The organism is Enterovibrio norvegicus DSM 15893 (genome assembly GCF_900115495.1).
Taxonomy (GTDB): domain Bacteria; phylum Pseudomonadota; class Gammaproteobacteria; order Enterobacterales; family Vibrionaceae; genus Enterovibrio; species Enterovibrio norvegicus.
Map to the genome: position 1 here is coordinate 161,011 of NZ_FOWR01000001.1, position 57,671 is coordinate 218,681.

The window sequence follows — 57,671 nt, forward strand, 5'->3', positions numbered from 1 at the left end:
TCACCTGTCGATCGTATTTCGGTTGACCCAGAACTCGGACGACTCTTTTTACCCGCCAGCATGGACGAACCCGATGTGGTCGACATCTCCTATCACTATGGCATGTGTGCCGATGTCGGGGGCGGCGATTACTCACGGGCAGAGGGCTTTATTCAAGGCTTGTCGCCGTTGCTTTCGATTGCTGCCGGAGAGGCGATTCAACCTGCATTGGATACCCTCGTATCGGGCGGCGTGGCGGAAATATCCGTATCGCACGTCTTCACCGAACCCTTGGCGATTGCTGTGGATGTCGATCAAACCTTATCGCTGCGATCAGCAGACGGTCATCGTGCATTTATCAACCTTGATGACGATGACATGACCGTGGTTGGTGGGGAAGAGGCAGAAGTGGTCATCGACGGTTTGACCCTTTATGGTGGGCGTTTGGTGCTTCCTGATGATGGCAACAACGCCCTGCGCCGCTTGGTGCTGCGCAATGTCACTTTGGTGCCGGGCATTCAACTGTCGATGGATGGCGAACCTCAACAACCAACGACGCCGTCATTGGTGATTGAAATCCCAAATGTCACCGTTGAAATTGAGCGTTCAATTCTTGGCGCGATTCATTGTGTAGAAGGTGCGTCCGTTACCATAAAAGACAGCATGATCGACGCAATATCGCGTACGAATGTGGCTTTTTCGGCGCTTGACGAGGTGACCCATGGTGGCGCACTCACACTGTGTGAAACCACGGTGATCGGCAAAGTAGCCGCCAAATGTTTCCCGTTAATTTCCAATGCTCTGTTAGATGCCGCGCTTGACGAGGTAGACGATTGGGATGCCCCTGTGTGGGCGCAACAAAGACAAACGGGCTGTGCCCGATATTCTTACATTCCTCCGCATTCACGCGTTCCTCGCCAACATCACTGTCAGCCCCAATTTGCGTCGGCGAAAGCCATTGAAGAAGCACAACTGCACAACCCAACCCTCAGCGATGCAGAACGTGACTATATCGTTCGCGGCGTGCGCGCGCGATTAGTGCCAGCATTCACCGCGCTGCGTTATGGCAACGCAGCCTATGGGCAAGTGTTGTTGGCTGCTCCAGAAGAAATCCGACGTGGCGCTGACAGCGGCAGCGAAATGGGAATGTATCACCACCTTTACCAGCCTCAACGAGAAGATGCGCTGAAATTTCGCCTCGACGAATTTCTGCCGATTGGTCTCGATCTCGGCTTGATCTACGTGACCTAAAGGAGAGGAAAGATGGCTGTAGATATTTCAGGAAAGACCTTTGACCCTCGCCATAACTACTCCGAACTGGTGTCGATGCAAGGGCGGGTGGTGTCAGATGCACCACTCAATGAAGGCGCAGCGATGGTTGACCGCCGTTTCCGCGCAGAGACCATCGATCTTGCTGGATTTTGTGGATACCCCGCACACCTTCCCGACAGTTTCCGAATTTCTGTCATCGCAGGGCAACTCGCTATCCATCCCGGTCGATATTATGTTGATGGCTTGCTGGCAGAGAACTTTGGCAGCGGCGATCCGGATTTTTATCATCCTCTTGAAGAGCTGCACAGTAACGAACCGTATCTTTTCCACGAGCAACCTTATCGGCCGCTCCTAGCTTCTATTGAACAGGCTTCTAATGATTTGCTGGGCGATGAGCCTGAAGACGGCCGCTATTTGGTGTACCTCGAAGTGTGGAAACGTCCTATCACGTTTCTTGAAGCGCCTGATTTGGTCGATCCCGCGATTGGGGGGGATACCACAGCGCGTATGCAAACCGTGTGGCAGGTGCGACGTTTTGGCCCTGTCAGCGATGATGTCACCTGCGCGACCGACGATCAGGACATCCCCAATTGGGATGACCTGACTGCGCCTTCTTCCGCGCGACTTTCCACCCGTGCAAACCCTGCCTCTGCGGTGGACGATCCTTGTTTGTTGCCCCCAGAAGGTGGGTATCGCGGATTAGAAAACCGCACTTACATGGTCAGCGTGCACGATGTGTTGGCAGACGGCAGACCATTAATCAAATGGTCGCGTGCTCATGCTGCGTTTGCTGCACGGATCTTGTCTCAGCCTGCGTCAAATACCCTGACCATGGATCAGGTTGCGAAGGATGATTACCTCAGGTTTAGCGCCGGCGACTGGGTGGAAATTACCGATGATGTGCGTGTGTTGGAAGGTATTCCCGGTGCGGTTGTACGCGTGTTGTCGGTCAATGACGCGACGAACACCTTGGTGTTGGAAAACCCGTTAGCCGCGGGTGATTTGTTATTGGTGCCCGCATCAACCGTCGCCAATCAATCGATCCATCCCATAGTGCGTCGTTGGGATCAGTCGGGCGTGGTGCTGGACACTGATGGCAACCAAATTGTGAATCTAGACTCACCAACCAGTGATGGCCTGATCCCCATCAGCGCTGAAGGCACCTTTATCGCCCTTGAAGACGGCGTGGAAGTGGCGTTGAGTCGCCATGGTGGTGCGGGCAGTTATCACCCCGGCGATCACTGGTCGTTTGTCACGCGCTATGCCGACAGCTCAGTTGAAGCACTGACCGACGCGCCGCCTCATGGCACGCATCATCATTTCTGTCGCTTGGCGGTGGTGGATGCGCTCAATGGCGAGTTTGTCGACCCCGTGTTTCAAGATTGCCGCGATCCCATTGGCATGACAGGGTGCTGCACCGTGGTGGTTCGTCCCGGTGAAGACATTCAAGCCGCCATTGATAGCTTATCCATTGAGTTTGGTGGTTGCGTCTGTTTGAAAACCGGTGTGCATGACATTTTCCGCGCCATTCACATTCGACATAGCAACGTCACGCTTCACGGCGAATGCCATGGGGCGCAAATCCGTCACCTTGGTGGCGAGTCTGCCATTGTGGTTCAGTCAGACAACAATGACACCATTTCGGGGATTCATCTCACCACCTTAGACATCCGCGTTGCTGCACCAAGTGAGAAGCCGCAGGGCATCGTATCGATGCTGGGTGTTGAACATAGCCTGATCGAAGATTGCCACATCTCCTCACAGACAAGCCAAGAGAACCAAACCGATAACCCGGCCATTGGGCTGTTTAATTGCAGCCATGTTCGCGTGCTCAACAACATCATGAACCACACCGTCATCGGGGTATGGCTTGATGACGGCGGTGAAGACCTGCTGGTCGAAGGTAACGTGATTGAAGCGTCCGATGTGTCGAACAGCAACGCGAATGACGATGTGAGCATATTGGGTGAAAGTGGGCTCATTGGTGTTGGCGTCGGCCAACTCTCCGGCGCGGCAATCGTGACCAAAAACGATATTCGAGGCTATCGGCGCGGGGTGGTGGTCAATAACTCCCCCATGGGGCGTAAGTACTCTACCGCCGCGAATAGCCAAGTCACGGACAATCGCATCACCATCGAACATCACTTTGAAGACGATGAGTCTATTGCTATCGAATTGACCTGCGCGTTTGGTGTGGTATCGCGCAATGAAATCAATATCGGCGCGGGAAATGGTGTTGGTATCTCCGTGACTGGGCTTGGGTGTTTGATTGAACGCAATCGCCTTCAGGGATTGTCTGGCCGCGCGTTAACCCATGCGGGTGCAACAGACGGCGCGGCGCTGCTGGCGATTAAGGTGGGTGATGACGAAGAAACCTTTACTGGCGGTGTCACCATCACGCAAAACTGGATACAGGGATTTATTGGCGGCGTGGCGGCCGACCAAGTATCGGCGTTGCGCGTTTTGAATAACATTTTTGCGGGGCAGGCCGGCGACGAAGTTGGCGTGACAGCGTCAGAATGTATTGGCGTAAACATCGAAGGAAATACCTTTACCCAATGCAGCATTTCGGTGTTTGGTAGCCAATGCGAAGACATTCAAGTGCAAACCAACCACATCACAGAGGGTGGCGCGGCGATCATGTGCGAACGGTGCGTCCGTTTGGACGTACTCAATAACCACATCAACAATTGCAGCCATGGCGGCATCGTGGTGGTGCTTTGCGTGATGCGCGCCGCGATTATCGGTAATCGCTTGAACTATGTCGGCGTGCAGGGCGATGGCATGTTTGCATCGTCGATCGCTTGTGTGTTCCACCTGGGTGAGAGCCACATTGAATCCAATGAAGTGCTGAACACGGGCGTCAATAAAGAGGGCGAGGTTAACGCCGAGAGAACGATCGGCATTGGCGCTGTGTTTGTGTTGGAAGCCAGAGTTGAAGGCAATCTGGTGTCTTACTCGGATTTGCTGACACGGGAACGCATCGAAGATGATCGCGCCTTGTTGATGCAAGGGCTGGTGGAGTGGGCATTTTTCTTTGGCGACAGTGCGCTACGCATCGGCTATTCAGCACAGATCAACAACAACAAATTCCTCGGTCGCGGCAGCGATACCGTCGTTGAGATCTTGTCACGCAGCATTATCGACAACCTCAATCTCCGCTTTGAACGGGTGTTCTTCAGTAACAACTATGTCGAGCATGTGGGTTTCGTGAAAGACGAAGTCGGGCAGCATGCCACTGTGGTTCTTGCAGGCTTCCGCGCATCCGTCATGGGCAATCAAGTCAAAGCCCAAACCCGTTTCCTTCCGTCTTTTGACTTCAACAACATGCAAGGGCCTTTCATCGGCAATATCACCACAGGCCGTGTCGAAGGCCACAACGAATTCCCTGTGCCAGAAAACGCATTTAATCAGCAGGTTTGAGTAAGGAGTTTCCCATGGCAAAAGCACAAGATCTTTTAAAGAAGCACTTCTCTTTGGTGTCTGACCTGCAGAAAGTGAATCGCCCCTTGGGGGAGAAAAACCCCATCGGGCGAACCAAGGCCAATGCCGAAGCGCAACGAAGCCGTTTAGAGCGCCGAATCGCAGAGTTAGAAAAACAGCGAGAGGTGTTCAACCGCAGTATTGATGAATCCATCAAGCGTGAGCAAGAACAGCTTGATGAAATTCGTAAGTTTGAAGACATGGTGACGGAACCCCAGCAGAACAAAGAACAAGAAAAACCTAAGCCAGTACCGAAGCCAGCACCGAAACCAAGAGCTAAAGCATCAGTAAAAGCCGCGACCAAAAAAGTCACCCCCGCACGTAAAACAACCACGCGTGCAGCGGCGAAGAAACGCACGCCACCCAAGGCTTAGGGGGGCGTAATCCATCCATCGGCATTGGCGATATCCGTGAAGATACATTTAGGAGGACGGGGCAATGTGGACACATGCTCCGCGAGATGCGGGAAAACAGGTTTCGTTAAGCGGCGATGAACATCAAACGCGCGCGTTTGGTCAGCGAAGTCAGGTGTTATCTACACCGACGAGCATGTTTTCGTCGAGACAGACAAAGGATGTTGCGCCGAATGCGCTGCCATTTGTTCAAACCAAGCTCAGTTTGAGCGATCCGGGTGACAAGTATGAGCGAGAAGCTGATCGCGTCGCTGATGTGGTGATGGGAAACGCGCCGGCTTCCTCTGAATCTGCGTCTATCACGGGCGACCCAGAGGCGATTTCCCGTGTTCCTGAGTCAGAAATGGTGGCACAAAGGGCATGCAAAGCCTGCGAAGAAGAAGAGTTGATGCGAGATGCGTCTTCATCGTCGCCGACGCAGCACATCTCAGATAGCGCCGCAGCGCATATTCAGTCAGTCTCTGGCGGCGACCCGTTGCCCAACACCGAGCGGCAATTCTTTGAATCTCGCTTTGGCGCGGATTTTAGCCAAGTGCGTATTCACACCGACAGTCGTGCAGATAGCGCTGCGCGGTCGATTCAGGCCAAAGCCTATACCCGTGGCGCTGATATCGTATTCCGTAAAGGGGATTATGACCCACATTCATTTCAAGGCAAAAAGCTGCTTGCGCACGAATTAACACACGTTATTCAACAAGGTGGCGCATCACAGCACGTGCATCGCAGCATGGCGCCTACTGTGAGCGAACACGTTCCGCCGACATTCCAGCGCAGTTTAATTGCACGCACTTGCACTGTCGGGCCGGGCCCGTTTCCGGGCACAGGACTGACACCACCAGGAGATTGCGGTTGGTCTGACTACATACCTTTGAGAGCATCGGTGCTTTCAGCGAAGACACTGACGAATCAGCTTGGGGGGTGTACTGTCACTGAAAGTTGTGTGTCTTTAGCATTAAAAATCGCTGCGATGTCAGCGGAAATCGCCGCTCGCTTAGCGCTGGATACGACGTGTTTTCGTGGCGGGGATCGGGGGCATCGCATTCAGGTGTGTGACAAAGTGAATGCCATGATGCGTTGTTTTCGTTTCTTTGGTAATTCAAATTGTTCCCCTGAGCTTGTGGGGGCAATGGCAACGGTGGTTGCTGCAGTCACGACGTCGATTGAGGCAACAGCGGCTGCACTTGCCGTCGCCGTCGTGATAGCACTCATTGTGGCCGTAATTGTTGCGATCATTGCGCTGATTAAAGTGATTGCCGCAGCGCTCGCGGCGGCGGCGGTAACCGCTGCGGAAGCTGCAACATTGACGGCGGCCGCTGCAGCCATCTTACTGATGCTAAATACATTGCAAGAAAGCTTAGGATCAGACGATGATGATGGTGCGTAATTTGCGGAAGGAGTGTCACTACAGTGATTGAAACGGAGTGTAATTCTGAATGAAGCATGAACACATTGCAGAACAACTAAAGCACGCATTTCGGGCGCGCCCACGCCCTTCAAACACGGAAATGGTCGCGTCTGACGTCAGTGAGTATGAAGCCCAAGCGTTTAGCGCCTTGTTGATTGAGCGTGAGCCTTGGTCATTAACACCGTTGGAAATTCGCGATGTGATTGGCACGAACCTATGGATGTTCTCGCCAAAAGCGTTTCACTATTACTTGCCGGCGCTTCTTTCCGCCACGCTGAACCACTTTGGTTCCGTGAGCATGTTTGCTAACGAGGTGGTTGATGCCTTGATTCGTCCTGAAGAGGGAGACGCAGACGCTGTCATTGCGCGCTTTGAAGGAAAGGATGAAGCGGCGTTCACCGTATCGCTGAAAACCTATATACACGAATGGTATGACTCGGGTTGGCCTGACACCTTGTTTTTGCACCGTTTTGGGACGTTAACGCAAGAGGAAGGCGAGGCGGTGCTCAAGTACATCGAGGCGTTTCGCGATGCGCATGGCGAAAACTTTCCCTTTGATGAATTGAATGTCGCCATTGAACGTTATTGGCAAAGGTATGGATGAGCAACGAAGCGGGATACTTAAGAAAGAAAAAGAGGGCGAGGTGCCCTCTGATTGCCGAAAAGAGTAAGGTTATGCAGCGTCACCTTATCGTAGGCTAAGGGATAGTAAGTTCAACACCAGTCATGTTTAGGAGGAGCTAACAACCTAAACAGCGTTGACGTTCACTGGGTGGAAGCAAGACCAGTTGCTTTCCCTTTAAACCTAGTCGTTTCTTTATCAGTAAACCAATGCCAAGTTTTTTGGTCATTATTCCAATTTGGCATAGCATGCAGTTTTACTTGGTATTAGCGAGAACCCTGAGATTGAATTTTCAGATCATCACTGTGCGTTTGTCCCATTTGCTTTGAAATTCTCACGATGGATTTGGCCACAGCATTGTCTGGTTCGCGGTAATAAAGACGGATTTGAAACGGAATATGCCAGCGTTCTTCCCCGGCCATTTGAAGTTCATCTCGTCTGAGCTCGTCTTTCACAAATGAATAAGGAAGCCAGGCGACGCCGTAACCACCTAAGGCCATTGACTTTAGTGTGTGGGCAAAAGGATTTTCGTATCGTCGATTGAGGTATCCGACCTCTTTAGAGAGAAGTTGGTCGAGCGCTTTTCCAAACAAAGATTGATGTGTGTAAGCGACAAGAGGAATGGGGTCGTTTTCACTGCCAGGTAAGGTATATTTCGGCGCACCGTTGATAGAAGCAGACACGGGAACCAGCGTTTCTATACCTATGATGGTGCTGTTGAATTTGTCTGGATCAATGGACAGTCCGAGTTGTTCATGGGTATAGCAGAGTAAGTAATCCACGCTGCCTTGAGCGAAGAGGTCGATACAGTCTGCCAGTCGGTCTGACGACAAACGCACGTAGACAGGCCCGACTGTTTTTTCGACGTTCTTCATCCATGTCATAAACAGCGTTTGCACGATGGAGTTTTGCGCTGCAACGGAAATTTCATTGCTGGCTGTCTTTTTCAAAGAGCGGGCAGATTCTCTTGCCATGTAAAGGCGATTCAATATTTCTTCGGCATCCGTGACGAACGCGCGGCCTTGTTCTGTGAGTTCAAGTTGTTGCGACTCGCGGTTTACCAAATCTGTGCCTACCCATTGTTCAAGCGCCCTTATACGCCGACTAAACGCGGGTTGGGTAACAAATCGCTCTCGCGCAGCAGATGTAAAACTACTGGATTGCGCAAGGCAAACAAAATCTTCTAAGAGCTTAAAGTCCAAGCGTCTTCTCCACATTGTGTGCATCCAAATTGCTGAGTAGGGCACGTATCCAACCAATCCATGTTGAAAGCGTTTTATATCTGCCCTTCTTTAAAACTAACAAAGTGAATAAAACGGCATGGGCTTATCAATAAGAAAAACGGCAATCATTGAATATTTCAGTTCTTTTCAAACGGCGATATTGAGTAACTAATTAATATCAAATCGAAAAAGTCTGGAAATTAAAAAACGGAATGTCAGCCAAACGAATTGGCATGACGCACACAGGGGTATACTGACCATGCTTAATATGACGTTTTTGTTGATTGTGTTTTCCCTTAAACACTCGAACATGACGACGTTAAAACGCATTGCCTCGTTGCTTCCCCAACACTTCACAGCAGCGAGGCAAAACAAGAAAGCGTGACAAGGAGCTGTTGTATGAAATTCCCGATCAAGACCAACGCATTAAAGCTTTCCCTAATAACTTGCGCACTCATGAGTGCCATGCCAATGGCGGTTAGCGCTGCCGAAACCATTCGCCTTTCCACCTATGTCAACGAATCTGATATTCGTTATGAGGGCTTCAAAAAATTCGCTGAACTTGCTGCAGCAAAAAGTAACGGTGATTTGAAGGTGCAGATTTTCCCGTCGGGCACCTTGCACGGTTGGAGTGAAGGCGTGGATGCGGTGCAAGGTGGTGTTTCTGACATCAGTTGGATACCAGCAGATAAACGCTTGCCATGTTACCGTGTCACGTCTTTATATCCTGTGGCGATTGATTTAGAAAAGCAGGTCGAACTCGATGATACCTACGCGTCATTGATCGAGGCTGAGGCCGCGAAAGCCGATCTCATCCCTTTGATAAATTCCAACTACTCCTATGACCAAGAGTGGTGGTTTGAAGACGCCGTAACCGATATCGGGAAGCTCGACGGTAAATTGGTGCGTTCGATTGGCCCATTGGTCAGCATGATGATTGAAACATGGGGCGGTAAGCCTGTGTTTGTCGCACCGAAAGAGGTGTTCCAATCGGCAGAACGTGGTGTGGTTGATGGTATCAACATGGGTGTTGCGACATACAGTTCGTGGAAGCTTTGGTCTGTGATGCCTCACATGGTTAACGCCAACATGTTCTACGGCAACATCATCTACATGATGAACAAAGACAAGTTTGATGACTTGAGTCCTGCCAACCAAAAAGCCCTCAAAGAAGCTGCCACCGAAGCCGAAGCATGGCTCAAACCTCGTTATGAAGGTTGGGTGGATGAGCGTGTCGGTAACGCTGTGATGGCGAATGGCGGTTCAGCGGTGTCAATGTCGGAAGACCGCACGGGCGAATTGCTTGAAGGCATCGTGGCGAAATGGACACCGGAAGTGAATAACGCCTGTGGCGTTCCGCTTGCCGATAACATTCGTAGCCTGTTTGCAAAACACTCTGAATAGCGGCGTGAAGGATAAACAGGGAGCGTTTGTATGAACAAAAAACTGTTCGACACACTCCGCCACATTTCACTGGTGCTGCTCTATGCTGGAGCAGCCGTGATTTTGGTGCAGGCGGCTTGGATAAGCTATGGCGTGGTCGTGCGTTATATTTTCAATTCGCCTGACGGCATGGTCACCGAGGCGACGGCACTACTCTTGGTGCCTGTTGCGTTCATGGGTGTCTCTTTTGCCTTGTTGAATGATTCGTACCCCAAAGTCACTTTGGCGCGAGACAAGTTACCTCCGCATATTCAGTTCTGGGTCGATAAATTCAATATGTTCGTGATGCTGATCATTGGCTTGTTTTTCTTAGCTGCGTCTGGGAAAGCCATGTTCAAATCCTTCAGTTCCGGCGCGGCATCTGAAATTCTCCTGTGGCCTCGCTTTTACTTCTGGATCCCTGTGGTCATTGCTCTGTTGAGCTTTTCCATTACGGCATTTTGTCTCTTGGTGGCAGGCCGCCATGACCAAAGTACGCCACCTCTTCAAGATAAATCGTCTCCGCAAGATAAGCCGTCTTCAAACGATGACGTGAATTCGATAGAACCCGCAGAGAAACACTAAAAGGACGCATTATGGAATGGTACGTCGTAGGGCTAGGAATGCTGGGATTGTTGATGGGTTTTATCCTGATAGGGTTGCCGATCCCATTCGCATTGGCTGCCGCTTCAATCCCTTTTTTACTCGATATTTTAAGCTTCAAATCCACCTTGGTCACCGCAGAGCTCAAGCTGTGGGGGGTGTGGTTTGATTACATCTTATTGGCTGTACCGCTGTTTGTTTTCCTTGGAGAACTGATAGGGCGATCCAGCATTGGTCCCAACCTTTACTGGTTCATGCACAGCAAATTACCCATTCGTGGTGCAGCGGCTTACGGCAGTATTGGCGCGTGTGCTGGCTTTGGTGCTGTGTGTGGTTCAAGCATGGTGGGTGCGCTCACCATTGGTGGTGTCGCCTTGCCAGAAATGCTCAAGCTTGGGTATGGCAAGCGCTTATCCAGTGGGGTGCTCGCGGCGGGTGGCACATTGAGTGTGTTGTTACCACCCAGTTTGATCTTGCTGTTTTATGGCATTGTGACTGATCAATCCATCGGCGCGTTGTTTATTGCGGGTGTGTTACCCGGATTGCTGCTGGTGACCATGTTCTTTGTGATCATCCTGATTTGGGGAAAAGTGCGCCCCATAGACATTCCTGGTCAAGAGAATGTAACGCCGATCCCTTGGCTATTGGCACTGTCTGCCATTTTGCCTGTCATGGTGATTGGCTTGGTGATCACCATTTCCATCTATGCAGGTATCGCCACGCCGACGGAAGCAGCTGGTATCTCTGCCATGTTTACTTTGGTGTTAGCGTATTTCTTTGGTGGATTACGCATGCCGGGATTGCTTCATGCTTTGCGCTCTACCATGCAAACCATGGGTTATTTGGGGTTACTGTTGTCGTCGGGTGTGCTGTTTGGCTTTGTGATGACTTATCACCAAATTCCTCAACAGTTCACCCAGCTTTTCGTTGAAATGAACCTTTCTCCGTATGCCGTGCTCGCGTTGATAGTGGTGTTCTACGTCATTCTCGGCATGTTCCTCGAACCCGTTTCCATGACCTTCATTACCTTGCCAACCTTATATCCGCTGGTGTCGGCCGCGGGGTTTGATTTGGTTTGGTTTGGGGTGGTTTACACCATCACCATGGAAATCGCGGTGCTCACACCCCCCGTGGGGTTAAACCTCTTTGTGATACAAAACCTCGCCCGTGACGAGGTGACCATTGGTGACGTCATTATTGGCTGCTTACCGTTTATTGCTGCGCTCCTTATCTTGTTAGCTGTGTTGGTGGGCTTACCCGATACCGCACTTTGGCTACCTGAATTGATGGAATAAAAACTATGAATTGCTTGCGAGTTGGCTCTGGCCCAACACTGGTGTTGGTCCATGGCTTTTTGAGTGGATTAGCGTATTGGGAAAAACAGATTGAGTTATTTTCATCGTCGTTTGACGTGGTGGCGATGGACTTACCCGGCTACAACGGAAAAGCCGACGAAGTTGGCTTAGACAGCGTCGAAGGGTTTGCGCGTTATGTGCTGAGCCGATTGGATGCGATGGGCATTGAGAAGTTTCACCTCATGGGGCACTCCATGGGCGGCATGATTGCGCAAGAAGTGGCGATCATGGCACCTGAGCGCGTTGTCGGTTTGGTCCTTTATGCGACAGGGCCTGTTGGCAGTTTGCCGGGGCGATTTGAATCTATCGAGCAAAGTATCGAACGCGCACAAACTGAAGGCACAGAGCAAGTGGCGTATGACACAGTAAGAACCTGGTTCTCAGATGGCGAAGACGATCCTGAGTTTAAAGAAGGGATTGAGCTGGCGAATATGGTGCAAACCCAGACCTATGTGAATGGCCTGTTAGCCATGGCAGGCTGGCGTGCCTTGGAGAGACTCGATCAGATTGAAGCGAAAACTTTAGTGCTTTGGCCGGACAGTGATCGATCCTATTTATGGCCGCAACCTGAATCGCTATGGCAAGGCATCGCAGACGCGAACTTAGCGGTTGTGCCACAAGCTGCCCACAACACACACCTAGAGAAGACCCACATCTTCAATATGCTGGTGGTGGATTTCCTCAAGAGCGAAAAAGTGAAGCTAAGGCACAAGGCATTGGTGAAGGCGTTTTAGATAACCGAGAGTTGAGACTAGAGTTTCGAGATTTGAGAGTAGAGAAAGAGCAGAGGGTGATAGCGTGATGCAGTGTCATCCCGCTATCTTTTTGTCGTATCTCGTATCTCGTATCTCGAGATCTAAGACTTATTTCCTTAATCCATCAAGACGCTCAATGTGCTCTGGATAAATCGCACAACAGCCGCCGACGACGTTTGAGCCTGCATCAAGCCAGCTTTGCACGAACTCGGCGTATTCCTCCGAAGACAGATCGCGCACTGTAGTGAGGGTGTTATTGGCTTCATGCGCGTCTTTGATCACGGTAAACCCGTTAGCGTATGCGCCAAGGGAGATATTCGCGCCCAGTGCATCGATGCTATGCTTCGCGACTTCGATAGCGCCAAGCATCGCTTCAGGTTGAGAGCAGTTAAATAAAATGCCATCGACATTGCACTCACAAGCGCGTTGCACCGCTTTTTCAACAGGCTCGCCTGAACGTAAACGTGGAATATCCGTGTCGGTTTCAAGCACTGAAAATGCGAAAAAGGCAGGCTTATCCGAACGTTTAAGGGCAGAAAACATGGTATTGAATTCGGCAATAGAGCCTATGGTCTCCGCAATCCAGAAATCAACGTGCGGTTTTTGTGCATCTATAAGGTTATTCAAGATCGGCGAGGCTTGCTCTGCATCGAACAGATCAGGGCGATAAGAGCCTAAAACAGGGGGAACGCACCCCGCGACTTTTACAGCGCCAATGCCTTCTGTCTGGGAAGCGTTTTCTTGCACAGCGGCGCGAGCGATTTTGGCGGCTTTTTCGGCCAGTGCTGCACCTTGACGTTGGTACAGCTCGTCACCCAAATGGAAAGGTACACAGGCATAGCTATTGACCGTGATGACATCGCATCCCGCTTCAATGAAATTTTTGTGGGCTTGAGATACAAACTCTGGGGCTTCAATCAGCGCTTGCGCGCTCCAAAGTGGTTGAGAAAATGGCGCGCCAATTCGCTGCAACTCTCGGCCCATGCCGCCATCCAATAGAACAAACATTGCTTACATCCTTTTACGTCACACGGTGCCGGAATCGCTATTCGCTGATCGTTCTGACTGATCTGGTTATATCGAATCTGGCTTGATCGAATTTGGTTCTATCAAATTTGGCTCTATCAAATCTGACCAGGGGCATTACATTTCTTGCAGGCCCATTTTCGAGCAAGATTACCTTGTGAGACGGCTGAGATAAAGCAGATTTATTGCTGTCCATAGAGCTCTGCCAAATAGAACCAAAATCGAGTCACTTCGGGCTTCACATTGTGCCTATTTCTATAGAGTAAAATCCTAAGATCTATCGGTGTTAACTTGTCATCAATCAGCACTAATTTTCCATCTTCCAACTCTTGTTGAATCAAGCTTGACGGGAGCCAAGTGGCGCCAAACCCCTGGACTGCCATGGCCTTTAACCCTTCCGCCATTTCATTCTCACACACCACCTGATAGCGATAGTGGGAAGGCAGTAGATTGAGTGCTTGTTCTTTAATGAGTTCGCCGAGGTACGTGTCATCGGGAAAGGCTAATAATCGACACGGCTCATTCACATCAAGTCGGTGCATCGGCTCGCCGTGTTCATTGGGTGCAGAAACTGCGACTAAAGTGTCACGCCCAACTTGAATACAAAGCTGATTCTTTTTGTGTTGTGGGGTGTTGAGTGAATTGGATGAAAACGTGAGTAGGAAATCCCCATTGCCCGCCATAAACATTTCATTGAGTGAGTGAAGGTTCCCCGGCACCAATTTGACCATTGCATTATCCACGAGGGGGCTCAGGGTTTGAATCCAACTTGGAAAGAAAGAAATGGCGGTGGAGTGTTGAGACAGAAATACCAAGGAGCTGGCATTTTTTTGTTCGTGCAGTTGGTCGCGGACGTCGTGAATATCGTTCGCGATGCGTTTAGCATTTTCAACGAAGCTATCGCCCGCCTCCGTTAAGCGGGTGGGTAACGTATCTCTATTTACCAATGTCACTCCTAGCCAATTTTCGAGCGATCGAATCCGTCGACTAAATGCTGGTTGCGTCACATAGCGTGCTTCTGCGGCTTTTGAAAAACTGCCGTGCTCAGACAGCGCGATGAAATCGAGTAACCATTTTATTTCCATGAATCCAACCTGTTAGCGTCCTGCTCATTGAGATATGCAAAAAAGTAACTGCCGCTTGTTCAATATACGTATTGGCGAGGTTTGCTTCTGTCCCACAGGATTATTGTTGCAAATATGTTGCCTGCTCGTTTACTCAATTTAGGGACAAAACACTATGCACTTATCTCGCTTTCCTCGACTTCAATTTGCTCACCTCTCAACGCCACTTGAGCCAATGACGCGCTTATCTGAAGCGCTGGGTGGTCCAACACTTTGGATAAAACGTGACGACTGCACCGGCCTTGCTGGTGGCGGGAACAAAACACGTAAGTTGGAATTTTTAATGGCAGATGCCATAGCGGCAGGGGCTGACACCATTATTACCCAAGGTGCGACCCAATCTAACCATGCACGCCAAACTGCGGCCATAGCGACCAAGTGCGGCATGGATTGTCACATTCTCCTCGAAGATCGTACCAGCTCAGACGACCCGGATTACGTGTTGAATGGCAACGTCATGTTGAACCAATTGTTTGGAGCAACCTTAGCGAAATACCCCGGCGGCACAGACATGAATGCGGCGATGGAAGATGTGGCTGCGACACTGCGCGCGGAAGGAAAAACGCCATACATCATCCCAGGTGGTGGTTCGAACCCGATTGGTGCGCTGGGTTATGTCAATTGTGCATTAGAGCTTCTCACTCAAGCCAATGACATGGCATTACGCATTGACCATTTGGTGCATGCGACAGGATCTGCAGGCACACAAGCAGGCTTGGTAACAGGTTTAGTGGCGACAAACAGTCAAATCCCACTGCTTGGAATAGGTGTTCGTGTACCGCAAGAACAGCAAGAAGCGAACGTGTTCGCGTTGGCAGAACGCACCTGCGATTTGTTGGGCATTCCCGGCACGGTTAAGCGTGAAGACGTGCGCGCGAACTGTAACTACGTGGGCGAAGGGTACGGTATTCCAGCTGAAAGCACGATAGAAGCGATCAATATGTTTGCCAAGTACGAAGGCATTTTGCTTGATCCGGTTTACTCGGGCAAAGGCGGCGCAGGTCTGATTGATTTGATTCGTAATGGCACATTCAAGAAAGGCGAAAACGTTGTGTTCCTTCACACAGGTGGTGGCCAAGCACTGCCGGGATATCGCGATGCCTTTGGGTTTGACAGCTACTGCTAACCCGTTTTGATTCTGGTGATGTAATCGGAAACACAATTCGCACAACGGAAAACAGACATGTCGCTAAAGATGCTTAGAACAAAGTTCACTACCCAAACAAGCGATGTGTGAACCCAAGATGAGTCGGTGATTGAGGTAAATCACGCATCGTCACTGACTCTGTTTACCTTCGTTGGAATGGACACTCAGCCAACGTTGTTTAGAGAGAAGAAAAAAGGTACAGCCATGGAAATGCTAAAACGTGCGGAACGCGAAGCAGAGGTTCAAACCGATGATGAGCGTATTCAACATGTCGTGAAAGAAATTCTTGCAAAAATCCGTCGCGAAGGCACCAGTGCGGTTGAGCAATATGCCAAACAGTTTGATAACTGGCAGGGCGACTTCGTCTTGTCTGATGAAAAAAGAGCCGCGCTGATTGCCTCTGTACCTCAGCGTGTGAAAGACGACATAGATTTTGCACACCGTCAGGTACGCCGTTTTGCTGAAGCACAGCGTGCCAGTTTGACCGAATTTGAAATCCAAAGTGAGAACGGCGTGCAGTTGAGCCAGCGTGTCATTCCTGTGGATTGCGCAGGGTGTTACATACCGGGCGGGCGTTACGCTCATGCAGCATCTGCCATCATGAGTGTCGCGACAGCAAAAGCGGCAGGTGTGCCTACCGTGATTGCCTGTTCACCACCACGTGGCGATAGCATCAATGCTGCCGTTGTTTACGCCATGGACGTTGCAGGCGCTGACATCATTTTGGAAATGGGCGGCGTGCATGCCATCGCGACCATGGCCTTTGGTCTCTATACCGGACAATCCGCCGACATACTGGTGGGGCCGGGCAATGCGTATGTGGCGGAAGCGAAGCGATTATTGTTCGGCGAGGTTGGCATTGATGTGTTTGCAGGCCCAACGGAATCTGCCGTGATTGCGGATGACACCGCTGACCCGATGACTATCGCCGTCGATCTGGTTTCTCAGGCCGAGCATGGCCCGAATTCCCCGGTATGGCTGTTCACCACAAGCCGAGAGATGGGTGAGAAGGTCATTGAGATTATTCCTAGCGTGATTGCCGACATGCCAAACGCCGATGTGTGTGAGGCTGCGTGGCGCGATCATGGTGTCGTTATCTTGTGTGATGATCGCGAAGAAATGGCGAAGGTCAGCGATGAATGGGCGTGTGAGCACGTTCAAGTGCAAGCCGCGGATCTTCCTTGGTGGAAAGCGCGATTGCGCAACTACGGCTCGTTGTTCCTTGGTGAAGGCAGTACGGTGACACACGGCGATAAATGCGCAGGCACCAACCACATTCTGCCAACCAAAAAAGCAGCGCGCTACAGCGGCGGTTTGAACGTGCAGAAATTCCTGAAGATCCTCACCACTCAAGAACTCAGTGCAGACGCGAACATGACGTTCAGTACCGCGGGTTCGCGTATTTCTCGTACCGAAGGCATGGAAGGGCATGCGCGTGCATGTGATTGGCGCTTAACCAAGTATTTCCCAGACACAGAATGGGATTTCGATGTCTATCAACAAGCGCGTTACGACTCATGATTCAAGGTTGGGGAAACCAATATGGTCATCGCTGGAGGCTGGTGAATGTTGATGTTTAAGAAATCCTTTACGCAGCAAATGCCGATCCCCGAAGGGGCGATTGCAAGCGCGGTAGAAGTGATGCGTACAGGCCGTCTTCATCGATATAACACGCTGGATGGCGAGTTAAGCGAAACGGATTTGCTCGAAAAGCAATTCGCGGATTATTTAGACGTGAAATATTGCTTGAGCTGCGCATCTGGCGGGTATGCCATTTACATCGCGCTGTTATGTGTGGGCGTGAAAGCCGGTGAGAAGGTGTTGTGTAATGCCTTCACCTTGGCACCTGTGCCTGGTGCCATCACCAATGCGGGTGGTGAACCTGTATTGGTGGAAACAACGGCGGACTTAACGATCGATCTGAATGATTTAGCACGCAAAGCGTCTCAACCCGACGTGCGGTACTTACTGCTTTCACACATGCGTGGGCACGTGGCTGATATGAATGCCATTGTGGATATTTGTGATAGTTACGGCGTCACATTAATCGAAGATTGCGCGCATACCATGGGCGCAAAGTGGCGCGGAAAAGCGAGCGGTACGTTTGGCAAAGTGGCGTGCTTTAGCGCGCAGACGTATAAGCATATCAACGCGGGTGAGGGCGGTTTTCTCGTCACGAATGACGACGGTGTGATGGCGAAAGCCATTATCTACTCAGGCTCATACATGCTGTTTGATCAACACCCCACGTTGCCGCCAAAAGAATGGTTTGATGAAGTGGCGTGCTCAACACCGAACTACAGCGGCCGAATGGATAACCTGCGTGCTGCGATCTTACGCCCGCAACTGGCACGATTAGACCGGCAATGTAAGCGTTGGAACTCTTTGTATGCGGCGATGGAAGACGCCCTCTCATGGCTCCCAGGCGTGGTATTGACTAAGCGTTCTGATGACGAAGTCTTCGTAGGGAGCTCCATTCAATTCTCATTTCCAGATTTGCCTGCTGAACATTTCCCCGCCTTAGTCAGAGGCTGCCAACGACGTGGCGTCGCGTTGAAATGGGTCGGAGCGCCTGAGCCGTCGGGCTACAGCAGTAAGTTCAACCATTGGCAATATTTAGCGCCATCTGCACCCTTGCCGCAGACCGAGAAAGTGCTTTCAACCTTAATCGATATGCGCATTCCACTGACATTTGAAGAAAGCGATGCGGAAGTTATCGCCCAAATCATTTCCGATGTTCTGAAACAAACACAGTAAATCGAACCAAGGCAACACAGCTAATCAATGACACACGCGGTGCAGCGCCGCGATGTGCAGGGATGCCATTCATTCACGGATGTTTTTCACGAAAAGAGGTAAAGGATATGACGCTTAAAAAATGGACCAAATATCTCGCTATTTCCTGTCTTGCTCTTCCAGTGCTTGTCAGCGCCAAAACCATGAAAGTCGGTATGGGTGACCCTATCAACTCAGACCAAGGTGCGTATGCCATGCGCTTTAAAGAGTTGGTAGAGTTTTATTCAGGTGGTGATATTAAAGTAAAACTCTATCCAAACGGTGCGTTGGGCAGTGAAACGGAAATGGTGCAAAACGCGCGTCTCGGTTCGCTCGACATGGCACTGATTGGCATCGGTAACTTAACGCCGTTTTCGAAAAAACTCGGCGCCTTAACCATGCCCTACCTGATCACCAATTCATCCGATGCCGTGAAGATCACCACGGGTGAACTTGGCGCATATTGGGCGGAATTGGCAAAGAAAGAAGCGGGTGTCGATATTCTGGGGTGGACTTACTCTAACTTCCGTCACCTCACGAACTCCAAGCGTCCTGTTAAAAACATGGAAGACGTAAAAGGCCTAAAAATTCGCGTACCTCAAAACAGCATCATGTTGAAATCATGGGAAGTGTTTGGCGCAAACCCGATTGCCATGGCATGGACGGAAACCTTCACTGCACTGCAACAGAAAGTAGTGGATGGTCAGGACAACCCTTACATCGTGAACAACACCATGAAGTTCTATGAAGTGCAGCCTTATCTGACAGAAGTGCACCACCAGTACTCTCTTCAACCTTTAGTGATGGGTGCACGTACGTTTGGGAAACTGAAACCTGAGCAACAAGAAATCCTCCTGAAAGCCGGTCTTGAAGCGCAGCAATACGCCCTTGTATTCCAGATGACAGAAGCGGAAAACGCGAAGCAAAACATGATTGCTAACGGCGTTGAAGTGTTCACGTTGGAAGATGAAGACAAATGGATTAAAGCGGCAAAAGAGCAAGTTTGGCCTGAGTTCTATGACGACATTGGCGGCAAAGCCAGCTTCGACAATGTGCTAGAAAAAATGCAGTGATTGAGCATTTGAACTAACAATAATTCAGAAACAACAGGGGCGGTAACGCCCCTGAATAGGACTGGCTTATGCTCTCATTTTTCAGGAAGTTGGATAAGTTCGAAAGCTATGCGTGCCAAGCCTTACTGTGTTTGTTCGTTACGCTTTTGTTCTTTCAAGTGATATTGCGTGTGGTGTTCAACTACGGCATCCCTTGGAGTGAAGAACTGTCCCGATTCGCCTTTGTGTGGTTCGTGTTCCTTGGCGCATCTTATGCAGCAAGGCTTTCCGCTCACAACCGCGTGACATTCCATCTGCAATGGCTACCGCACCGTGTTCGCGTTGGTGTGGAACTGTTCGCTGATGTTCTGTGGATCATCTTCAACACCCTCATGACGATTAAAAGCATCGAAGTGATTGAAAGTTTGATGGAATTTACCTTCCTTTCACCCGCACTCGAATGGTCAATGGCCTTCCTGTATTTCATTTTCCCCATTTCCTTCACCTTGACGTCCATTCGGATCATTCAGGTGAACTACATGAAGTTGGTCATGGGTGTGGCGTTCCACGACGTGGATGACGTGAAAGTAGATTAAACAGGCTCACTCATTGAGCGCCGCAATCGGGCTTTTGTGGGGAGATGTCGCGTATTGATTCTTCCACTAAACATGCTCGTGTTGCCATCAATATGAAAGGAGCCATTCATGGCAGCCTCTGTTGTACTTTTTAGTTCTTTCTTTGGGCTTTTGCTGATTGGCGCGCCCATTGTTATCGCACTGGGTGGCTCTGCCATGCTGGTGTATCTCCTCTCTGGTGAAGATTACGTTTCACTGGTGCAAACCGCATGGAATGCGGTTGATTCCTTCCCCATCATGGCATTGCCTGCGTTCATTTTGTCCGGCGCGCTCATGCAAGCCTCGGGCATTTCCCGTCGACTCGTGCATATTGCGGAATTGTTGGCGGGGCCAATGGCGGGGGGGTTAGGCTTTTCTGCCATCTTGGCGAGTATGTTCTTCGGCGCGATTTCCGGCTCCGGCCCTGCAACCACCGCCGCGGTGGGTATGCTGATGATCCCTGCGCTAGCGGATAAGGGTTACAACAAAGGCTATGCTGCAGCGCTGACCGCCTCATCGGGCGGGCTAGGGGTGGTGATCCCGCCGAGCATTCCCATGGTGATTTACGGCGTGACCGCCAGTGAGTCTATTGGGAAGCTGTTCATTGCAGGGGTGATCCCCGGTGTGATGCTGGCGGGTGGTTTGATGATTGCAAACTACATGATCAGTAAGAAAAACGGCTATGTCGGCGCATCAGAAACCCAACCCGGCGAACTGGGCAAAGCCTGCAAGGATGGCATTTGGTCGATCCTTGCACCCTTGGTCATTCTTGGTGGTATTTATTCCGGTTTATTTACGCCCACTGAAGCTGCAGTCGTGTCTGTTTTCTACACCTTGTTCGTCGGTAAATTCATTCACCGTGAACTGACTTTGGACGGTTTAAAGGAATCACTGAGTTCGACCACATGGCTGACAGGCCGCGTGTTGATCATCATGTTTGCAGCCACGGCATTTGGACGCATTCTGGTGGAGAACGATACGCCGGCGGCTATCGCCAGTTCCTTGTTGGCACTGACAGACAGCTTGGCGTTGATTTGGCTGGTGGTGATTCTGTTCCTGATTTTGATCGGCATGTTCATGGAAACCTTGGCAACCATCATGATTGTCACGCCTGTGTTGCTGCCTGTGATGGTGCAACTGGGGGTTGATCCGATTCACTTTGGCGTGGTCTTGGTCTGTTGCTGTGAAATTGGTTTTTCGACGCCGCCGCTCGGCGAAAACATGTTTATCAGTTCCAGTATTGCCAAGGTCACCATTGAGGAGATATCGGTAAAAGCACTGCCGTTTGTGCTTATCGAGGTTTTGGTGGTCTTCTTAATGAGTTATTTCCCCGACACCGTGCTTTGGCTGCCCAGCTTGATGGGGTATTAGCGCCTGTTGAGGCGGAAAATAGTGCAATCTATTGGCATAGAGAGGAATGGAAACCGTGGACAAAACTGAACAAACCGTCGGTATTCTCGGTGGCATGGGGCCTGATGCCACCGTCGATCTGATGCAACGCATCATCAACGCCACCCCCGCGACAGATGATGCCGATCATATCCGATTGCTGGTGGATAACGACCCCAAAGTGCCATCGCGGATCAAAGCCTTGATCGAGAAAACAGGGGAATCTCCAGGCCCATACATGGCGAAAATGGCACGGGGGCTTGAAGCCTCTGGTGCCGATTTGTTGATCATTCCTTGCAATACCGCCCACAAGTATTTTGATGATGTCGTTAACGCGGTGGATGTGCCTGTGGTGAACCTTTTAGATATCGCCGCTGCGCATGTAAAGCGCACATTGCCTCATGCTACCTGTATTGGCTTGTTGGCGTCCACGGCGGTAAAAATCACCGATTTGTATGCGCCCGCCTGTCATGAGCAAGGGCTAGATGTGTTGTTCCCCGAACCTGTTTGGCAGGATGGTGTGATGTCGTTGATCCGCGCCGTTAAAGCCAATTCAGGCACCAGCTCCATGTGCCGTGTACTAAATATCGCCGCCGAATCCCTCCGTGAACAAGGTGCGGATTGCATCTTGATTGCTTGCACGGAATTGTCTGTGGTGTCGAACCACCTAGAAACACCACTGCCTGTGTTTGATGCGGCTCAGATACTGGCAGAGCATGTGGTGGAAAAGGTGAAAGGCTAATGCTCAGGTAGGTCAAAGGAACGCAAGGCTAAAGGGGGTAAAGTTAAAGGCGAAAAAGGGCAGAGGCGAGTTAAGCCTCGTACTTCATTTTCTGTAATGACTCAGAAAGAAGGTCGCCGTGTTGCGGGCCAACACCAATCCTTCTTCTTCGCTGATTGGCTGACATGCACCGATAAGCTGCGGCCAAAAAGCACTGCCTTTAATCAGATTATGAAGCTGAGAGCGCGCTTGTTCGATGTTATCCATCGTTAGCGTGCTTTTTTCTTGTTGAGCAACTAACCAGGCGTGCAATGCCGTGTCTTCTTTCGACATGTTTTTCATTTGTTCTTGCAGGGCATCGGGTTGAAACAAGAAGTGACCGATAGCGACTTTTGCCATATCGAGATATTCGGGTTTCGAGAAGACAAGGATCTCTTGATAGAGCAGGGTGGTGAGCTGTTCTTCGAGTGGTTGTTGGGCAAGCTCTTCTAGTGCATCGGCGGTGATGGTGCTTTTCCAAAGCACAGATAACAGCTCCATCACTAGCGCTTCTTTCGATGCGAAGTGATTATACACGGTACGCTTGGACACATTTGCGAGTGCGGCGAGCTTATCCATGCTGGTGTTCTGCACACCGTATTCATGAAAGGCTTGTCTTGCCGCACAAAGGATCGCTTCGCGTTTTAATTCACTGCGTGTTTTTTTCTTTTCTATCATCATGTTAGTCGCCAACACCTAGATTAACCGAATCTATCTTACACTAACCGGTTTACTTTTCATTCCATAATTGTAAACTACACCGAGTAGTTTACAATAAATTTCATCATTTCTTGTGTTTATAATGACGACGTTCTCTCACTCATCGAACCAGCGTGGACGGTATGCAGAATCCAATTTTAAAACGCCAAATGGTTAATAAATCACTTTTTAGCGCCCGTTTGTTAACCGTAGTAGGAGCGATCACAATGAGCAGTTTATTAACGTCATGTTCAGCGCCAGAACAAGAAACCCCGCGTTATCCCGATAAGTTTGTAAATAGCGATCCAGCCCTCAAGGCGCCGGATAACGTGTTTGAAATCATCAAAGCATATTTCACGGCAGAGCGTAAAAACCCAACACCGACGTTTGCATTGCCCGTACACAGCATCACGGCAGAGCAATTGTTGAATGAAGAAAGTGATGTGGTTTATCGCTTGGGCCACTCAAGTGTGATCATGAAACTGGATGGCAAGCTTGTGATGGCAGACCCCGTATTCAGCGAGCGTGCATCCCCCGTGCAGTTTTTGGGGCCGAAGCGTTTTCACGACACGCCTATTTCGCTAGAAGCGCTGCCTGATATTGATGTGGTGGTGATCAGTCATGACCATTACGATCACCTTGATAAGCATTCTGTGAAAACTTTGGCCAGCAAAGTCGGTATGTTCTTGGTACCACTGAAAGTGGGGCAGGTTATGCGGGATTGGGGTGTGTCTGCGGAAAAAATCACTGAGCTAGATTGGTGGGAATCAGAAACAGTGAATGGTATTGCTTACACATTAACGCCGACGCAGCATTTCTCCGGTCGTGGTTTGACCGATCGCGACTCGACACTGTGGGGGAGTTGGGTGATTAAATCCTCTGAGAACAACGTCTATTTCAGTGGTGATTCTGGCTACTTTAAAGGCTTTAAGGAGATTGGAGACCGCTTTGGTCCTTTCGACCTGACTATGATTGAAACTGGCGCATACAATACCTTGTGGTCGCACATCCACATGTTCCCTGAACAAAGCGTACAGGCTCACGTTGACCTTAAGGGCAAAGTGATGATGCCTATTCACAACAGTACGTTTGATTTATCTATGCACGATTGGGACGAGCCGTTGGAGAAATCACTGCGTATCGCTACCGAAAGAGGTGTGACTTTGGTGAGCCCTGAAATTGGTCAGCGTCTAGAAGTGGGTGAAGCCATGCCGGTTGTGAACTGGTGGAATAACCCCTTGGCGGATTAATTAATAGGCGGACTAATTCATAGGCAGTAGTGGAGCGATGAGGATGAGTATTGCAGGCGTGAAAAAGGGATGCATTGCCCTGTCTTTCGTGGTTGCGGGTTTTGCGCAAAGCGCTTTTGCCGCGACAACATCAGAACGCATTGAACATGACGTGATGTACCTGATCAGCCAGATGGAACAGGCGGATTGCACCTTTGTGCGAAACGGTAAAACGTATACCAACCTTGAGGCCGCAGAGCATCTTCTGAATAAATGGGATTACGCCAAGGATGACATTGAATCGACAACCATGTTCATTGATGAGGTGGCTTCAAAAAGTTGGTTCACGGGAAAGGCTTACAAGGTGAAATGTGGCGGTGATGAGATCACTAGCAAGGTGTGGCTAACGGAGAAACTTGCTGATAAAACACCCGTAGAACAGGATTGATCCAACGACCTAAAAGACAACTTATGGGCAGTTGGTAAGCGCGAGCGGCGGGAACATAAAAGCATGTGCATGTCGATGGTTAGCTTCCATGTTCCCAAAGCGTCACGAACTAGGATTTAACAGTATCTGCGGCGTCTTTATTTCCGACAAACATGAGCGTAATACAGACAACAGCGTAAAGTGTGCCAATTGGCCAGAACAATAAGGTGATGGCGCAGAAAATGCCCGCTGGCAGCTTCTTATCACCAAATGCTCCCCAACAACCCAATCCCCCAATGACTAAGCCTGCGACACCAAACGCTGAGAAGAGTGCGCCCCCTGCATTAATGCCTTCTGATGCAAAAACGCTGTTGAATAATTCCCCTCCGCCAATAAACAGTATGCCAGAGAGTACCGTGAGTACGCCGCCCAATCCTAAAAGTACGCGCAAAAACATGTTCATATTTTTATAATCCATTGTGTTTAGTTATTTTCCCTTTTTGCTTTTTCAAAGGCTGACGATCTTTTACCGAAGAAATAGCACATTGCTCAATGAGCAATAACTGCACCAAATAGGAAAATTACTAACACATTGAACAATAGGGAGTATTTACTCAGTTGGCATTTTGGCAGGTGAATAGTTGCTTAAATACTGGCGAAAAATTGCCTTATCGGGCAATAAGTTGCTTCGATATAAGACGAATGCCTCAATAAATAGTCACAACTGTAAGGGTATCTTTTCCGCACGTTTTAGCATGAAACCAAGGCAGAGTAACGTAAATACAGTAACGATGCCGACCAAGCTCCATGCCCATGATAATCCAATGCTTTCAATGGCAAATCCCATTAACAACGGGCATAGCGCAATGCCTGCATTGTTTGCGATAACAGAGAATGACACATACCGACCTAGGTGAGAGTCTGGCACCAATTCGCAAAGGTAAGCATCGCCATTCGTTACTTCGAGGATTTCACTTGCAGTGATGATCAATATCGCGAAACCCATTACCAATAAGGTCGGCATAAACCCAATCATCACATACCCAGCACCGTAGCCGCATATAGCAAGCATGAGGTTTTTAATGGGGTGTGTTTTGGCTGTGAGCGAGGTGAGTACTGTCGTTAAGCCGAGCACGGCGAATGCGTTGATCATGAGTATGAGGCCGTAATATCGTGCGCCATCATCTGCAAAGCTTTCCGCCATCTGTAATGGCAGCGTAAACGTGATTTGGGCATAGCAAAAGCTGACACAGATATTGACTGCCAAGAACAACGCGATTTGTGTTTTATCTGGCACGCGAGCGTCATATTGCGTGTCATGTTCAGTGGAGCGTTCAATCGACTCTTGGGATGTTTTTTTGTCAGCCTTGGGCTTCCTTCCTGTACTTTTTTTGATGAGCGATGCGAGCAAATAGGCGGCAATAAGCGTGGTGGTAGCGTCGCCCCAATAGAGCCATTGGTAGAAATCGAGTAAAAGAAAACCGGCGATCAATGGGCCAACGGCGTGACCCACATTGAACGCGAGATAAGACAAAGAAAGGGCGTAGCGTTTAGATTCGCTGGTTGTTGAACACAGTGACAATATTGCAGCGCGCATAGCGGGTCGCATAATGCCCAGCGCTAAGCTGGAGAGTGCGATAAAGATGATAGATAGAGCATCGTATGCGAATAGCCCAGCGATAATCACACAGACCGCAGAAAAGGCCTCGCTGATTGCCATCAGTGCAAGACGGTTAAATGTATCCGCGAGATAGCCACCTAACACACTGCCAAGCATCCCCCCGATGGAGACGATGAAAACCATCATTCCCGCGTCAGCGGGCGAAAGTGAGAGTTTCTGGGTCAAAATCAGCGCATAAACGGGCAACACAAAGGTACCGCCCGCAATGATGAATCGCGCAAAGGCGATCATCCAAATGGCACGATCAAGCGCCAGATAGGGTTGGAAGTGGCGAAGAAAACCGGCGTCGTTTTTATTCATTTTGGTTCACGAGAGGGCAATTGCCATCTTAGCGCGATGACAACAAGACATTGAGCCCCAAACCGCCTAACAAAGTGCCTGAAATGGCATTAACCATGTTCATGAGTCGGCGGTTCTGACTGAATTTCGCCAATGACACGGACACCATCACCGTCAGGAAAGAGAACCAGCAAATCGCGATCACCGCGTGAATGGTCACCAGCGAATATGCTGCAACAAATGACACGTTGCTTGCATCAATAAATTGCGGAAACGCCGCGATGTAAAACAGGGAGACTTTCGGGTTAAAGGCATTGGTGACAAGGCCTTCGATATACCAGGTTGCTTTTTGTTTGAGCGTAAAGGAAGGCTGAGAAATGGGGGCATTTTCAGGCCGTTGAAGTGAATCGGTTTCGTTATTTTCTGGGCTCGCAGTCTGTTTCTCGAACAGCTTTTTCAAGCATTTCACGCCAAGAAAAATCAGATAGCTTCCGCCTGCAACCTTTATCCAGCCGTACAAAAAGGGCGACTGCATAATAAGTAGCGACAAGCCAAAGACGGTAAGCGTGCCATGCACGTAAAAAGCGGTGGCGATGCCTGCGACATTGTAATAGCCAGAAATGCGCCCAAAGCTTGGCACATTCTTGATGATCAGCAAGCCGTTTGGACCAGGGGAAACCACCATCAAGCCTACGACCATGGCGAAAAGTAAACTGTTAGACCCATCCATGTGTGTGTTTATCCTTGCTTTAACTGTGTCACTTTGTCCTCGGCAACCGCGAAATGGCCTTTATCGACCATACATTCTGGGCATACCCAATCATCAGGTAAATCGGTGAAAGGCAGGGCATGATCTGAATCATCGTATTGATAACCACATACTGAACATTCATGAATCATGTCTTTTTCCTTCTTGATGATGACAAGTTGATGGTCCATCAATGCGTGAATGGCTTCTACATCGAAAATGTATCCGTCCGCTTCCACCTCTTCTTCTAGCTCTGACAGCGAGAAAGAATCCATTCGATTCAGTAATGCCAACACCCACTGATGCTCAGGGTCGATGTCTATGCTGCCACTGGCGAAGAAAACGCGCAGGTTTTCGGAGTCCAGCATCAAAAACTGATTTCTGCCAACTTCAAGGCGCGTGGTGTAAGACACCTCTTCGGGCGAATTTCTCAGTGACTGTTCAAGGCTAATGGGCGCAGGTGGCTGCTCTTGAATGAAAGGGATGACATGTTGTTCAAACAGGGATCTTGCAAGGCTAGGATCATCACGAAACGCTTGGGCGATGTTTTCTAGCGAGTTGGCGATTACCTTAGAGATATGCTCGCCAAATTCGGTGTCGTGGCAATTGACGGCTTGACGCAACTGTTCTGTGTAGGGGTGGAGCGTTTCAGAAAAGGTAACGAACAAGTCACGGTTACGCAGGTTGAGAGTGGAGAACGTAAAGTGAAGTGAATTGTCGTCCAACGCGACCGCCTTGTGGCCTGTTCCGCGCGGAATATAAAGCACGTTCCCCGGCTCTAAAATGCAATCGGTTAAGTGGTCACATTCTGTTAGCAGCGTATTCGGACGATAGGTTTCCCCTTCATAGGGGCGATAGGCGCTGCGCGATTCCACCATCCAATGTTTGCTGCCTTCAAGTTGGACGATGTACACGTCTTGATCGTCGTAGTGCAGATCTAGCGCTTCACCTTGCGCAGGCGTCCAATAGGCATTGCAGTTGGTGGGGCACAAAAACTGTTGGCTGAGCAATCGGCAAATATTGGCAACCGCAGGTAGCTTTTGTTGTAAATCGTTCAGCACAAGGGTGTAGCCGCCTTTGAAAGCATCAAGCAGCATGGCATCAGACGGCGGTTGTTGCGACAGGGTGGGGTCGGCATTGTCTTTTTTTGCAATGCGGATATCTCCCCACTCGTGCAGATAGGTTTGAATAAGATTATCCAGCGTGAACCCGTTAATTAAGGTGCTTATTAGCAAAGGATTGGCGGTGCGGAACACGTAAGGGTGTTTATCGAAATATTGCTGATAAAACACCTCCACCAACGGGATACCAAGAACATTAGAATGGGTGCACTTAAAGTTCAATGTCTTCTCTTTCTAGTTCGATTTTGGTTAATTCATTGAAATCACAAAGGCGGTCTTCGAACATCTGGTAGAAGAAATCCTTATTGTTTCCACGCGACGCGTAATCTTCAAAAATCTCAGCGGAATAGTTGATGTGTTTGGCTTCATCTCGGATGAGGGAATCGGAGAACTTCTTTAGTCTAGCGTGGCTTTCTTCTGGGGCGTGTTTCAGCAATGCATCTCGTACCATATATTGCAGCACCAATGCCCGAATTTCTGTTATATGCACTTGCACCAGTTCGTTGATGGACTCTAATTCAAAGAATCGTTCTTCTTCAGGGACTTTGGCGATGTCAGGGTGCTGGTTCGGCGTGAATTTTGGTTGCATGTCATCAATTTTGGATAGGGTGTCCTGATCCAAATCGAGGCCGGGGTACACCAAATTCAACATTGAAATGAACATGGTGGAATGCCGCGATTCATCCAGCGCATGTTGTCGAACGCGGCGGGCATATTCGTCATTATCGAGCTTGTTGGAAAAATTCCAGATTTGTTGTGCGCCATACCCTTCAAGGCAAGAATTGGCGACAAGTTGGTTAGCAAACCATTCACCGTCATCTGAAAGTTCGGCGTAACGCTTTGCGAAAATTGATTTGGCGAAAACAGGCTGATGGGTATCAAACGCGTGCTTTAGGATCGCGTTGTAGAGCGGGTATTGTCTCGCCTGAACATGCTTGAGTTCACCGAGAACGTTGGATGCAAGGTTAGATGAACGAGCCATAATCGTTTCCCTTTCTTGTCAATCAGTCGGCAGGATCAACAACGAAAAAAGGCAGCGGGCCCTGCTGCCTGAGTCAGTCAATTAAGTCATGGAGACTTACTTTTTCTCTTTGCTAAAAGAGTGGTTTCTGATGGTGAATGCACTCGGTGCGGCTTTGTTGAAAGAGTGGTTACGAATGGTGAACGCACTTGGTTGTTTCACATTGACCTGAGTATTTATCTTCATCGTTCTTTCCTTTTTGATGGATATAGATCTTTGAGGAATGCGCTGATGCGCGTTACTTGACCAAGTGCTAAAGAACTTTGCTGAGTTTGTTATCAATGACAATTTGGATAGATCAATATTGTGATATTGCTTCAGACCTTTTTGTCTGTAAAATCAGGCATGAAAATGTGGCATAGAAAGTTTTATAGACGCTGAATCCCTTATAAAACGTGGCCTGTAGAGGATGATGCCTTTTATGGAGTTCTGTTCTGTATATGCTTAAAGCGCATAACATTCTCTTTGTTATTAACAGACTAGCTAACAATTTTGCTATGCCTATCTACGAACCCTGCGTATTGACCGTAATCGATTCGGTTGATCAAAATCATCTTTCCATTCAAAGGGCGGTTTTTTACCTTTTTTAGGGGGTTTTCTACCTTTTGACCACTTTGTTAATAATGGACATTCACGCTGACCCTAACGCGTGGATAAACCAATGATCAGTACTAAGTGGCTGGAGCTTTACCGTTACATCAATACTCACGTCGATTCGCTTCCGGCAGAGCGCCTGTTTCTTGAACACTTATTCCTTTGCTATTTTCACCGCAATTGAAAAATACCGTGCCTGGGATACTTCATTGAGATGAGAGCATGGAGATATTCGGGTATTACAAAATCAGTCTCATTGTCAGCACGTGGATTCAAGGAGTTAAGGCATAATTAATGGAGAATGACTTGATGAAAAAACATCTGATGGGGAAGTCTTTTTATGTCTATATCAAATGAAAAAATGAAGGCATTTCAGTTCTTGCCTGAGATGTATCGCGATAGCTATTTCCCCAATTTCTTAGTCGACAAGATCAAAGCGATTTTGATCGATTTGTGCCAACGCATAGAGAGTAATAACCCACTAAGTTCAAGTGACTTGTTGGTCTTAACGCACGCCGCGACCGAAAGGATTAATGCACTTCAAGAAGAATTTGAAGACAATGATAGCGATTTGGAAACCGCTGCTAGAGAAGACATGGCTGAGAGCTTTGAATTCATCATAAGATCATACGGCTTTTTTGATGTTGATATTGAAGACGTTATTGCGCCAAGGGAGTGGTAGTGTGGGCGAGCTAATCTTTGAGCTTGTTTTACCTGCCATCGGACGATTTATCGTATTTCTATTGGTAGAGTTGCTTTTTCAAACCATCTTCTACTTTACTGGTTACCCGATCGTCAAGATGCTTACGCTTGGCGTCTACCCAAAAGTAATGGGTGAATCTGAAGGCTCTGATAATGTCACAAGTATAATCGGCCTTATGGTGTGGGTTGCTCTCATTGTGGTTTTCATAGCGTGATTAAAATCATGGCTTAGCTGATTAGAATGAAATGAAAAGAATCCTTTTTCTGTGCAGTAAAAACAGGCTGAGAAGCCTCACAGCAGAAGCTGTGTTCAGTGAAATTGACACTTGGGAAGTTGCATCGGCGGGCATTAGCCATGATGCGGATGTGCGTGTCAGTGCGGAAGACATTGATTGGGCCGATATCATCTTTGTTATGGAGAGTGTGCATAGGAACAAATTGAAGAAAAAATTTGGCGCTCTTTTGAAGAATAAAAAGGTTATCTCTCTCAATATCCCTGATGATTTTGAATACATGGACCCTCAACTGATTGAGATCCTTCAGCAAAAAGTCCCTAAGTTAGTGGATTAGTGCACTTACATTGACTGCTCTCGTTTTTACTATGCTGCAGCGCTGTGCTTCAATGCCTTTCCATTTATACCCAAGTAACCTGAAAATGCTCGCTGAATCCGGCATCTTCAGGCTACTTGGGTATATGATGTTAATGTTAATGTTAATGTTAATGTTAAGGATAACGTGACGGGAAATGTATGATTTTTAATGTTTCTGAGTTAGAGAACCAAGCCAAATATCGTCTTCTCAATGGCGGCGTGACCCCGCGTCCTATCGCCTGGATCAGCACGCGATCTCGTGACAATGTTGATAATATTGCGCCGTATTCTTTCTTTACGGTGGCAAGTTGTAACCCGCCCGTCTTGCTTTATACGCAAATTACGCAAAGAAACGGCATCGATAAAGACACGCTAAAAAATCTGAATGAAACCGGTGAGTGTGTCGTTAACATCGTCAATGAAGGCTTGCTGGAGAAAATGAACCAAACCAGTGCGAGTATCGATCGCCATGAGAGTGAATTTGCACATGCTCAGCTTGAAAACTGCCCAAGTGCGACCGTTTCGCCGCTCTCTGTGAAAGACTCTCCTGTGCGTTATGAGTGTACGCTGCGTGACATTATCTCTGTCAGTGATCTTCCTACAGGGGGCACGGTCATTCTGCTAGATGTGACATCAATTTATGTGCGGGATGATTTGTACAAAGACGGCGTCATTGATCAACAGGATATTGATGTGGTTGGTAAGTTGGGAAGTGATTGGTTCAGTTTACCTTCTGAAAAAGTTGAGTTGCTTCGTCCTTGACTAAACTTGCACGGTTCAAGCGCACAAAAAAGGGAGCCCTGCAGTGCTCCCTTTTCGGATGAAGACCTTTGCTTATGGTCTTCGTACTGTTTGATTAAACGAGCTCGCAGCCTGTAACGAAATCGATGTTACACGTGTTAAATTGACCCCACTGGTTTTGAAGCTGAATAGAGGTACCATCGCAGAAATCTAGCGTGACACATCCCCATGATTGGCTGACCGAAATTTGGCTCATAGAAGTCGCAAGGGAGTCGTCAATTTGGATCTTATCGCCGCACCAACCATTGAAGTCTGTTATGACGTCGCAGCCATCATTTTTATCAAAGAAGAAAACATCTTTGCCTAGGCCGCCGGTGAGTACATCATTGCCTTGACCGCCATGCAAGATATCGTTGCCCCAGCCGCCGTCGAGCTTATCGTTACCACAACCACCGTCTAAAATGTCATCACCGCATTCGCCGTAAAGTTTGTCATGGCCGTTGCCGCCGTAGAGTTTGTCATTGCCCCAGCCGCCAAAGAGATGATCGTTACCCTGGCCACCTTTGACAATGTCATTGTCATGGCCGCCATAGAGTTTGTCATCACCGCAACCACCGTCAATGTAGTCACAACCGCTACCACCTTTGATCAGATCACCATCATTGCTTCCGATAATCTTGTCATTACCCGAGCCACCATCAATGAGGCATTCATTGCCATATGCAACAATATAGTCATCACCACCTTTTCCATACAGCCAATCTACGTTGCAATCACTGATGATGGTGTCGTCGCAAGATGTTCCATGTTTTATCGTCATTTGATTTTCCTTTAGTTCACAGAATTGATGTTTTTCGCACCCTACAGCTCCAAAGGCAGACAAAATATGACAGAAAAAATGGACAATACAATTGGTTTGCTGACACTGATTCACCTATTAACAGTATGTTTATTATGTCTTCTCAAATATGGGGTGAAGCGGTTGTCAAAACTTTAATGATATCTAACATTGCATACATTAGGGTTATTTGCATACAAGTAAAAACATCACGAGGAAAGTGTCTCTTAACTGCGCGGTTTCTTTGCGAAACATTATACTTAACATCAACTTTTTCGCGGATCGCTTAGCAATATCTAGGTTGACGGTCATTATTTGTAAGAGCGGAGAACACTTAAAAAAAACGGCGCCGAAGCGCCGTTTTCTTTCCGTAGGCTGGGGAAATTAGGTGAAGTTGAACATATCAGAGTCTAACTCAGTCACTTTTACATCTTCTAGGATGATATGTACTGAACCTTCACTGTTTGAAACAACAGTGTTTGCACCACTTTGAGCAATGTTTAATTGCCCAAAGCTGATTGCCAGTGACGCATCAATTTCAATGGCATCTTGGCGAAGATTGAAGTCCGTGACGGTGTCTGAACCTGAATCACTGTCAAAGAAGAATACGTCTGCGCCTTTTCCTCCTGTCAGCGTGTCATTGCCCTGACCACCGGTGAGGAAGTCATCGCCATTACCGGCAAACAAGGCATCAGTACCACTTCCGCCATCCAGTTTGTCGTCACCATAGTTCCCTTCGATACGATCGTCACCGTCGCCGCCATATAGCTCATCGTTATGTGTACGGGTGTCTGTGTTACCAATGTCATAATCGAAGTTTAATTTAACCGTCGCGGCATTCCCATCGGCATCAACGAGGTAATAGCTGCCATCTTCGGTTTGAACAATAACGGGCGCTGTAACGTCATTCTCAATGCCTGCAATATTGGTTTGATGAACCAGCTTACCGTCTTTAGATAAGGTAAACAGATCAACGCCTTCCTCAGGATTCGGGGCAACAAAAACAGGCTCTCCATCAACATAGCCAGCGGAAGAATAACGTGTACCACCACCTTCAATCGTATCGGTGAGGGCTAAAGAGCCTTCGCTGTTGAGTTCGTAAACGTAAATGTTACTTTCACCAGGGCCTCCTGAGACGATGGCATAGGCTTTACCGTCAGAAGTTTCATAGAAGTTCACACCATTATATGTGCCTAATGTGGCCTCAAAGGTTTGAGTATCAGCCAGAGTGAGTGCGCCAGAGCGTTGATCAACAGAGAACAGTGAGACACTGTCATTTGCGCTGGACACGAGGAAGGTTTGACCATTAATGGTGATGATGTCTAACCCTGTGCCCCAATCTCCTGTAGCGATGGTGTTCCCTGTTTCGGCAATCTCTCCCGTTTGTGAGTCGTAAGTAAGGGTGTCAATGCGATCATTTTGTGAGCGGGAGGCGTAGATATATTCCTGTCCATCTAACGCTTCAAAAACCACATTTTCGCGCACGATGCCGCCGCTTAGATGAGTTTGTGAGTGACCAAAGCGCAACCCGCCTTCAAGGGAGAAAGTGCCGTCTGGGGCAATGTGCCAGGCTGTAATAGAACCGCTATTTTGCGATGTCATAAACAGTGTTGCATCACCATCTACATCGAAGATGTTGGATTGCGTTAATCCGTTACCAAAGGCGGAGATAGGTACGCCTGCTTCTTGGATATCAGCAGAAATATCGCCAGAAGAAGTGGTCGTTACTGTCCCCGCTGAGCTGTCATAGGTCATGCGGTCGGTTTCAGTTAATGAACCGTCATTCTCGACACGGTAGACGATGCTTAAACCACTGACCGCCCATTGTGTAGTCACAACGTAGGCGACACCATCGACTGTGATTGCAGTGGTTGTTGCCGAGGCGTTTGTGTCACCCGAAATAACAGGCTCTGCAGCAGAGATTGAAAGGGTGGGCGTTTGTCTGTCATCGCCGATGAGGTAATCATGTCCGTCACCGCCGTAAATTTTATCGTTATCAACACCGCCACGAAGAATATCGTCACCAGCGCCACCTTCCAGTGTGTCATTGCCTTCTTGGCCATCCAAAAAGTCATTGATAACACGGTTTTGGAACTGACTCGTGTCGAGTTTCACTGAAGCGGTATTGCCATCGGCGTCGACGAGAAAATAGCTGCCATCTTCAGTTTGAACAATCACTGGTGTGGTAACGTCGTTTTCTATGTCTTTAATGGTGGTTTGTAATACCAATTTGCCTTCGTCAGACAAGGTATACAGGTCAATACCCTCGCTTGGGTTTGGTGAAATGAACACTGGCTCACCATCCACTTCGCCAGCGGACGTATAACGGACACCGTTACCAGAGATGGAGTCTGTGAGTGTTAGCGATCCTTCACGATTCACTTCGTAAACGAATATTTCGCCTTCACCTGTGCCACCTGTCACGATGGCATAAGCGCGACCGTCTGAGGTTTCATAGAAGTTCACACTGTTATAAGTGCCAATGTTTTGATCGAAGGTATGTGAATCAGCCAGCGTCAGCGCACCTGTTTGTGCATCAACAGAAAATAACGACACTTTGTCATTGGCACTTGATACAAGAAAAGTCGCGCCGTCAATGGTAACGATGTCTAATCCGGTTCCCCAGTCGCCAGTTGCAATAGTGTTTCCTGTCTCAGCAATCTCGCTGGTTGCTGAATTGTAGGTGAGGGTATCGATACGATCGTTTTGAGGGCGAGTTGCAAATATATATTCTTGGCCGTTTTCTGCTTCAAAGACCACATTCTCACGCACAATGCCACCACTAAGGTGCGTTTGTGAGTGTCCAAAACGCAATCCACCTTCAAGGGAAAACGTGCCGTCAGGAGCAATGTGCCATGCTGTAATCGAGCCGCTATTCTGAGAGGTCATGAACAGGGTAGCGTTACCGTCAACATGGAAAATGTTCGATTGCGTGAGTCCGTTACCGAAAGCTGAAATGTGTAAACCAGCATCTTGCATATCTGAGGTGATATCACCCGATGATGATGTAACCAACGTGCCTTCAGAACTGTTGTAAGTCATGCGATCGGTTTCGGTCAGCGAACCATCGCTCTCGACGCGGTAGACAATGGAAAGACCGCTAACTGCCCATTGAGTTGTTACCACATAGGGCACGCCATCAATCGAAATCGCGGTTGTAGTTGCACTGTGATTTAACCCACTTTGAACAGCTGGGCCATCGGCCCGAATACTTACACCCGCAGATTGACTGCCTGTGCCCGTATTGATCGTCGGATCGGTGCCATCATCACCAATCAGGTGGTCATCGCCTGTGCCACCCCACAGAGAATCGTTTCCGTTAGCGCCTTCGATGCGATCGTTGCCTTCGCCACCACGCGCGGTATCGTTTCCGTCTTCTCCGTAAAGCAAATCGTTACCCGCTTGTCCCCACAGTGAGTCGTCGTCTGTGCCACCTTTAATGGTATCAATGCCGTTTCCGCCCCAAAGTACATCCGTGCCGCCATCACCATTGATGATGTCGTCACCATTGTCACCAAACAGAACATCACGTCCGTCACCACCGTTGACGGTGTCATTACCGTTACCGGCACGGACCTTATCATTGCCAGCGTCTGCATTGATGATATCTTCACCATCATTGCCAAAGAGGCGATCGTTGCCTTCGCCACCCGTCAGCTCATCGTTACCAAGACCACCTTCCAAGGTGTCATTGCCTTCGTTACCAAAGAGCTTATCTTCGCCTGAACCGCCACGAACCCAGTCATTGCCAACGCCGCCACTTACATTATCATCGCCAGCACCACCAACAACTGTGTCGTCGCCTTCTTGACCGTTGATCGTGTCATTATCACCATCGCCATAGATAACGTCATTGCCAGCGTCACCGTTCAGCGTATCGTCACCATGCTCGCCAAAAATAACATCTTTATCAGCACCACCACTAACAGTGTCGTTGCCTTTACCCGCTTTAATGATGTCTTCTCCAGCACCGCCAGAAAGCACATCATTGCCGTCATCGCCGAAGAGGCGATCATTGCCGTTACCGCCTTGAATAGCGTCGTTTCCTAAGCCACCTTCTATCGTATCGTCGCCATCGTCACCATAGAGAAAATCTGTACCTGAACCGCCACGAAGCCAATCATTACCTGACCCGCCATGCACTTCATCATTTCCCGCACCACCAATTAGGGTATCGTCATCATTGCCACCGTAAAGAAAATCATCATCTCCATCACCTTGGAGATAATCATTTCCATCGTATCCATAGAGCGTATCTACGCCCGTTGTGCCAATGATTTCGTCATCGTTTTCTGTTCCATGAATGATGTTTGACATCAGTGTCTCCCTGCTAATGAGTTATCGATTTGGCGCAGTCGCTTTTTTTATGAGCGAATAATAGTTATGTCAGGAGGGGGAGAATACCGATTGAAGTATTATTAATGAGACGCTATGCGTTGTGGTGAATGTGTAATCGTAAAATGTCGCTATATTGTCAACATTGTAACTCGGCAATTTAGCGAAATGACCTAACATTAGTGGGGTTAACTTTCGACAGTTAAAGGCTTTTTGAGTTGATCACTGTCAATGAGCTAAAACATAGATCTCCGAACTCTTTATATATTTATTCAGGTATTAAAAAAGCATGTAATTAGCTTCTGCTTAAGTATTGGTACGATGAGTGAGTGGGCTGGTGCTATCATGCAAAAGAAAGTGTGTAAGATTTTCGATTTTATTGGCGATAAATCAACAGCCTAAAAAGGCGTAGAGCCCATTATTTGGCAAGCTCTACGCTTTATCAGTGAGTCAACATCGAAGAGAATAGGGTATTTATTGGTTTTGAATTAACGATACGGCTTTGGCGGTATCTTGGATGGATTGTTTTACTGAGCGAGGCGTCCAACCAAATAGTGAACGTGTTGCTGCATTATCCGCACTTAAATTCATGCCTAGCATCCCCAACATGCCTTTTGCTTCTCGATCGAACAATGACATAAACCGAAGGAAGAAATCTGGCGCGATACGCGTGCTTGGCCCCTTGTAACCTTCGTCTTTTAAAATTTGCGCCATTTCAGCAAAACTACTTGGTGCAGAGCCTGCCGCTAGAATGCGTTTGCCGTTTGCCTTAGGGGTGATCATGGCTTGAACATGGAGCACGGCGAGATCACGGACATCCACCATTGGAAAGGCGATGTTTGGTACAAGAGGAAGTTTGCCGTTCAGCATTTGATCAACAATGGCCATTGTTTGACCCGTGATGTTTGTGCCCAATGGAGGACCAAAAACACCCCCTGGGTTCACGGTGACGAATTCCATCGTATTGGAATCAGGTAGGTTTTCCACGAATTCCCACGCCGCGCGTTCTGCGAGCGTTTTACTTTTTGTGTAGGTGCTGATGGCACTTGAGCTGGAATCCGTCCAGTCACTTGGGCCAAACGTGCCCGTTTTCATGCTGCCCATCATTGCCACGATGGAGCTTGTTAATACGACACGTTTTACGCCAGCGTTTTCACCCGCACGAAGCGCGCGCAACGAGCCTTCAACGGCGGGTGTGATCATTTCTGCTTCTGTCTTTGGGTTTGCAATCGTGAAGGGTGAGGCAATGTGCATGATGTAATCACACCCTTCTGCTGCGTCATTCCAACCTTCATCTGATGTGAGGTCGAGTTGCACAAACGTAAGGTGTCGAGTATCAACGGAGGCTGCCGCAAGTGTAATCAGCACTTCGTCAGCTTTCTTCATGTCACGTACTGAACCACGTACCTCAAACCCCTGATTTAACAGTTCTTTGGCGCAGTGTAATCCGATAAAACCTGATATCCCCGTGACTAAAACTCTCTCTCTTATATTCTGTGCCATCTACGCTTCCTCATTGATTGTTTATTTAAGTACCATGCGGTACATTAAGTAATCAAAAACTTCATGTCAACATTAAATACCAGTTGGTACTTATTAATGAGCCTAGATTCAGTTAAAGCGCCGAGAGGCCGACCAAAAACGTTAAATAGGAATCATATCCTTGAGATTGCGATGCTTGCTTATTGGCAAAGCGGTACGCGTGATGTGTCGATAAACGAAATTTGTCGGCAAGCCAATGTGTCCAAACCTGGCTTATACCGCGAGTTTGGTAACGAAGATGGCTTGATGACAGCGGTGCTCCATGCCTATCTACAGGCCGTGCTCATGCCACTGTTGGAAATACTTCAAAGTGAACGCCCATTTCATCAGGTGTTAGATGAATTGGTGATGTTCATTGCCGAAGAACCACCTGAACAACAGGTTGCTAAAGGGTGTTTGATGGTGAAGATGCGTGAATCTAGCATGCTGCTAGGGCAGGAGACCCAGTCACAGATAGTGAAGTCCCATAAAGAGATCTTGGGAAGGTATGAAACGTGGATTCAAGGTTGTCAAGATAACGGAAGTTTCCGCTCTGAAATGCCCCCTGCGTTTGCAGCTGTGTATATTGACGCGCAGTTCACAAACGCTTTAGCGCAGCTCGCGAGAGGTGACGACAGAGCCATGGTGAAAAGTATTTTGGAAACGTCACTGTCCGTATTTCGTTGAACACGCTATATGCACCACCTCTATGAACAGCCGAGCAGTTTAGGCGCGTTGGGGTATATAGACCGTGTATTACCCTTTGTTCTCACAGACTAAACAGAAAGTTAGCGGTCGCTAATGGATAATGATTTCTGCTTCGCGAAGGTGGTAGCAAGAAACGTCAATTGTGGAAGAAGTGCGGAGATAAAATGAAAGAAATAACACGTATAAATCATGCAGGCCTGCGGGTTCGTGATCTTGGTATCACACGTGAATTCTATGAAAAGTTAGGGTTCGTTTTCATCGTAGGGCCTATTGGGCCTGAACCTGTTGCTGTGATGGAGCACCCCGCGGGAATTAACATCAACTTCATTCTCAATGCGTCTGACGATGCGTCTGAGAAAAATATCCTTTCTGATATGCCAGTCAAACACACTGGGTTTACTCACTTTGCATTAGAAATCACAGATGTCGAAGGTGTGAAAAGTACGCTGGCTTCCCACAACATTCCTATTACAGAAACCATCAACCTGCCAGACGGCACTGAGTTCTTCTTTATACGAGATCCTGATGGCAATGTGATTGAATTTCATAAACCGGCGGGGTAGTCACGAGGTCATCATTTTGTCCACTTTGTTCTTTCGTTGACGTTCAAAGTATCCAAAAAATAAACTGGGCGTGACACAATCATATAAATAACCCGCCATAGAGGCGGGTTATTTTTAACTATGCAGATACGTAAGGTAAATTAATCGATGCAGTCGTCTTCTAGCGAAATCTCGCGAGCGATATGTTTGCTGTCGATAACGATGCCTTCAACGTCGACACATTCACCGTTTAAGCTCTCGAAATCAATACGGTTTTCGTATTCTGTGTAGGCATCAGTCACGATCGCTTTGCCATTGATGGTGAACGAATGAGTGTTACTATCAATGTTTGTCACGCGGCCTTCTTCTTCAAACTCGAATTGATCCCAATCGATATCAAAATCGAAATCGTCTTCAAATTCGATTTCTTTGGCGTACAACGCGTTGCCTTGTTTGCCGATCTCTACTTCGACCAACGCACCTGCTAAAAGGTTATTTTTGTTGCCATCATCAAACTCCGTGTTTGAGCGCACAGCAATGCGACCACGGTAGTTCAGTTCGAATTCGCTTTTGTCTTTCGCAACCCACGTCACGATACCTTCGATCTCGCCATCATTTGGGAAATCGTTGTAGGTTTTAATGGTGATACGGCTTGGGATAAGCTCGCCATTGCTTTCATCATATTGGCCTTGAACTTCAACCCACATGCCATCAGCTAGCGTGCGTTTATCTTGAACTACCCGTGGATCAAATGAGATTGTTAGAGAACTGCCAATTTTGAATGACAGACTATTTGTGTCTAATGCTGACACACGACCTTCTGCGACCATTTCGCCGTCAAGAGGGTCTTGTAGGAACTTCACCACAGACAACACTTTGTAACCCGCGTTAGCGGTTGGCATTGATGACACCATTACCCAATCGCCGTTGACGATGTTAGTCGAAAGACGTGGGAACTTGAGATTAACGCCAGCAATCGAGAATGTACTGTTTAAACGGTTAATACTCTCAATTTGACCGATAAAGGTTGGCTCTAGCTCAACACTGCTGTTGGTTGCGCGATATTGATTACTGACTTTTACCATCATGTTGGGTTCGAGCGTCAGCATGTCTTGATCAAACGTTTGGCCTTGGAAAGATGCTGACGTTGCTTGATATGTGTAACCGTTGACAGTCACCGTCGTTGTAGACACGCTATCAATTGTTCCTTCAATCGCAGAGGGCGCAGCTTGTGCTGATGAATCACTTCCGCCATCGCTGCCACCACAGCCAAACAAGGCAAAAGTTACCATTGAAAGAAAAGCATATCGTTTCATTTTATAAGCCTTAAAAAGTGATGCTGCTTAATGAGCGGCGGGAATCTAGCACAACGAATTCCCCGAAGATTCATCACTTTTGTTAGCTTTCTGTCAATTTAGATATTGCTCTTAAGACATGACTAATTATCTGGTGGGTTAGGATGTTTCTTCGCCAAATTGTAAGAGGTAAGAGGTAAGAGGTAAGAGGTTAGAGGTTAGAGATTAAGCAGAGGACGGTGAGAGAAACGATGTCAGCTTTTGTTGTTCTGTATCGTTAAAGGTGACATAGCCAATCGGCACATGTGTGTTTACCTCGGCAATCAGGTGTTCGGCACTTTCTTTGCCAAACCCGCCACACAGCTCGATGACCTCAATGCCGCATTGGACAAACGCCTTCGCAACCAGAATGGCCTCTTCGTCAGTGGAAACACCGACGACCTTGGTAAAGAAAAAGCCCGAATCCAATGTGCTTTGGTGAGTATCTGGCGTGTAGTTTTCCCCTTTTACAATAAACCCGTACTTCTTAATCACGGCGTGTTCCTTACTTTAGGGATTCTGGTCGAGGTGCTTTGCAAGAAATGACAGTACGGTGGTTTCGTATTGATGTGTATTGAACTGATGCAAATCAACATGTGCAGCACCTTCCATCACATTGAGGTATTTCGGCTCGGGCGCATTGTCAAAAAGCATAAGGACTTCGTATAAGAAGGTTCTTTTGTCCTTGTCGCCTTGTATGAAGAGCACTGGCGCATTGAGATGTTTAACAGCCTCGGCAGGTTGAAGTTGATGAAGTTCCACGCCCAGTCGGAGCGGGATTTGTTCGTATAGAAGGGGAGCCAACGCGGAGGGATAATGACGGCTGTAAAGCGCAAGGCGATTCTCGACGGCCTGCTCAATGCTGGAATAGACAGACTCTAAGATATACGCGTCTACCGGAACGGCACGCTCTCCCAATATTGCAGCTGCGCCACCAAGGGAAACACCCAGCGCCGCGATCTGTTGGCAGGCTTTGGTTTCTTTTAAATAGCGCACTGCAGAATGCGCGTTGTGCGATTCGAGATACCCATAGGAGAGATGTTCTCCTGGTGTTTCTCCGTGCGCTTGAAAATCTATGGCGAGCGCCGCGTATCCGTGTGTGGTCAGAAACTTGGCGCGTTCTACCATGTCACGCTTTGAACCGCGATTCCCGTGTAAAAGCAACACGCAGGCTTTACGGGCTTCTACAGGAAAATACCACGCGCTAATGGTGTTTATCGTGACGTTTTCCACCGTTGGCGCATCCGCTGGGAGATGCACCGTTTGATTTGCGGGCGATGAAAGCTTGGAGCCTAACAGCCAGAAGGCACCGAGCACGACAGCAAATAATGCACAGAGTAAGCAGCCGACTTTCTTCACATTCGTCTCTCTACGTTTTTCACTAACTGTGCATGTGAACTAAACAACCTCGATATACCCCATCAGTCCAGTTTTCATGTGCTCAATCACGTGGCAGTGATACATCCATTTCCCAGGGTTATCGGCAACAAACGCGGCTTTCGCACTGCCATTCTTTCCAAGCAAGACAGTGTCAGTATGGAAAGGCTCGTCGAGTTTTATTCCGTCGAGTTCCAACACAGTAAAGGTATGACCGTGAAGGTGGATAGGGTGGTGATATTGCGTCACGTTTTTCAAATCGAAGATATACGTCTTCCCCAGCTCTAGTGTTGCAAGCGGGGCGGGAATAGAGTTTTTGTTCATGCCTTCCCATGCCCGTTTGTTCATGAGCCAGAATTTGGAATCAACCTTGCCGTCTTTCTTGGTCGGTGAAATAGCGCCTTCCCACTCAAACACGAAATCCATTTCTGACGCATTCTTTAAATCTAGATCAGGCACAGGATTAAGGGGCAGAGCAGGCAGTGATGCCGGGGAGGAAATCTCAGAAGCGACAGATTCAAACGTGCACAAAGGGAAAGGAAAGCGGCCTTTCATGTATTGCACATAGACTTTTTCACCTTGTTTGGGTGCATGCAACGCAAGATCTAGGCGCATTCCTGGGCTGATTTTATGTTGCTCAAGAGGGTAAGGCGTTTTGATTGGATTGCCATCAATGGCCACCACCCAGGCTTCTGCACCTTTTATGGCGATTGGATACGTGAGCGTGTTATCCACGTTGGCAATGCGCAAACGGGTTGTGGCATTTTCTCTCAATGAATAGACAGGTTCGTGCTTGCCGTTAACGGTTCCCCATTCACCGGGCGTGCCCATTCTCGCGCTATAACGCGGGATCATCAGTTGCTTCCATTGACCTTGTTGGTCAAGGTGCCAGTGTTTGAGGAGCAGGGTATGTTCCTCTTCGAACAACACAGGCTCGGCTTCTTCCACGATGATCGCGCCCACCAATCCTTTGCCGAGTTGCACCACGCTATTTACGTGGGGGTGATACCAGAACGTGCCTGCATCCGGCGGGGTGAAGCGATATACAAAGGTCTCACCTTGCATGATCGGTGGTTGACTGAGAAATGGCACACCATCCATTTCAATGGGAATGCGCAGGCCATGCCAATGGATAGTGGTAGGTTCTTTGAGTTTGTTGGTGAAAATGATGGTGACGGGCTCACCTTGCCGGCAACGTAACGTAGGCGCAGGTATTTGGCCATCAAACCCCAGAACATCGGTTTGAAAACCATCAACGATCTCTGCCGTTGCTTCTTCCGCGGTCAGTTCATAAATCCAACCTTCTTTGTTGCTTTTGCGTGTGTTGGCGAGCGAAAGTGTTGGCAGTGCAAAGTAAGATGAAATAGCGGCACCTGCTTGTAACAGCTGTCGACGGCGAAAATCCATGCTCATTTTCCCTATGTCCCTAATCTGCTACTCACGCTATCACAGAAAGGCAATTGATTTTGTTGATGCTTTAAAACAAATGAGAACTATTTACGTATTAAGGGGTGAGCGTCTTTCTAAACGGAGCAGGGTGCATCACTGTATCAATATTGCCTCATTGCGTTGCGATGAAGCCTATTAGGCTTTGTGGAATGAGTCGTGAGGGAGCGCAATAATGCTAGACCATTCTGTTCGAGAGTATGTGGCTGAAAAATTGGCTGCGATGGGGTTAAACACTGATCCCTATGGCAATGAGCCGACATTGATTTTTATCGTCGCAGCGATTGGTGTTGCGCTTGTTAGTTACCTCATTGTACATCGCGTGATCGTGCGTTCTGTGAACATTGTGCTTAGTCGAACCAATGAAACTTGGGGTTCAAACTTGGCAAAGCATGAGGTGCTGGAAAAAGTGGCACTCCTTGTGCCGCTCATGATTTTGGAACTCCTGGTCCCCCCCATTATTAGTCAGCACCCGCTGGTGGCAACCGTCACTGATCGCATTTTGAGCGTGATGGTGTTGGTGATGTTCATTTGGACGATCTTCGCACTTCTTGATGCACTCAATGACATTGCTAACGCCAAAGGCATGACACGTCGAATGCCCATAAAGAGCTTCGTGCAGTTGATAAAGCTGTTCCTGTTCTTTGTTGGGATAGTGGTGTCTATTTCCATTTTTGCTGATGAATCGCCCATCATCTTCTTGAGCGGTTTAGGTGTTGCGACGGGCTTAGTAATGTTGGTGTTCAAAGACACCATCTTAGGCTTTGTCGCAGGGATTCAGTTATCTGCAAACCGCATGGTGAGTTTGAACGATTGGATTGAGATGGATGATTTTGGTGCGAGTGGCTCGGTAGAAGAAATCTCTCTCACCACGGTTAAGGTGCGTAATTTCGACAATACCGTGTCGATGCTGCCAGCCTATGCCTTAGTGCAAAACGCATTTATCAATTGGCAGGGGATGTCTGATTCCGGAGGGCGTCGGATCATGCGTGCGATAAACATTGATCAAACCTCCATTCGTTTTATGGAAGACGCCGAAATTGAATCACTGAAAGAGATCCGCATTTTGCGGGAGTATCTGTTCGAGAGAACCAAAGAGATTAGTGAGTTTAACGAGAACATAGATGATATTCCCCATGTGGCGAACACTCGCCATATGACAAATATCGGTGTTTTTCGGGCGTACCTAACCACTTACCTGCGTTCTCATAAGGATATTCACCCCTATATGTTGTTCATGGTGCGCCAACTGGCGCCTACAGCAGAGGGTCTGCCTTTGCAAATCTATGCATTTACGAACAGTACTGATTGGGTGTTTTATGAAGGGGTGCAAGCTGACATCTTTGACCATATTTATTCGATCATGCCGATATTTGGTTTACGCCCATTTCAAGCGTTTGGTGGTAGCGATGCCAGTAAGATTGGCACTGGTGGATGAGGGTTTCTTAACCATAAACTGTCACATAAATGAGAGTTTTGCGCATTAATCGTGTTGAACGTGGCGAAAAGTGCAAAGAGGCTATAAACATTTTCTAATGATGCCGTTCTAATAAGTAACAGCGGCACAACCTCAAAAGTCATTATGTCTTTTGGTGGTGTTTCACGCACTAACTGAATGTAGGAATATTGAAGAATCGAAGGGCAGACAATGAAGCTGAAACGTTATCGTCCGAATGACAACGCAGATGCAGTATTGGAAACAAAAGTCATTAATGGCGTTTACGTCATGGAGCGACGCCGTCCGTCAGAGCGACGTAAACAACGCCGGAAGTTTGCGGGCTATGATCGCCGTGCTGCGGCAGATCGTCGTCATCTTCGCAGTATTGATGAGTTTGTTTAAAGGCTCCTCGGCCTAGTAGCAAACTCATCCACCTATCTTGTTTTTGCTGCCTCTCATGCCCACACAAAGTGATGCGCGATGGTTTTGAACTCTTCGCGTTGAAAGAAAATGTGCGCTTTAAAACGTTGGATTTCTGAATCAACGTGGATTTGTTTGCAGCCATGCTCTGCAGCATGGTGTTTAAGCCACGCCATCAATACGTTTCCCACCCCTTGCGAGCGATGGTTTTCGTTTGTCACCAAATCATCGATATAAATATGTTTTCCCCACGCGAGACTTTCACGCACTTCAAAACCCACGACGGCCAGCACAATGTTGTCTGACTTCACGTAGGCGAGTTGATAGCCACTTTGTTGTTGTCTTTTTATTTGTGCGGCGAGTGCGTCTTGCGAGATATGGGGGCGAAGCTGAGTGAGTACATCCAGTACCTGAGCGCGATCAGCGTTGTCTTCGAAAAACGTAACGTCCATGGTGGCCTCGATAAGAATGGGCTATTTGAAGAAGGGTGCTGTCGGGCATTTGGTGGTATCGGCACCAGTTGTAGGGTACGCCCGACAGCGTGTTTGATGCAGCGAGATTATCACCTAACTTTATGAAATCCAGTGAAATAACACGCGCTATAAGCGTGTATGTTCATATTTTTGCGGTGGACGACTGTTTCGAAATAGACGTATTGACGGCATGGTCAATATGGTGTTGTTTCTATTAGATATTTACGCCATATTGATCACATTATGAGAGATTGCTGAGGGAAGTGAGACATGGAAATCAAACCAATCAGTTGGCAAGAGGCGCTTCCTTTGCGGCATCAAGTGCTTTGGCCGAATGAGCCGCCAGCGTTTTCGAAAGTGGAAGGCGACGAAGATGCTTTGCACTACGGGGCATTTCTCGATGGAGAAATTGTTTGCGTGGCATCGATACACTTTTCGTCTGAATTCACTGATGCACACAATAAAACCAAAAATGCGCGATTGAGGAAATTTGCCACCTCACAAGCACATCAAGGGCAGGGAATTGGCTCGTTGATGTTGAAAAGGATACTGACCGACTTGAAACAGGAAGGGGTGAGTATCTTTTGGTGTGACGCGAGGGAAACGGCGATGGGTCTCTATGAGAGGTTCGGCATGCATGCAGAAGGCGAGCGGTTTTATAAAGGTGACATCCCATATTTTCGAATGAGCAAGAACGTTGAGAATGCCTAGGTCATGAAAATCCGTCACAACCGAAAAGGGGATGGCGTGAAAGCGTACAATAAAACTGTGGGTTGCTCCTTAGGTTTGTAAGCTTATTGATACTAATAGAAAAAGCCTTCTGCTGTTTCGAAAACACCGCCTTCTTTTGCGATAGCATGTCGCCTGTATGCAAGGGAGTGTGTTTTAGGGAGAAGGTCGTTGTTAGCGTTTATTTCGTGTGTTTTGGCTATCGTTGCTATTTTGGTCGCCATAAAAGCGTCAAACCGTACGTTTCGATTGGAAAAGGAACTGTCGGATCTTAAAGCGACGCTGCAAGATGCTAAATTGTCCGACACCTCAAATGTGCCTGTAAGTTTTCCTCGTGCAAGTACATCGCCATCCAAAGCGATCAATCCTGACGCTGCTGTCACTGAGAGCAGAGCGACGCCTAGTGATGAATCGTTACGCCAAGCTCAATACAAACAGCAGCAAACGATACCTTCTCACTACCAAGCCGTTAAACCTACATCACCTAACGTTACGTCTGTTGCGCATTCTGCTGCGAAGACACCATCTTCACCGCTTTCTGATGCCGCCAACCTTGCCAAAGAGCGTGCTTCAACAAACACCCTGAATGATCTTGATACCGTCTTTGACCGTGGGCTACGAAAACTGATCGCGAGCTTTCAGGAAAACTGGCTGGTCTGGGTGGGCGCCATTGCCATGCTCATTGGTGGTGGATACTTGGTTCAAGTTATCGGTAGTCGCATCGAATTCTCCCCAGTTATGCGTGTCGCTATCGCCTTTACACTTTCCGCACTCACCATCGCTGTGGGGGAGTGGTTTCACCGAAGAGAACAGAAAGACGAAACCCAAGGGAAAAGGGCATCAAGTTTCTCGTATGTGCCTGCGGCAATCACAGGGACGGGTTTAACGGGTATCTATTGCACTGTCATCTTCGCTTTTGTTGTTTACCAAATGCTCGCCCCCACCACCTCCTTAGTGATCCTCGCCACCGCAGCGTTTTCGAGCCTTGCTTTATCATTACGCCAAGGCCCTTTAATGGCGGTACTTGGGCTTGTTGGCGGCTATTCGGCACCGCTGTGGATTGGCGGTACTGTGATCCGAATTACTTCTTGCTTGGTGGCTATATTGCAGCGATCACGTTGGCGGGAACCGTGTTAATGCAACGAGTAAAGCATGCATGGTTAACCCTCAGTATTGCTGTGCCGCATGTGCTCTGGATGGTGATATTGATTGAGGCGGTGCCGCAAACACAGCTGTTTGTGTGGCTGTCTGTCTTCCTGACCTTCACACTCTATGTGTTGTTTGCCGTGCCGCGATTGGGCTGGTTGCTTGATGTCCGTTATCGTCATGGCCAAACCACGTTAACCCATCATCCTGTTGTGATGTCGATAGCGACGGTGTTGCTGCTGTTTTGGTCAACAGAGCAATTTGATGTTATGTCTGGCATCGAGATGCTGTATCTCTATGGTTTTTTGATGGTTACGCTTTGGCTACCCGCGCTGAGAAAGGGCATTGCCCCTAGGATCTTTCAAGGTGTGTCCGTGGTCGTTGCTGTGTCACTGCTGATATTGTCTTTTAGTATGAAGGCGTTTGATTGGTGGTTGTCTGATCGTGAGATTTTGATGTGTTTAGGGGTCAGCACCATGCTGGTTGCCTTACGCACAGTCGCACAGTATTTAGGCGGAGATCGTTCTGTTCCATCACGGGTTTTATTGGTTGTTCTCGCCCCGATCATGACGATACTCACGCTCGGGTATGTTGACGTGCTGATGGCAGAACAATTGGTTTTCTGGAGCATGTTTACTGCTTTGGTCGCGGGTCTGTATGTGCAAATTGGCATACGAGTACCTGCATTAACCGAGGATGTCTCAGCCTGTGTGCATGGTATGTTAGCGGCGTTGTCGTTTGTCTGGTTTGACGATGCAACATTGACGTTCGCGATTTCCGCGCAAGTGGCCGTGATGGCGTTGCAGGCGCAATATGGCATCTTCCGTCCTGCCTATTGGGCGATAAAAGTCGCGATGAGTTTGCTGGTGGTTCGCCTTACGCTCCTGCCGTTTATTCCTGATTGGCAGCCACAAGATGGGGGGGATTGGAGTTGGGTACTTCTCAGCTACTTGCCGTCGTTAGCTTTGTTGGCATACGCAAGGGTTGTGCTGCGCAATACACAAGCAGACATTGCTAACTGGTTTGAAGGGGCCTTCTTGCATGTGTTCCTTGTCGCCTTGTTTACGCAGACTAACTACTGGCTGACGGGCAGCTATGGGTATGCCACGGAGATCGATTTCACTTCTTCGATAGTGTATGCAAACCAAGCCCTTGTGATGGCGCTTGTTTACGGTTATCGCAGTCAATTTGCCGATAAGCTATCGCTGGTGTATCGCGGATATGGCTACCTGTTGTTACTGGCATTTGTCGCGTTTGAAGTGCTGCTTAACACCATGGATTCACCGTTGATTCATGATCATGTACTGGCCAGTGAATGGCCGATATTCAACATGCTGACATTGGGGTGGTTGCTGCCTGCGTCAGTGCTGTTTGGCGCGTATTTCTGCCGATTGAGTGCGTTGCAAATATCTCCACGCATTTATGCTGGATCAGGTCTTGCCTTGGTGGGAATCTGGTTGGGCATGTCGATTCGCCATTTCTGGCAACCATCGTCCATGACTATCTTCAATTCAACCAGCATGGCAGAACTGTTCAGTTATTCGGTTGCGGGCCTCGTGGTCGGCGGTGTGTTGACTTGGGCTGGTGTGACACGTCAAGCATTACATGTTCAGCGTGTTGGTCTTGTTTTGTTGGCGTGCGTGGCGGTGAAAGTGTTCTTGTGGGATGTCAGTTCGCTGGATGGTTTCTGGCGAGCGATCAGTTTCCTTGGCTTAGGTGCATCGTTGATCGGGTTGGGATGGCTTTTCCAAAAATTAAACAAATCGGTCTCTGAGAAGCCGTCAACGTGAGGCGCTGTTTGATCGCGGTTTGTTGAAGGGCTTTGTCCACGACGATCGTCAGGAGAACGGCAAAAAGAGTGACGATAAGGTTGATGGCGAGAGAGGGCAATAGATGGTGATAGTACGTCCAATTAATTGTCTATTACTCGTCTCTTTACTTTTCTGTTTGAAACAACGCGCGAGGTTCTTATCCTGATGTAGGTTTGGTAATCTACATCAAATAACGCGCACACCAGATTGAGCAGGCCGTGCTTAATTAGTTTTAGGAGAAAGCATGTCGGTGAAGCAATTCTTAAGATCGATGAATCAGAAGTTAGCGGGAAAACTAACACAATCCAGCGAATTTCGAGAAAGAATGTGGATCGTGAATGTCCGTGAAAGTACGTTAAAGAACGAGGCCTTTGTGGTCAGTGAAGACAGCTTTTCTGAACCCATGCAATGGATGAGACGCCAAAACTATTCTGAGTACATGATCGATGAACTCAACCAGCTCAGGCTCTCCCAATCTATTAATTTCACTGTCGGGAATGCTGAGCACTGCATACTGCGCGTAAAATGATCTCTTACTTTAATAGGCTGAGATTGGTCGCCTGCATGCCTGCGGCACTTACTCATTCCCCATAACTGCCATCTTGCTTCTTTCCCATACTCGCGTCAAAACATCAAACATCGTCATGCCGTGTTTCATTACAGGGCAAATTGATGAGGATTTTTGACTATTCAGGACTCAATGTCTCAATTAATGGAAAAGAGTTGGCGATCTTAATACATGCTTAATAAAATCAAGATACTTTGATGTTTCATTTCTCACGTTCCTATAAAGAACAAACGACAAACGGAAGGGTAGAATGAAGGAAACACAATCAACGCTTATTCGTGGCTTTCATATCCTTGAAAAGATTGTGAAGGCAGACAAGCCGCTCTCCAGTGTTTATCTTGCAGAAGAGTTAGATCTCCCAAAACAAACCGTCCATCGCATTGCGCAACAACTCGAAGAAGAAGGGTTATTACAGCGGGAGCTTGATGGGAAACGTTTTACTGCAGGTCCCCGATTACGGAGTCTTGCTAGAGACACGTTAAAGAATTCCTCTATCAATGTGCACCGCTATACCATTCTTAAAGAACTGTCTGATGAGATCGGGGAGACTTGCAACCTGACCATTCTGGATGGCTATGAAATCTTATATTTAGAACGTGTCGAAACGAACTGGCCTTATCGTATTCACTTACCTGTCGGCACGCACTATCCGCTGCATTGCACCGCTTCGGGTAAATTGTTTCTTTCAGACATGAAACCGACCGCACGGAAGCGCTTGTTGAAAAGTATGTCGTTAACGCGTGAAACCGCGCAAACCATCACGGATATCGATCAATTGGAAACCCATTTAGCGAAGATCGCCGAAGATGGGGTCGGGATGGATTCAGGCGAATTCCTTGATGACATGGTCGCGTTGGCTGTTCCTGTGATTGATAACGACAACCGTGTTGCGTTCACGGTGGCCGTTCATGCTCCTTCAACTCGAAAAACGCCGGAAGAATTAAGGCAGTATTTGCCGTTGCTTCGCCGCGCTGCCCAACGTTTGGCGGTGGCTGAATTCGGTATCACTGACGAGTAATCGGCAATGGCGGTATTCGGGTCAATCACCTGGTTACCGGCATCGCCATTTTCTGTGTTCGTAGATGGCGCTATTCGCTAATGCGCAACGTTGTTGTCTTCCAAAATCATTTCCGACGCCTTCTCCGCGATCATAATGGTTGGCGCATTGGTGTTCCCAGAGGCGATCACTGGCATGATCGATGCGTCGACAACGCGTAAATTCTTCACCCCATAAACCTGCAGTCTTGGGTTCACGACTGCCATGTCATCAATGCCCATTTTACAGGTGCTTGTAGGGTGATAAATGGTTTGGCTGTATTCTCTCGCTGCCACCAGTAATTCTTCGTCGGTTTGGTATTTCTCTCCCGGCACATATTCGCTGAGTATGTGCTCCGAAAGGGGCGGTGTATTCGCGATCTTTCGTGCCACTTTTATGGCATTGATGATCACGGTTTGGTCGCGTTCATCAGAAAGATAACAAGGCTGTATAGCGGGATGAGCGAGTGGATCTGTTGATGTGATTTTCACGTTTCCTCGGCTATAAGGGCGAAGTTGACACACTGATGAAGTAAACGCAGAAAAAGGGTGCACGCCATCTCCTGGCTTATCGGCACTAAGGGGTTGCATATGAAATTGAATATCTGGCCGCGTCAAATGGGAAGAAGATTGAGTGAAAATGGTCACTTGGCTTGCGGCCAATGTCAGAGGGCCGGTCCGCGTAAAGAGATATTGCAGCCCTACCATGGCACGTTTAAAGAGGCTGTTTAATTCATCATTAAGCGTACGTTCGCTGGTTTTAAACACCAATCTTACTTGCAGGTGATCTTGCAAGTTTTCACCGACGCCCGGCAGGTCATGTAAAACAGGGATATTGAGCTCATTGAGCAGAGAAGCAGGGCCAATCCCTGAGAGTTGAAGTAACTGCGGCGAACCAATGGCACCCGCGCTTAAAATAACTTCGCGACTTGCCATAATTTGCCGTTTTACCTTGTCTTTGATCACTTCAACACCGACGGCGGTTTTGTCTTCAAACAACACTTTTGAGACATGGTGATGAGTGAGAATATCCAGGTTTTCTCGTTGTTTAGCGGGGCGTAAAAAGGATTTTGCCGTACTCCAACGAAAACCCTTATACGCTGTCTGTTGGAAGTAACCCACGCCTTCTTGAACTTCACCATTGCAATCAGGATTGTAGGGAATGCCTAGCTTGATGGCTGAGCTGATAAAATGGTCTGCAATGGGGCGGCGTAGTCGCAAATCACTGACTTTCTGTGGTCCGTTTACCCCATGAAAATCATCCGATCCGCGTTCTTGGTCTTCCGATTTTTTGAAGTAAGGCAGTATTTCTTGGTAAGACCAACCTTGATTCCCCAAAGCCGCCCAATGATCGTAATCTTCTGCTTGTCCGCGAACATACAACAGACCATTGAGTGCGCTAGACCCACCTAACACCTTTCCTCTTGGCCACTGCAATTGACGCGAATTAATGCCCGGGTCAGGCTCAGTGACATAACACCAATCCGTTTTTGGGTTATGCATCGTCTTGAAATACCCCACTGGAATATGCAACCAGGGATTGTTGTCTTTGCCGCCTGCTTCTATCAATAACACGCGAATGGCAGGATTTTCGGACAAACGATTGGCAAGTACACACCCCGCAGAGCCAGCACCCACAACAATAAAATCGTAATGATTTGAAGATAGTCCCATCTTTTTCACTCTCCCTCACTGTCTACCGATGCCGTGAAAAGAAGGCGGCATTCGCTCAGAAACATCTGAAATCAGAAAATCTCAAACATTGAAATATGAGACTAATGATCTCGATTTTTATAGTCAAGGCTTGAATTTTGATTTTTCTATGCCATAAATGGAATGTTCCGGTTCGAAAATTAACCAATCATTAACATTTTGGTGGCTGGGGAGTGAGTATGAATGACGGACAAATTTATCGACTGAACGTTGGATTGCTTGGATTTCAGAGCGGGATGAGTGAACACAGACCGCTCTGTTTGAGAACGCAAATGTCGGCATGCCAGCGTAAACGTTTGAGCGAAAGCCAACACAAAGGAGTGCGAGCATGAGCAAAAATCGGGAGATACTCACGAGAAGGGATTTTATGAAGGTGTCCGCCCATTTTGGGATGACATCAACCCTGATCGCCGCGGGAGCATTGGGAGCAGGAGCCACCGTGTCTACGCTGGCGAGAGCCGCCGAAAATACGCAAAAGGAACGCTATTCTGCGCCGCCTAAGTTCCAACTTAAGTTTGGGGCATCGGGTTTTAACGAAAAAAACCTCGATATTCAAAAATCGGCACAGCTTTTTTTCGCCAGAGACCTTGAACAACGGACAAACGGCGCGATCCGCGTTGAGTTTATTGGCAGTAACCAAATCTGTGGTCAAACCAACTGTGTGAAGAAAACGCAGCAGGGCATTGTCGACATGTATTCTGCATCAACACAAAACTCTGCTGGGGGCGCACCGTATCTTAATGTGTTGGATTATGCCTACATGTTCCCATCCCGCGCATCGCAGTTTCACTTTTTCTACAGTAAGAAAAGCGAACCGTTATTTAGAGAGCCCCTGCGTCAGCGTCATAAATTGCAATTCTTGTTTACCCATTGTGAGTTACGAGGCATTCAACTTGGCTTGAAATGGAAAGATAAGCCTTTGGTGACGTCCATCGATCAACTTGCGGGAACAAAAAACCGTGTAACGGGCACGCAACTCGGGCGAATCGCCATGCAGTTGATGAACCTCAACCCTGTCCCGATCGCTTGGGAAGAAACGTTGGATGGCTTGAAACAGGGCTTGATCGACGGTGCTGAAACATGGATGGGCGCGGTGGCGTACGCCGGTATGGCACCTGTGGTATCACAATGTGTTGATCTCAAGTTCTTCTCTGGCACAGAACACACGGCGATGAGTTTGCCTGTGTTCGATAAGCTGGGCTCAGATCTTCAAGACGATGTGATGGAGTCAGCGTATGTTGCGCAAATCTTCACCCAAGGCATGAATGAAGCGGCGCTTACTGACATTGTCGGTGCGACGAACCCACCAAGACCGGGCACCATTTTCGCGGAAAACAACACCCGCGTTGCCACCTTGTCTGACGCTGAACTGCGCAAAGCCGAGGAAATGTGTTCGCCAGAGTTCAACCCCGAACCTTGGGAACAATGGCGCGATCGCTTGAACAAGTGGTCGGGTGGTCACGATACCTACCAAGAAATCTACGACATTGCGCGAGAAATTCCTCGCGACACGCAAGTTGTCAATGTGCCACCACAACGCTGGTGGACGAGCTAAATATCGTCGTGCAGTGCCTGTTTGCTGATGTGAAAACGCATCCGCAAACGGGCCTGCGCGTATCTTTATTCAATGATCTGTGAGGTCAGCATGAAACCGCTACATACCTTGCTCAAATGGTTAGATGAAAACACGGAAAAGGTCATCATCTTGATCACCTATTCAAGTATGGCTGGCATTATTTTCGTAGAGGTTGTTCGGCGGTTTTTGTTCAACCAACAAGTGCCATGGAGCACCACGGTGCCCGTGCTACTTTTCCTCTGGGTAACCTGGTTCGGTGCTTCGTACAACATAAAGAAACGCACACATTTAGCCTTAACAGAAATTCGTGCGCGGCTTTCTTATCGTCTTCAGTTTTGCTGTCTGGTGTTAGATGCGGTGCTTTGGATCGCCTTCGCTGGCATCGTGATTTATCACGCCACCAATCAAACCTATATCGCTTACGACAACTTCGCGATTGTGGGGGGAACGGATGATGTCATGGAGTGGTGGTTCTATCTCGCCACACCGCTTGCATGGGTGCTTATCGTGATCCGCGTGCTGCAAAATTTGGCCAAGGACATTAAGCAATATCAACGTAAAGAGCCGTTTGTGCTTCAAGCGTCGTTACTGGATTAGGAGCAGAATATGGAAGACGGCACACTTATCACGCTGATCTCTCTTGGCGTAACACTGCTTTTTATTATCGGCGTTCCCATTTTTCTTGTGATTGGCTTTTGGGTTGTGGGTTGCAGCCTTGTCATTGATTTTACCCTTGCCAACATTGGCGTGACCTTATTTGAAGGTTTAAATTTCTTCGGCTTATTAGCGCTCCCGCTGTTCATCATGACGGGGGATTTGATCAATGCGGCGGGCATTGCCAAACGCATGTCGGATTTCGCGTATTCCATATTGGGATGGGTGAGAGGCGGCTTGGGCATGGCGACCATCGGCGCGTGCGGCATGTTCGCGGCCATTTCCGGTTCGAATGCGGGTACAACAGCGACGATCGGTTCCATCATGCAACCCGAAATGGCAAAGAACAATTACGATGAACGTTTCGCTGCTGCCACCGCTGCGGCAGGGGGCACGGTGGGGATCATCATTCCGCCGAGCATCATCTTTATCGTTTATGGCTTCTTACTGGATCTCTCCATCAGTGACCTGTTCGTCGGTGGCATGCTGCCGGGATTACTCATGGTGATCGCCATGCAATTGGCGTGTTACATCGTTTGTAAGAAAAACGGTTGGGGCAATCTCATCAAGTTTGAACCTAAGCGTATTCTGAAAACGGGCTTGAAAGCTTACCTTGGCATCATTGCTATCGCCATTGTGATATACGGCATTTATTCGGGTGCGTTTTCTCCTACAGAAGCCGCAGGTGTAACGGTCGGGTTTTGTTTGATAGCGGGCGTGCTTATCACGCGCCAAATTAAGCTGCGTGAACTGCCGAACATCTTACTTCGCTCCGGGCAAATCACAGGCATGCTAGCGCCCTTGATTGCGGTGTCGGTGGTGATGCAGCAGTTGCTGTCATTGCTGGGTGCAGGTGAAGTAGTGCGTGGGTGGATGTCAGCGATTGGCGATCCCACTTTTGTGTTGATTGCCTGCATGATGTTGGTGCTGTTGGCGGGAACCGTGTTAGAAAGCCTGCCAAATACCATCATTCTTGCGCCCATCCTTGCGCCAATTGCTTACAGCGTGGGGGTCGATCCTATCCACTTTGCGGTGATCTTCTTGGTCGGTGATGCGATTGGCTTTATTACGCCGCCTTATGGGTTGAACCTGTACGTTGCCAGCGGAATAACAGGAATACCCTATTTCACCATTGTGAAATATGTACTGCCGTATCTGTTTGCACTCATGGTCGCGTGGATGATCATTGCCTTCTGGCCGCCACTTTCTACGTATCTGGTGCAGTTTTCAGCGGTGGGTTAGCCTTAAGCTCAACACATACGTTCAATATTAACCACCAATAAGCAAACGTTTGCTTATTGGTGGTTTTGCTGTATTATGCGCGCACTTTTCAGCTGGTGCGCGGTTAACATCTTGTTATAACGCGGTTTCGTAGTTGGAAATACTGGCAGGCTCAGGATGAGTAGTGTGGGTGTATGACGCCTTATTCATCAGAGCATGTGCGGATGAATATCGTCCGGTTGTCATCATTTACTGTCCATTTCTTGCTAGCGAATCATGAAAAATACAACGCTTACTCATATCGACGAAAAAATCTCCATTCCGACATCTTTTTCCCTTGGGGCACAACATGTGCTGGCGATGGATCTCTACATCGTGCCTATTATCCTCGCCGGTCTTTTGTCTCTTTCCGTTTCAGACACCTCCTCTTTGATTCAAATGACCTTCATTGTGGCGGGTATCGCGACCATTATTCAGTCTGGCTTACTACTGAAAATGCCCGTGATGCAGGGGCCTTCTTACATTCCCATCGGCG

The 57,671-nt window shown here is 48.4% G+C and carries 52 protein-coding genes and 1 pseudogene (2 of these 53 only partly in view); 34 read left to right on the forward strand and 19 right to left on the reverse strand.

The genetic code is table 11. From position 1 onward, the window contains the following. The 5 genes from BM082_RS00655 to BM082_RS00675 all read left to right on the forward strand — a co-directional run. A protein-coding gene (locus tag BM082_RS00655) for a hypothetical protein (RefSeq protein ID WP_074924855.1) crosses the window boundary here: on the forward strand, positions 1–1,230 show its 3' portion. The gene continues 873 nt to the left of window position 1, outside the view; only the last 1,230 of its 2,103 coding nucleotides appear in the window; its start codon lies off the left edge, out of view; it ends in the stop codon at positions 1,228–1,230. A gap of 12 nt (positions 1,231–1,242) precedes the next feature. Beyond that, complete coding sequence (locus tag BM082_RS00660; RefSeq protein ID WP_074924856.1) at positions 1,243–4,674, forward strand: DUF6519 domain-containing protein; 3,432 nt, start codon at positions 1,243–1,245, stop codon at positions 4,672–4,674. A gap of 14 nt (positions 4,675–4,688) precedes the next feature. Further along, a complete protein-coding gene (locus BM082_RS00665; RefSeq protein ID WP_074924858.1) occupies positions 4,689–5,108 on the forward strand; it encodes a hypothetical protein in 420 nt (139 codons plus the stop codon). A gap of 64 nt (positions 5,109–5,172) precedes the next feature. Next, the gene (locus BM082_RS00670; protein WP_074924860.1) at positions 5,173–6,531 is read left to right on the forward strand and encodes an eCIS core domain-containing protein; all 1,359 of its coding nucleotides are present in this window, start codon (positions 5,173–5,175) and stop codon (positions 6,529–6,531) included. A gap of 49 nt (positions 6,532–6,580) precedes the next feature. Beyond that, a complete protein-coding gene (locus BM082_RS00675; RefSeq protein ID WP_017017602.1) occupies positions 6,581–7,156 on the forward strand; it encodes a DUF6714 family protein in 576 nt (191 codons plus the stop codon). Positions 7,157–7,440: 284 nt separating this feature from the next. Here BM082_RS00675 and BM082_RS00680 read toward each other — a convergent pair whose 3' ends face one another. Continuing rightward, positions 7,441–8,376, reverse strand: a complete 936-nt coding sequence (locus BM082_RS00680) for a LysR family transcriptional regulator (protein WP_074924969.1) — start codon at positions 8,374–8,376, stop codon at positions 7,441–7,443. A gap of 420 nt (positions 8,377–8,796) precedes the next feature. On the opposite strand from BM082_RS00680, the gene dctP reads away from it, so the two are divergent. The 4 genes from dctP to BM082_RS00700 are packed head-to-tail and all read left to right on the forward strand — an operon-like array spanning position 8,797 to position 12,511. After that, positions 8,797–9,801 (forward strand): TRAP transporter substrate-binding protein DctP, encoded by a 1,005-nt coding sequence (gene dctP, locus BM082_RS00685; protein WP_074924862.1) that lies wholly within the window; start codon positions 8,797–8,799, stop codon positions 9,799–9,801. Positions 9,802–9,831: 30 nt separating this feature from the next. Then, positions 9,832–10,404 (forward strand): TRAP transporter small permease, encoded by a 573-nt coding sequence (locus tag BM082_RS00690; protein ID WP_074924864.1) that lies wholly within the window; start codon positions 9,832–9,834, stop codon positions 10,402–10,404. A gap of 11 nt (positions 10,405–10,415) precedes the next feature. Beyond that, positions 10,416–11,717 carry a TRAP transporter large permease gene (locus BM082_RS00695; RefSeq protein ID WP_017009916.1) on the forward strand — a complete coding sequence of 434 codons (1,302 nt, stop codon included), beginning with the start codon at positions 10,416–10,418 and terminating at the stop codon, positions 11,715–11,717. Positions 11,718–11,722: 5 nt separating this feature from the next. After that, the gene (locus BM082_RS00700) at positions 11,723–12,511 is read left to right on the forward strand and encodes an alpha/beta fold hydrolase (RefSeq protein ID WP_074924866.1); all 789 of its coding nucleotides are present in this window, start codon (positions 11,723–11,725) and stop codon (positions 12,509–12,511) included. A 129-nt stretch (positions 12,512–12,640) separates the two neighbouring features. Here BM082_RS00700 and BM082_RS00705 read toward each other — a convergent pair whose 3' ends face one another. After that, complete coding sequence (locus BM082_RS00705; RefSeq protein ID WP_074924868.1) at positions 12,641–13,540, reverse strand: homocysteine S-methyltransferase family protein; 900 nt, start codon at positions 13,538–13,540, stop codon at positions 12,641–12,643. A 200-nt stretch (positions 13,541–13,740) separates the two neighbouring features. Beyond that, on the reverse strand, positions 13,741–14,643 hold the full coding sequence (locus BM082_RS00710) for a LysR family transcriptional regulator (protein ID WP_074924870.1): 903 nt from the start codon (positions 14,641–14,643) through the stop codon (positions 13,741–13,743). Positions 14,644–14,797: 154 nt separating this feature from the next. On the opposite strand from BM082_RS00710, the gene cuyA reads away from it, so the two are divergent. The 7 genes from cuyA (at position 14,798) to cuyB (ending at position 22,401) form a co-directional block, all read left to right on the forward strand. Next, a complete protein-coding gene (gene cuyA, locus BM082_RS00715; protein ID WP_074924872.1) occupies positions 14,798–15,808 on the forward strand; it encodes a D-cysteate sulfo-lyase in 1,011 nt (336 codons plus the stop codon). Between the two features lie 225 nt (positions 15,809–16,033). Further along, on the forward strand, positions 16,034–17,350 hold the full coding sequence (gene hisD / locus BM082_RS00720) for a histidinol dehydrogenase (RefSeq protein ID WP_017015428.1): 1,317 nt from the start codon (positions 16,034–16,036) through the stop codon (positions 17,348–17,350). A gap of 45 nt (positions 17,351–17,395) precedes the next feature. After that, positions 17,396–18,586: a DegT/DnrJ/EryC1/StrS family aminotransferase gene (locus BM082_RS00725; RefSeq protein ID WP_074924874.1), complete on the forward strand. Its 1,191-nt coding sequence runs from the start codon at positions 17,396–17,398 to the stop codon at positions 18,584–18,586. 107 nt (positions 18,587–18,693) lie between these two features. Continuing rightward, entirely contained in the window at positions 18,694–19,677 is a 984-nt protein-coding gene (locus tag BM082_RS00730) for a TRAP transporter substrate-binding protein (protein ID WP_074924876.1), read from the forward strand. Positions 19,678–19,745: 68 nt separating this feature from the next. Beyond that, positions 19,746–20,252, forward strand: coding sequence for a TRAP transporter small permease (locus BM082_RS00735; RefSeq protein WP_074924878.1), 507 nt, complete (start codon positions 19,746–19,748; stop codon positions 20,250–20,252). 108 nt (positions 20,253–20,360) lie between these two features. Further along, positions 20,361–21,641: a TRAP transporter large permease gene (locus BM082_RS00740; RefSeq protein WP_017009925.1), complete on the forward strand. Its 1,281-nt coding sequence runs from the start codon at positions 20,361–20,363 to the stop codon at positions 21,639–21,641. Between the two features lie 46 nt (positions 21,642–21,687). Beyond that, on the forward strand, positions 21,688–22,401 hold the full coding sequence (gene cuyB, locus BM082_RS00745; RefSeq protein ID WP_074924879.1) for a cysteate racemase: 714 nt from the start codon (positions 21,688–21,690) through the stop codon (positions 22,399–22,401). Between the two features lie 84 nt (positions 22,402–22,485). On the opposite strand, the gene BM082_RS00750 is transcribed toward cuyB, so the two are convergent. Then, entirely contained in the window at positions 22,486–23,097 is a 612-nt protein-coding gene (locus tag BM082_RS00750; protein WP_017012392.1) for a TetR/AcrR family transcriptional regulator, read from the reverse strand. Between the two features lie 248 nt (positions 23,098–23,345). On the opposite strand from BM082_RS00750, the gene BM082_RS00755 reads away from it, so the two are divergent. Further along, positions 23,346–24,368 carry an MBL fold metallo-hydrolase gene (locus BM082_RS00755; RefSeq protein WP_074924881.1) on the forward strand — a complete coding sequence of 341 codons (1,023 nt, stop codon included), beginning with the start codon at positions 23,346–23,348 and terminating at the stop codon, positions 24,366–24,368. Between the two features lie 43 nt (positions 24,369–24,411). Beyond that, a complete protein-coding gene (locus tag BM082_RS00760) occupies positions 24,412–24,795 on the forward strand; it encodes a DUF5329 family protein (RefSeq protein ID WP_074924883.1) in 384 nt (127 codons plus the stop codon). Positions 24,796–24,904: 109 nt separating this feature from the next. On the opposite strand, the gene BM082_RS00765 is transcribed toward BM082_RS00760, so the two are convergent. From BM082_RS00765 to BM082_RS25410, 6 genes are all read right to left on the reverse strand, one after another. Continuing rightward, positions 24,905–25,237, reverse strand: a complete 333-nt coding sequence (locus BM082_RS00765) for a hypothetical protein (RefSeq protein WP_229491948.1) — start codon at positions 25,235–25,237, stop codon at positions 24,905–24,907. Between the two features lie 255 nt (positions 25,238–25,492). Further along, positions 25,493–26,755, reverse strand: a complete 1,263-nt coding sequence (locus BM082_RS00770; protein WP_074924887.1) for an MFS transporter — start codon at positions 26,753–26,755, stop codon at positions 25,493–25,495. A gap of 28 nt (positions 26,756–26,783) precedes the next feature. Then, on the reverse strand, positions 26,784–27,464 hold the full coding sequence (locus BM082_RS00775; RefSeq protein WP_074924889.1) for a LysE family translocator: 681 nt from the start codon (positions 27,462–27,464) through the stop codon (positions 26,784–26,786). Positions 27,465–27,472: 8 nt separating this feature from the next. Next, positions 27,473–28,825, reverse strand: coding sequence for a JmjC domain-containing protein (locus tag BM082_RS25475; protein WP_074924891.1), 1,353 nt, complete (start codon positions 28,823–28,825; stop codon positions 27,473–27,475). Beyond that, positions 28,815–29,585 (reverse strand): hypothetical protein, encoded by a 771-nt coding sequence (locus tag BM082_RS00785; RefSeq protein WP_017010235.1) that lies wholly within the window; start codon positions 29,583–29,585, stop codon positions 28,815–28,817. The genes BM082_RS25475 and BM082_RS00785 overlap by 11 nt, the downstream gene beginning before the upstream one ends. A gap of 96 nt (positions 29,586–29,681) precedes the next feature. Further along, complete coding sequence (locus BM082_RS25410) at positions 29,682–29,810, reverse strand: hypothetical protein (RefSeq protein ID WP_017015440.1); 129 nt, start codon at positions 29,808–29,810, stop codon at positions 29,682–29,684. 748 nt (positions 29,811–30,558) lie between these two features. Here BM082_RS25410 and BM082_RS00795 point away from each other — a divergent pair. The 4 genes from BM082_RS00795 to BM082_RS00810 all read left to right on the forward strand — a co-directional run bounded on the left by BM082_RS00795 (position 30,559) and on the right by BM082_RS00810 (position 32,272). Then, positions 30,559–30,900 carry a DUF5713 family protein gene (locus BM082_RS00795; RefSeq protein ID WP_017010238.1) on the forward strand — a complete coding sequence of 114 codons (342 nt, stop codon included), beginning with the start codon at positions 30,559–30,561 and terminating at the stop codon, positions 30,898–30,900. A gap of 1 nt (position 30,901) precedes the next feature. Further along, a complete protein-coding gene (locus tag BM082_RS00800; protein ID WP_017010239.1) occupies positions 30,902–31,135 on the forward strand; it encodes a hypothetical protein in 234 nt (77 codons plus the stop codon). Between the two features lie 91 nt (positions 31,136–31,226). Then, entirely contained in the window at positions 31,227–31,490 is a 264-nt protein-coding gene (locus tag BM082_RS00805; protein WP_017015442.1) for a hypothetical protein, read from the forward strand. A 179-nt stretch (positions 31,491–31,669) separates the two neighbouring features. After that, positions 31,670–32,272 (forward strand): flavin reductase family protein, encoded by a 603-nt coding sequence (locus BM082_RS00810; protein WP_074924895.1) that lies wholly within the window; start codon positions 31,670–31,672, stop codon positions 32,270–32,272. A 94-nt stretch (positions 32,273–32,366) separates the two neighbouring features. Here the strand turns inward: BM082_RS00810 and BM082_RS00815 are convergent, their stop codons facing one another. From BM082_RS00815 to BM082_RS00825, 3 genes are all read right to left on the reverse strand, one after another. Then, the gene (locus BM082_RS00815) at positions 32,367–33,071 is read right to left on the reverse strand and encodes a calcium-binding protein (protein WP_074924897.1); all 705 of its coding nucleotides are present in this window, start codon (positions 33,069–33,071) and stop codon (positions 32,367–32,369) included. Positions 33,072–33,473: 402 nt separating this feature from the next. Beyond that, positions 33,474–37,406, reverse strand: coding sequence for a calcium-binding protein (locus BM082_RS00820; protein ID WP_074924898.1), 3,933 nt, complete (start codon positions 37,404–37,406; stop codon positions 33,474–33,476). A 492-nt stretch (positions 37,407–37,898) separates the two neighbouring features. Then, complete coding sequence (locus BM082_RS00825) at positions 37,899–38,927, reverse strand: SDR family oxidoreductase (RefSeq protein WP_026024647.1); 1,029 nt, start codon at positions 38,925–38,927, stop codon at positions 37,899–37,901. Positions 38,928–39,023: 96 nt separating this feature from the next. Here BM082_RS00825 and BM082_RS00830 point away from each other — a divergent pair, with 96 nt between their 5' ends. Next, positions 39,024–39,632: a TetR/AcrR family transcriptional regulator gene (locus BM082_RS00830; protein ID WP_241814574.1), complete on the forward strand. Its 609-nt coding sequence runs from the start codon at positions 39,024–39,026 to the stop codon at positions 39,630–39,632. Positions 39,633–39,817: 185 nt separating this feature from the next. Further along, positions 39,818–40,216, forward strand: a complete 399-nt coding sequence (locus BM082_RS00835) for a VOC family protein (protein WP_017010833.1) — start codon at positions 39,818–39,820, stop codon at positions 40,214–40,216. A 140-nt stretch (positions 40,217–40,356) separates the two neighbouring features. On the opposite strand, the gene BM082_RS00840 is transcribed toward BM082_RS00835, so the two are convergent. From BM082_RS00840 to BM082_RS00855, 4 genes are all read right to left on the reverse strand, one after another. After that, positions 40,357–41,511 (reverse strand): DUF5666 domain-containing protein, encoded by a 1,155-nt coding sequence (locus tag BM082_RS00840; RefSeq protein ID WP_074924899.1) that lies wholly within the window; start codon positions 41,509–41,511, stop codon positions 40,357–40,359. Positions 41,512–41,715: 204 nt separating this feature from the next. After that, the gene (locus BM082_RS00845; RefSeq protein ID WP_017010831.1) at positions 41,716–42,024 is read right to left on the reverse strand and encodes a DUF6506 family protein; all 309 of its coding nucleotides are present in this window, start codon (positions 42,022–42,024) and stop codon (positions 41,716–41,718) included. 15 nt (positions 42,025–42,039) lie between these two features. Then, positions 42,040–42,888: an alpha/beta hydrolase gene (locus BM082_RS00850; RefSeq protein ID WP_017010830.1), complete on the reverse strand. Its 849-nt coding sequence runs from the start codon at positions 42,886–42,888 to the stop codon at positions 42,040–42,042. 39 nt (positions 42,889–42,927) lie between these two features. Next, positions 42,928–44,313 carry a multicopper oxidase family protein gene (locus BM082_RS00855; RefSeq protein WP_017010829.1) on the reverse strand — a complete coding sequence of 462 codons (1,386 nt, stop codon included), beginning with the start codon at positions 44,311–44,313 and terminating at the stop codon, positions 42,928–42,930. 214 nt (positions 44,314–44,527) lie between these two features. Here BM082_RS00855 and BM082_RS00860 point away from each other — a divergent pair, with 214 nt between their 5' ends. Continuing rightward, on the forward strand, positions 44,528–45,790 hold the full coding sequence (locus BM082_RS00860) for a mechanosensitive ion channel family protein (RefSeq protein WP_017010828.1): 1,263 nt from the start codon (positions 44,528–44,530) through the stop codon (positions 45,788–45,790). Between the two features lie 210 nt (positions 45,791–46,000). Then, positions 46,001–46,192: a hypothetical protein gene (locus BM082_RS00865; protein ID WP_017010827.1), complete on the forward strand. Its 192-nt coding sequence runs from the start codon at positions 46,001–46,003 to the stop codon at positions 46,190–46,192. Positions 46,193–46,245: 53 nt separating this feature from the next. Here the strand turns inward: BM082_RS00865 and BM082_RS00870 are convergent, their stop codons facing one another. Next, positions 46,246–46,662: a GNAT family N-acetyltransferase gene (locus BM082_RS00870; RefSeq protein WP_017015452.1), complete on the reverse strand. Its 417-nt coding sequence runs from the start codon at positions 46,660–46,662 to the stop codon at positions 46,246–46,248. A gap of 291 nt (positions 46,663–46,953) precedes the next feature. On the opposite strand from BM082_RS00870, the gene BM082_RS00875 reads away from it, so the two are divergent. The 4 genes and pseudogenes from BM082_RS00875 to BM082_RS00890 all read left to right on the forward strand — a co-directional run bounded on the left by BM082_RS00875 (position 46,954) and on the right by BM082_RS00890 (position 51,955). Beyond that, positions 46,954–47,394, forward strand: a complete 441-nt coding sequence (locus BM082_RS00875) for a GNAT family N-acetyltransferase (RefSeq protein WP_017015453.1) — start codon at positions 46,954–46,956, stop codon at positions 47,392–47,394. A 189-nt stretch (positions 47,395–47,583) separates the two neighbouring features. Further along, positions 47,584–50,348, forward strand: a pseudogene (locus BM082_RS00880) (DUF2339 domain-containing protein). A 265-nt stretch (positions 50,349–50,613) separates the two neighbouring features. Beyond that, the gene (locus BM082_RS00885; RefSeq protein ID WP_017010823.1) at positions 50,614–50,898 is read left to right on the forward strand and encodes a hypothetical protein; all 285 of its coding nucleotides are present in this window, start codon (positions 50,614–50,616) and stop codon (positions 50,896–50,898) included. A gap of 289 nt (positions 50,899–51,187) precedes the next feature. Next, positions 51,188–51,955: an IclR family transcriptional regulator gene (locus BM082_RS00890; RefSeq protein WP_017015454.1), complete on the forward strand. Its 768-nt coding sequence runs from the start codon at positions 51,188–51,190 to the stop codon at positions 51,953–51,955. A gap of 77 nt (positions 51,956–52,032) precedes the next feature. Here BM082_RS00890 and BM082_RS00895 read toward each other — a convergent pair whose 3' ends face one another. Continuing rightward, positions 52,033–53,646: a GMC family oxidoreductase gene (locus tag BM082_RS00895; protein WP_017010821.1), complete on the reverse strand. Its 1,614-nt coding sequence runs from the start codon at positions 53,644–53,646 to the stop codon at positions 52,033–52,035. A gap of 430 nt (positions 53,647–54,076) precedes the next feature. Between BM082_RS00895 and BM082_RS00900 the strand changes: the two genes are divergently transcribed. The 4 genes from BM082_RS00900 to BM082_RS00915 all read left to right on the forward strand — a co-directional run. Next, the gene (locus BM082_RS00900) at positions 54,077–55,240 is read left to right on the forward strand and encodes a TRAP transporter substrate-binding protein (protein WP_017010820.1); all 1,164 of its coding nucleotides are present in this window, start codon (positions 54,077–54,079) and stop codon (positions 55,238–55,240) included. Positions 55,241–55,330: 90 nt separating this feature from the next. After that, complete coding sequence (locus BM082_RS00905; protein WP_017010819.1) at positions 55,331–55,858, forward strand: TRAP transporter small permease; 528 nt, start codon at positions 55,331–55,333, stop codon at positions 55,856–55,858. 9 nt (positions 55,859–55,867) lie between these two features. Then, positions 55,868–57,157: a TRAP transporter large permease gene (locus BM082_RS00910; RefSeq protein ID WP_074924901.1), complete on the forward strand. Its 1,290-nt coding sequence runs from the start codon at positions 55,868–55,870 to the stop codon at positions 57,155–57,157. 255 nt (positions 57,158–57,412) lie between these two features. Beyond that, positions 57,413–57,671, forward strand: the start of a protein-coding gene (locus tag BM082_RS00915) for a solute carrier family 23 protein (protein WP_074924903.1). It continues 1,070 nt past the right edge of the window; only the first 259 of its 1,329 coding nucleotides appear in the window; the start codon lies at positions 57,413–57,415; its stop codon lies off the right edge, out of view.

Coding starts and splice junctions, on each gene's coding strand:
- BM082_RS00660 (WP_074924856.1), top strand. CDS start 1,243: ATGGCTGTAGATATTTCAGGAAAGACCTTTGACCCTCGCCATAACTAC.
- BM082_RS00665 (WP_074924858.1), top strand. CDS start 4,689: ATGGCAAAAGCACAAGATCTTTTAAAGAAGCACTTCTCTTTGGTGTCT.
- BM082_RS00670 (WP_074924860.1), top strand. CDS start 5,173: ATGTGGACACATGCTCCGCGAGATGCGGGAAAACAGGTTTCGTTAAGC.
- BM082_RS00675 (WP_017017602.1), top strand. CDS start 6,581: ATGAAGCATGAACACATTGCAGAACAACTAAAGCACGCATTTCGGGCG.
- dctP (WP_074924862.1), top strand. CDS start 8,797: ATGAAATTCCCGATCAAGACCAACGCATTAAAGCTTTCCCTAATAACT.
- BM082_RS00690 (WP_074924864.1), top strand. CDS start 9,832: ATGAACAAAAAACTGTTCGACACACTCCGCCACATTTCACTGGTGCTG.
- BM082_RS00695 (WP_017009916.1), top strand. CDS start 10,416: ATGGAATGGTACGTCGTAGGGCTAGGAATGCTGGGATTGTTGATGGGT.
- BM082_RS00700 (WP_074924866.1), top strand. CDS start 11,723: ATGAATTGCTTGCGAGTTGGCTCTGGCCCAACACTGGTGTTGGTCCAT.
- BM082_RS00705 (WP_074924868.1), bottom strand. CDS start 13,540: ATGTTTGTTCTATTGGATGGCGGCATGGGCCGAGAGTTGCAGCGAATT.
- BM082_RS00710 (WP_074924870.1), bottom strand. CDS start 14,643: ATGGAAATAAAATGGTTACTCGATTTCATCGCGCTGTCTGAGCACGGC.
- cuyA (WP_074924872.1), top strand. CDS start 14,798: ATGCACTTATCTCGCTTTCCTCGACTTCAATTTGCTCACCTCTCAACG.
- hisD (WP_017015428.1), top strand. CDS start 16,034: ATGGAAATGCTAAAACGTGCGGAACGCGAAGCAGAGGTTCAAACCGAT.
- BM082_RS00725 (WP_074924874.1), top strand. CDS start 17,396: ATGTTGATGTTTAAGAAATCCTTTACGCAGCAAATGCCGATCCCCGAA.
- BM082_RS00730 (WP_074924876.1), top strand. CDS start 18,694: ATGACGCTTAAAAAATGGACCAAATATCTCGCTATTTCCTGTCTTGCT.
- BM082_RS00735 (WP_074924878.1), top strand. CDS start 19,746: ATGCTCTCATTTTTCAGGAAGTTGGATAAGTTCGAAAGCTATGCGTGC.
- BM082_RS00740 (WP_017009925.1), top strand. CDS start 20,361: ATGGCAGCCTCTGTTGTACTTTTTAGTTCTTTCTTTGGGCTTTTGCTG.
- cuyB (WP_074924879.1), top strand. CDS start 21,688: ATGGAAACCGTGGACAAAACTGAACAAACCGTCGGTATTCTCGGTGGC.
- BM082_RS00750 (WP_017012392.1), bottom strand. CDS start 23,097: ATGATAGAAAAGAAAAAAACACGCAGTGAATTAAAACGCGAAGCGATC.
- BM082_RS00755 (WP_074924881.1), top strand. CDS start 23,346: ATGAGCAGTTTATTAACGTCATGTTCAGCGCCAGAACAAGAAACCCCG.
- BM082_RS00760 (WP_074924883.1), top strand. CDS start 24,412: ATGAGTATTGCAGGCGTGAAAAAGGGATGCATTGCCCTGTCTTTCGTG.
- BM082_RS00765 (WP_229491948.1), bottom strand. CDS start 25,237: ATGAACATGTTTTTGCGCGTACTTTTAGGATTGGGCGGCGTACTCACG.
- BM082_RS00770 (WP_074924887.1), bottom strand. CDS start 26,755: ATGAATAAAAACGACGCCGGTTTTCTTCGCCACTTCCAACCCTATCTG.
- BM082_RS00775 (WP_074924889.1), bottom strand. CDS start 27,464: ATGGATGGGTCTAACAGTTTACTTTTCGCCATGGTCGTAGGCTTGATG.
- BM082_RS00785 (WP_017010235.1), bottom strand. CDS start 29,585: ATGGCTCGTTCATCTAACCTTGCATCCAACGTTCTCGGTGAACTCAAG.
- BM082_RS25410 (WP_017015440.1), bottom strand. CDS start 29,810: ATGAAGATAAATACTCAGGTCAATGTGAAACAACCAAGTGCGTTCACC.
- BM082_RS00795 (WP_017010238.1), top strand. CDS start 30,559: ATGTCTATATCAAATGAAAAAATGAAGGCATTTCAGTTCTTGCCTGAG.
- BM082_RS00810 (WP_074924895.1), top strand. CDS start 31,670: ATGATTTTTAATGTTTCTGAGTTAGAGAACCAAGCCAAATATCGTCTT.
- BM082_RS00815 (WP_074924897.1), bottom strand. CDS start 33,071: ATGACGATAAAACATGGAACATCTTGCGACGACACCATCATCAGTGAT.
- BM082_RS00820 (WP_074924898.1), bottom strand. CDS start 37,406: ATGTCAAACATCATTCATGGAACAGAAAACGATGACGAAATCATTGGC.
- BM082_RS00825 (WP_026024647.1), bottom strand. CDS start 38,927: ATGGCACAGAATATAAGAGAGAGAGTTTTAGTCACGGGGATATCAGGT.
- BM082_RS00830 (WP_241814574.1), top strand. CDS start 39,024: ATGAGCCTAGATTCAGTTAAAGCGCCGAGAGGCCGACCAAAAACGTTA.
- BM082_RS00835 (WP_017010833.1), top strand. CDS start 39,818: ATGAAAGAAATAACACGTATAAATCATGCAGGCCTGCGGGTTCGTGAT.
- BM082_RS00840 (WP_074924899.1), bottom strand. CDS start 41,511: ATGAAACGATATGCTTTTCTTTCAATGGTAACTTTTGCCTTGTTTGGC.
- BM082_RS00855 (WP_017010829.1), bottom strand. CDS start 44,313: ATGGATTTTCGCCGTCGACAGCTGTTACAAGCAGGTGCCGCTATTTCA.
- BM082_RS00860 (WP_017010828.1), top strand. CDS start 44,528: ATGCTAGACCATTCTGTTCGAGAGTATGTGGCTGAAAAATTGGCTGCG.
- BM082_RS00865 (WP_017010827.1), top strand. CDS start 46,001: ATGAAGCTGAAACGTTATCGTCCGAATGACAACGCAGATGCAGTATTG.
- BM082_RS00870 (WP_017015452.1), bottom strand. CDS start 46,662: ATGGACGTTACGTTTTTCGAAGACAACGCTGATCGCGCTCAGGTACTG.
- BM082_RS00875 (WP_017015453.1), top strand. CDS start 46,954: ATGGAAATCAAACCAATCAGTTGGCAAGAGGCGCTTCCTTTGCGGCAT.
- BM082_RS00885 (WP_017010823.1), top strand. CDS start 50,614: ATGTCGGTGAAGCAATTCTTAAGATCGATGAATCAGAAGTTAGCGGGA.
- BM082_RS00890 (WP_017015454.1), top strand. CDS start 51,188: ATGAAGGAAACACAATCAACGCTTATTCGTGGCTTTCATATCCTTGAA.
- BM082_RS00895 (WP_017010821.1), bottom strand. CDS start 53,646: ATGGGACTATCTTCAAATCATTACGATTTTATTGTTGTGGGTGCTGGC.
- BM082_RS00900 (WP_017010820.1), top strand. CDS start 54,077: ATGACATCAACCCTGATCGCCGCGGGAGCATTGGGAGCAGGAGCCACC.
- BM082_RS00905 (WP_017010819.1), top strand. CDS start 55,331: ATGAAACCGCTACATACCTTGCTCAAATGGTTAGATGAAAACACGGAA.
- BM082_RS00910 (WP_074924901.1), top strand. CDS start 55,868: ATGGAAGACGGCACACTTATCACGCTGATCTCTCTTGGCGTAACACTG.